The organism is Flexivirga alba, from assembly GCF_042661025.1.
In the GTDB taxonomy this organism is placed as follows: Bacteria; Actinomycetota; Actinomycetes; order Actinomycetales; family Dermatophilaceae; genus Flexivirga; species Flexivirga alba.
The window spans coordinates 3,123,349-3,177,761 of the sequence record NZ_JBHSWH010000001.1 but is presented as its reverse complement, the minus strand read 5'-3'; the positions used below and the strand labels follow the sequence as shown (position 1 = coordinate 3,177,761).

The 54,413-nt window shown below is 67.4% G+C and carries 65 protein-coding genes and 1 pseudogene (1 of these 66 running past the window's edge); 33 read left to right on the top strand and 33 right to left on the bottom strand.

Translation table 11 applies throughout. The features are described 5' to 3' along the window. The 4 genes in view from benC to ACFQDH_RS15605 are tightly spaced (at most 10 nt apart) and all read right to left on the bottom strand, a layout consistent with a single transcriptional unit that may run on beyond the window. Window positions 1-705, bottom strand: partial view of a benzoate 1,2-dioxygenase electron transfer component BenC gene (benC, locus tag ACFQDH_RS15620; protein ID WP_382403342.1) — the 5' end (the start) only. The gene continues 2,001 nt to the left of window position 1, outside the view; 705 of the gene's 2,706 nt are visible here — the first part of the coding sequence; its start codon is at window positions 703-705; the stop codon falls past the left edge of the window. A 10-nt stretch (window positions 706-715) separates the two neighbouring features. Then, window positions 716-1,246 carry a benzoate 1,2-dioxygenase small subunit gene (gene benB / locus ACFQDH_RS15615; RefSeq protein ID WP_382403341.1) on the bottom strand — a complete coding sequence of 177 codons (531 nt, stop codon included), beginning with the start codon at window positions 1,244-1,246 and terminating at the stop codon, window positions 716-718. Window positions 1,247-1,249: 3 nt separating this feature from the next. Next, window positions 1,250-1,774: an SRPBCC family protein gene (locus ACFQDH_RS15610; protein ID WP_382403340.1), complete on the bottom strand. Its 525-nt coding sequence runs from the start codon at window positions 1,772-1,774 to the stop codon at window positions 1,250-1,252. Continuing rightward, window positions 1,762-2,685, bottom strand: coding sequence for a Rieske 2Fe-2S domain-containing protein (locus ACFQDH_RS15605; RefSeq protein WP_382403339.1), 924 nt, complete (start codon window positions 2,683-2,685; stop codon window positions 1,762-1,764). The genes ACFQDH_RS15610 and ACFQDH_RS15605 overlap by 13 nt, the downstream gene beginning before the upstream one ends. A gap of 155 nt (window positions 2,686-2,840) precedes the next feature. Here ACFQDH_RS15605 and ACFQDH_RS15600 point away from each other — a divergent pair, with 155 nt between their 5' ends. Genes ACFQDH_RS15600 through ACFQDH_RS15575 form a run of 6 tightly spaced genes read left to right on the top strand, consistent with a single transcriptional unit; the run spans window position 2,841 to window position 7,615 of the window. Continuing rightward, a complete protein-coding gene (locus ACFQDH_RS15600; RefSeq protein ID WP_382403338.1) occupies window positions 2,841-3,758 on the top strand; it encodes a LysR substrate-binding domain-containing protein in 918 nt (305 codons plus the stop codon). Then, window positions 3,755-4,861: a mandelate racemase/muconate lactonizing enzyme family protein gene (locus tag ACFQDH_RS15595; protein WP_382403337.1), complete on the top strand. Its 1,107-nt coding sequence runs from the start codon at window positions 3,755-3,757 to the stop codon at window positions 4,859-4,861. Before ACFQDH_RS15600 ends, ACFQDH_RS15595 begins: the two co-directional genes overlap by 4 nt. Before the next feature lie 20 nt (window positions 4,862-4,881). Next, window positions 4,882-5,739, top strand: coding sequence for a catechol 1,2-dioxygenase (gene catA, locus ACFQDH_RS15590; protein ID WP_382403336.1), 858 nt, complete (start codon window positions 4,882-4,884; stop codon window positions 5,737-5,739). Further along, window positions 5,739-6,014 (top strand): muconolactone Delta-isomerase, encoded by a 276-nt coding sequence (gene catC / locus ACFQDH_RS15585; RefSeq protein ID WP_382403335.1) that lies wholly within the window; start codon window positions 5,739-5,741, stop codon window positions 6,012-6,014. Before catA ends, catC begins: the two co-directional genes overlap by 1 nt. A 12-nt stretch (window positions 6,015-6,026) precedes the next feature. Continuing rightward, window positions 6,027-6,812, top strand: coding sequence for an alpha/beta fold hydrolase (locus tag ACFQDH_RS15580; protein ID WP_382403334.1), 786 nt, complete (start codon window positions 6,027-6,029; stop codon window positions 6,810-6,812). Continuing rightward, window positions 6,812-7,615, top strand: coding sequence for an alpha/beta hydrolase family protein (locus tag ACFQDH_RS15575; RefSeq protein WP_382403333.1), 804 nt, complete (start codon window positions 6,812-6,814; stop codon window positions 7,613-7,615). The genes ACFQDH_RS15580 and ACFQDH_RS15575 overlap by 1 nt, the downstream gene beginning before the upstream one ends. 34 nt (window positions 7,616-7,649) lie before the next feature. On the opposite strand, the gene ACFQDH_RS15570 is transcribed toward ACFQDH_RS15575, so the two are convergent. Continuing rightward, entirely contained in the window at window positions 7,650-9,482 is a 1,833-nt protein-coding gene (locus ACFQDH_RS15570; RefSeq protein WP_382403332.1) for a GMC family oxidoreductase, read from the bottom strand. A gap of 338 nt (window positions 9,483-9,820) precedes the next feature. Here ACFQDH_RS15570 and ACFQDH_RS15565 point away from each other — a divergent pair, with 338 nt between their 5' ends. Continuing rightward, complete coding sequence (locus ACFQDH_RS15565) at window positions 9,821-11,110, top strand: tyrosine-type recombinase/integrase (protein ID WP_382403331.1); 1,290 nt, start codon at window positions 9,821-9,823, stop codon at window positions 11,108-11,110. A 368-nt stretch (window positions 11,111-11,478) separates the two neighbouring features. Here ACFQDH_RS15565 and ACFQDH_RS15560 read toward each other — a convergent pair whose 3' ends face one another. From ACFQDH_RS15560 to ACFQDH_RS15520, 9 genes are all read right to left on the bottom strand, one after another. Then, window positions 11,479-11,814, bottom strand: a complete 336-nt coding sequence (locus tag ACFQDH_RS15560) for a YnfA family protein (RefSeq protein WP_382403330.1) — start codon at window positions 11,812-11,814, stop codon at window positions 11,479-11,481. A gap of 245 nt (window positions 11,815-12,059) precedes the next feature. Continuing rightward, window positions 12,060-12,515, bottom strand: a complete 456-nt coding sequence (locus ACFQDH_RS15555; RefSeq protein WP_382403329.1) for a MerR family transcriptional regulator — start codon at window positions 12,513-12,515, stop codon at window positions 12,060-12,062. A 2-nt stretch (window positions 12,516-12,517) separates the two neighbouring features. Then, complete coding sequence (locus ACFQDH_RS15550) at window positions 12,518-12,901, bottom strand: hypothetical protein (RefSeq protein ID WP_382403328.1); 384 nt, start codon at window positions 12,899-12,901, stop codon at window positions 12,518-12,520. A gap of 103 nt (window positions 12,902-13,004) precedes the next feature. Beyond that, window positions 13,005-13,322, bottom strand: a complete 318-nt coding sequence (locus ACFQDH_RS15545; RefSeq protein ID WP_382403327.1) for a thioredoxin domain-containing protein — start codon at window positions 13,320-13,322, stop codon at window positions 13,005-13,007. An 87-nt stretch (window positions 13,323-13,409) separates the two neighbouring features. Continuing rightward, window positions 13,410-14,096, bottom strand: a complete 687-nt coding sequence (locus ACFQDH_RS15540; protein ID WP_382403326.1) for a cutinase family protein — start codon at window positions 14,094-14,096, stop codon at window positions 13,410-13,412. 23 nt (window positions 14,097-14,119) lie between these two features. Beyond that, window positions 14,120-14,548, bottom strand: coding sequence for an arsenate-mycothiol transferase ArsC (locus ACFQDH_RS15535; RefSeq protein ID WP_382403325.1), 429 nt, complete (start codon window positions 14,546-14,548; stop codon window positions 14,120-14,122). Continuing rightward, on the bottom strand, window positions 14,541-15,632 hold the full coding sequence (gene arsB, locus ACFQDH_RS15530) for an ACR3 family arsenite efflux transporter (protein WP_382403324.1): 1,092 nt from the start codon (window positions 15,630-15,632) through the stop codon (window positions 14,541-14,543). The genes ACFQDH_RS15535 and arsB overlap by 8 nt, the downstream gene beginning before the upstream one ends. After that, window positions 15,632-16,066, bottom strand: a complete 435-nt coding sequence (locus ACFQDH_RS15525) for a hypothetical protein (protein ID WP_382403322.1) — start codon at window positions 16,064-16,066, stop codon at window positions 15,632-15,634. The genes arsB and ACFQDH_RS15525 overlap by 1 nt, the downstream gene beginning before the upstream one ends. Next, window positions 16,063-17,010 carry an FAD-dependent oxidoreductase gene (locus ACFQDH_RS15520; RefSeq protein WP_382403320.1) on the bottom strand — a complete coding sequence of 316 codons (948 nt, stop codon included), beginning with the start codon at window positions 17,008-17,010 and terminating at the stop codon, window positions 16,063-16,065. Before ACFQDH_RS15520 ends, ACFQDH_RS15525 begins: the two co-directional genes overlap by 4 nt. A gap of 92 nt (window positions 17,011-17,102) precedes the next feature. On the opposite strand from ACFQDH_RS15520, the gene ACFQDH_RS15515 reads away from it, so the two are divergent. From ACFQDH_RS15515 to ACFQDH_RS15485, 7 genes are all read left to right on the top strand, one after another. Further along, entirely contained in the window at window positions 17,103-17,459 is a 357-nt protein-coding gene (locus ACFQDH_RS15515) for an ArsR/SmtB family transcription factor (protein WP_382403318.1), read from the top strand. A gap of 157 nt (window positions 17,460-17,616) precedes the next feature. Next, window positions 17,617-17,973, top strand: a complete 357-nt coding sequence (locus ACFQDH_RS15510) for an ArsR/SmtB family transcription factor (RefSeq protein ID WP_382403316.1) — start codon at window positions 17,617-17,619, stop codon at window positions 17,971-17,973. Then, the gene (locus ACFQDH_RS15505; RefSeq protein WP_382403314.1) at window positions 17,970-19,007 is read left to right on the top strand and encodes a cation diffusion facilitator family transporter; all 1,038 of its coding nucleotides are present in this window, start codon (window positions 17,970-17,972) and stop codon (window positions 19,005-19,007) included. The genes ACFQDH_RS15510 and ACFQDH_RS15505 overlap by 4 nt, the downstream gene beginning before the upstream one ends. Before the next feature lie 37 nt (window positions 19,008-19,044). Continuing rightward, window positions 19,045-19,422: an ArsR/SmtB family transcription factor gene (locus tag ACFQDH_RS15500; protein ID WP_382404877.1), complete on the top strand. Its 378-nt coding sequence runs from the start codon at window positions 19,045-19,047 to the stop codon at window positions 19,420-19,422. Further along, window positions 19,419-20,168: a cation efflux transmembrane domain-containing protein gene (locus ACFQDH_RS15495; protein ID WP_382403313.1), complete on the top strand. Its 750-nt coding sequence runs from the start codon at window positions 19,419-19,421 to the stop codon at window positions 20,166-20,168. The genes ACFQDH_RS15500 and ACFQDH_RS15495 overlap by 4 nt, the downstream gene beginning before the upstream one ends. Next, window positions 20,165-21,187 (top strand): cation diffusion facilitator family transporter, encoded by a 1,023-nt coding sequence (locus ACFQDH_RS15490; protein WP_382403311.1) that lies wholly within the window; start codon window positions 20,165-20,167, stop codon window positions 21,185-21,187. The genes ACFQDH_RS15495 and ACFQDH_RS15490 overlap by 4 nt, the downstream gene beginning before the upstream one ends. 25 nt (window positions 21,188-21,212) lie before the next feature. After that, window positions 21,213-21,899 carry a DUF305 domain-containing protein gene (locus ACFQDH_RS15485; protein WP_382403309.1) on the top strand — a complete coding sequence of 229 codons (687 nt, stop codon included), beginning with the start codon at window positions 21,213-21,215 and terminating at the stop codon, window positions 21,897-21,899. 95 nt (window positions 21,900-21,994) lie between these two features. On the opposite strand, the gene ACFQDH_RS15480 is transcribed toward ACFQDH_RS15485, so the two are convergent. Together ACFQDH_RS15480 and ACFQDH_RS15475 are read right to left on the bottom strand one after the other, a co-directional pair. After that, window positions 21,995-22,525 carry a DUF3105 domain-containing protein gene (locus tag ACFQDH_RS15480; RefSeq protein WP_382403307.1) on the bottom strand — a complete coding sequence of 177 codons (531 nt, stop codon included), beginning with the start codon at window positions 22,523-22,525 and terminating at the stop codon, window positions 21,995-21,997. Window positions 22,526-22,719: 194 nt separating this feature from the next. Further along, the gene (locus ACFQDH_RS15475) at window positions 22,720-23,646 is read right to left on the bottom strand and encodes a beta propeller repeat protein (RefSeq protein WP_382403304.1); all 927 of its coding nucleotides are present in this window, start codon (window positions 23,644-23,646) and stop codon (window positions 22,720-22,722) included. Window positions 23,647-23,754: 108 nt separating this feature from the next. Here ACFQDH_RS15475 and ACFQDH_RS15470 point away from each other — a divergent pair, with 108 nt between their 5' ends. The 10 genes from ACFQDH_RS15470 (at window position 23,755) to ccsB (ending at window position 30,726) form a co-directional block, all read left to right on the top strand. Further along, a complete protein-coding gene (locus tag ACFQDH_RS15470; RefSeq protein ID WP_382403299.1) occupies window positions 23,755-23,991 on the top strand; it encodes a BlaI/MecI/CopY family transcriptional regulator in 237 nt (78 codons plus the stop codon). Beyond that, entirely contained in the window at window positions 23,991-24,143 is a 153-nt protein-coding gene (locus ACFQDH_RS15465; protein ID WP_382403297.1) for a hypothetical protein, read from the top strand. Before ACFQDH_RS15470 ends, ACFQDH_RS15465 begins: the two co-directional genes overlap by 1 nt. Further along, on the top strand, window positions 24,140-25,129 hold the full coding sequence (locus ACFQDH_RS15460; protein WP_382403296.1) for a M56 family metallopeptidase: 990 nt from the start codon (window positions 24,140-24,142) through the stop codon (window positions 25,127-25,129). Before ACFQDH_RS15465 ends, ACFQDH_RS15460 begins: the two co-directional genes overlap by 4 nt. Window positions 25,130-25,297: 168 nt before the next feature. Next, a complete protein-coding gene (locus ACFQDH_RS15455; protein WP_382403295.1) occupies window positions 25,298-25,450 on the top strand; it encodes a hypothetical protein in 153 nt (50 codons plus the stop codon). A 127-nt stretch (window positions 25,451-25,577) separates the two neighbouring features. Then, the gene (locus tag ACFQDH_RS15450; protein WP_382403294.1) at window positions 25,578-25,817 is read left to right on the top strand and encodes a hypothetical protein; all 240 of its coding nucleotides are present in this window, start codon (window positions 25,578-25,580) and stop codon (window positions 25,815-25,817) included. Between the two features lie 4 nt (window positions 25,818-25,821). Beyond that, window positions 25,822-26,712, top strand: coding sequence for a prolipoprotein diacylglyceryl transferase (locus tag ACFQDH_RS15445; protein WP_382403293.1), 891 nt, complete (start codon window positions 25,822-25,824; stop codon window positions 26,710-26,712). Then, window positions 26,709-27,335, top strand: coding sequence for a TlpA family protein disulfide reductase (locus ACFQDH_RS15440; RefSeq protein WP_265446234.1), 627 nt, complete (start codon window positions 26,709-26,711; stop codon window positions 27,333-27,335). Before ACFQDH_RS15445 ends, ACFQDH_RS15440 begins: the two co-directional genes overlap by 4 nt. Further along, the gene (locus ACFQDH_RS15435) at window positions 27,332-28,075 is read left to right on the top strand and encodes a cytochrome c biogenesis CcdA family protein (RefSeq protein ID WP_382403291.1); all 744 of its coding nucleotides are present in this window, start codon (window positions 27,332-27,334) and stop codon (window positions 28,073-28,075) included. The genes ACFQDH_RS15440 and ACFQDH_RS15435 overlap by 4 nt, the downstream gene beginning before the upstream one ends. A 3-nt stretch (window positions 28,076-28,078) precedes the next feature. Next, window positions 28,079-29,713, top strand: a complete 1,635-nt coding sequence (gene resB, locus ACFQDH_RS15430; RefSeq protein WP_382403290.1) for a cytochrome c biogenesis protein ResB — start codon at window positions 28,079-28,081, stop codon at window positions 29,711-29,713. Further along, window positions 29,713-30,726 (top strand): c-type cytochrome biogenesis protein CcsB, encoded by a 1,014-nt coding sequence (gene ccsB, locus ACFQDH_RS15425; protein ID WP_382403289.1) that lies wholly within the window; start codon window positions 29,713-29,715, stop codon window positions 30,724-30,726. Before resB ends, ccsB begins: the two co-directional genes overlap by 1 nt. 75 nt (window positions 30,727-30,801) lie before the next feature. Here ccsB and ACFQDH_RS15420 read toward each other — a convergent pair whose 3' ends face one another. Next, the gene (locus ACFQDH_RS15420) at window positions 30,802-31,401 is read right to left on the bottom strand and encodes a DUF2752 domain-containing protein (protein WP_382403287.1); all 600 of its coding nucleotides are present in this window, start codon (window positions 31,399-31,401) and stop codon (window positions 30,802-30,804) included. 118 nt (window positions 31,402-31,519) lie between these two features. On the opposite strand from ACFQDH_RS15420, the gene ACFQDH_RS15415 reads away from it, so the two are divergent. Beyond that, window positions 31,520-32,377 (top strand): M23 family metallopeptidase, encoded by an 858-nt coding sequence (locus ACFQDH_RS15415; protein WP_382403286.1) that lies wholly within the window; start codon window positions 31,520-31,522, stop codon window positions 32,375-32,377. A 97-nt stretch (window positions 32,378-32,474) separates the two neighbouring features. Here the strand turns inward: ACFQDH_RS15415 and ACFQDH_RS15410 are convergent, their stop codons facing one another. Further along, window positions 32,475-32,972: a MerR family transcriptional regulator gene (locus tag ACFQDH_RS15410; RefSeq protein WP_382403285.1), complete on the bottom strand. Its 498-nt coding sequence runs from the start codon at window positions 32,970-32,972 to the stop codon at window positions 32,475-32,477. Between ACFQDH_RS15410 and ACFQDH_RS15405 the strand changes: the two genes are divergently transcribed. Continuing rightward, complete coding sequence (locus ACFQDH_RS15405; RefSeq protein ID WP_382403284.1) at window positions 32,962-33,684, top strand: methyltransferase domain-containing protein; 723 nt, start codon at window positions 32,962-32,964, stop codon at window positions 33,682-33,684. The two genes, ACFQDH_RS15410 and ACFQDH_RS15405, sit on opposite strands and share 11 nt — an antisense overlap. A gap of 61 nt (window positions 33,685-33,745) precedes the next feature. Here the strand turns inward: ACFQDH_RS15405 and ACFQDH_RS15400 are convergent, their stop codons facing one another. Both ACFQDH_RS15400 and ACFQDH_RS15395 read right to left on the bottom strand, forming a co-directional pair. Then, complete coding sequence (locus tag ACFQDH_RS15400) at window positions 33,746-34,873, bottom strand: sensor histidine kinase (protein ID WP_382403279.1); 1,128 nt, start codon at window positions 34,871-34,873, stop codon at window positions 33,746-33,748. Continuing rightward, entirely contained in the window at window positions 34,870-35,565 is a 696-nt protein-coding gene (locus ACFQDH_RS15395; RefSeq protein WP_382403278.1) for a response regulator transcription factor, read from the bottom strand. The genes ACFQDH_RS15400 and ACFQDH_RS15395 overlap by 4 nt, the downstream gene beginning before the upstream one ends. Before the next feature lie 124 nt (window positions 35,566-35,689). Between ACFQDH_RS15395 and ACFQDH_RS15390 the strand changes: the two genes are divergently transcribed. From ACFQDH_RS15390 to ACFQDH_RS15375, 4 genes are all read left to right on the top strand, one after another. Next, entirely contained in the window at window positions 35,690-35,935 is a 246-nt protein-coding gene (locus ACFQDH_RS15390; protein WP_382403277.1) for a hypothetical protein, read from the top strand. 108 nt (window positions 35,936-36,043) lie between these two features. Then, window positions 36,044-36,664, top strand: a complete 621-nt coding sequence (locus ACFQDH_RS15385; RefSeq protein ID WP_382403276.1) for a YdhK family protein — start codon at window positions 36,044-36,046, stop codon at window positions 36,662-36,664. A 142-nt stretch (window positions 36,665-36,806) separates the two neighbouring features. Further along, window positions 36,807-38,387 (top strand): multicopper oxidase family protein, encoded by a 1,581-nt coding sequence (locus ACFQDH_RS15380; RefSeq protein WP_382403273.1) that lies wholly within the window; start codon window positions 36,807-36,809, stop codon window positions 38,385-38,387. 205 nt (window positions 38,388-38,592) lie between these two features. Further along, window positions 38,593-39,102 carry a hypothetical protein gene (locus ACFQDH_RS15375; protein ID WP_382403272.1) on the top strand — a complete coding sequence of 170 codons (510 nt, stop codon included), beginning with the start codon at window positions 38,593-38,595 and terminating at the stop codon, window positions 39,100-39,102. A gap of 46 nt (window positions 39,103-39,148) precedes the next feature. On the opposite strand, the gene ACFQDH_RS15370 is transcribed toward ACFQDH_RS15375, so the two are convergent. The 11 genes from ACFQDH_RS15370 to ACFQDH_RS15320 are packed head-to-tail and all read right to left on the bottom strand — an operon-like array spanning window position 39,149 to window position 47,412. Beyond that, window positions 39,149-40,603 carry an NADH-quinone oxidoreductase subunit N gene (locus ACFQDH_RS15370; protein WP_382403271.1) on the bottom strand — a complete coding sequence of 485 codons (1,455 nt, stop codon included), beginning with the start codon at window positions 40,601-40,603 and terminating at the stop codon, window positions 39,149-39,151. Then, window positions 40,600-41,460: a complex I subunit 4 family protein gene (locus ACFQDH_RS15365; RefSeq protein WP_382403269.1), complete on the bottom strand. Its 861-nt coding sequence runs from the start codon at window positions 41,458-41,460 to the stop codon at window positions 40,600-40,602. Before ACFQDH_RS15365 ends, ACFQDH_RS15370 begins: the two co-directional genes overlap by 4 nt. Window positions 41,461-41,486: 26 nt before the next feature. Further along, on the bottom strand, window positions 41,487-42,089 hold the full coding sequence (locus tag ACFQDH_RS15360; RefSeq protein ID WP_382403268.1) for a proton-conducting transporter transmembrane domain-containing protein: 603 nt from the start codon (window positions 42,087-42,089) through the stop codon (window positions 41,487-41,489). 5 nt (window positions 42,090-42,094) lie between these two features. Then, window positions 42,095-43,972 (bottom strand): proton-conducting transporter transmembrane domain-containing protein, encoded by a 1,878-nt coding sequence (locus tag ACFQDH_RS15355; protein WP_382403266.1) that lies wholly within the window; start codon window positions 43,970-43,972, stop codon window positions 42,095-42,097. Further along, window positions 43,969-44,274, bottom strand: a complete 306-nt coding sequence (locus tag ACFQDH_RS15350; protein ID WP_382403265.1) for an NADH-quinone oxidoreductase subunit NuoK — start codon at window positions 44,272-44,274, stop codon at window positions 43,969-43,971. The genes ACFQDH_RS15355 and ACFQDH_RS15350 overlap by 4 nt, the downstream gene beginning before the upstream one ends. Beyond that, on the bottom strand, window positions 44,271-44,801 hold the full coding sequence (locus tag ACFQDH_RS15345) for an NADH-quinone oxidoreductase subunit J (RefSeq protein ID WP_382403264.1): 531 nt from the start codon (window positions 44,799-44,801) through the stop codon (window positions 44,271-44,273). The genes ACFQDH_RS15350 and ACFQDH_RS15345 overlap by 4 nt, the downstream gene beginning before the upstream one ends. Continuing rightward, on the bottom strand, window positions 44,798-45,070 hold the full coding sequence (locus ACFQDH_RS15340) for an NADH-quinone oxidoreductase subunit H (RefSeq protein WP_382404876.1): 273 nt from the start codon (window positions 45,068-45,070) through the stop codon (window positions 44,798-44,800). The genes ACFQDH_RS15345 and ACFQDH_RS15340 overlap by 4 nt, the downstream gene beginning before the upstream one ends. Next, on the bottom strand, window positions 45,025-45,738 hold the full coding sequence (locus ACFQDH_RS15335; RefSeq protein WP_382403263.1) for an NADH-quinone oxidoreductase subunit H: 714 nt from the start codon (window positions 45,736-45,738) through the stop codon (window positions 45,025-45,027). The genes ACFQDH_RS15340 and ACFQDH_RS15335 overlap by 46 nt, the downstream gene beginning before the upstream one ends. Beyond that, the gene (locus tag ACFQDH_RS15330; protein WP_382403262.1) at window positions 45,735-46,580 is read right to left on the bottom strand and encodes a hypothetical protein; all 846 of its coding nucleotides are present in this window, start codon (window positions 46,578-46,580) and stop codon (window positions 45,735-45,737) included. The genes ACFQDH_RS15335 and ACFQDH_RS15330 overlap by 4 nt, the downstream gene beginning before the upstream one ends. Continuing rightward, a complete protein-coding gene (locus ACFQDH_RS15325; RefSeq protein ID WP_382403261.1) occupies window positions 46,559-47,071 on the bottom strand; it encodes a hypothetical protein in 513 nt (170 codons plus the stop codon). The genes ACFQDH_RS15330 and ACFQDH_RS15325 overlap by 22 nt, the downstream gene beginning before the upstream one ends. Further along, window positions 47,062-47,412: an NADH-quinone oxidoreductase subunit A gene (locus ACFQDH_RS15320; RefSeq protein ID WP_382403260.1), complete on the bottom strand. Its 351-nt coding sequence runs from the start codon at window positions 47,410-47,412 to the stop codon at window positions 47,062-47,064. Before ACFQDH_RS15320 ends, ACFQDH_RS15325 begins: the two co-directional genes overlap by 10 nt. A gap of 263 nt (window positions 47,413-47,675) precedes the next feature. On the opposite strand from ACFQDH_RS15320, the gene ACFQDH_RS15315 reads away from it, so the two are divergent. From ACFQDH_RS15315 to ACFQDH_RS15305, 3 genes and pseudogenes are all read left to right on the top strand, one after another. Then, window positions 47,676-48,014: a metal-sensitive transcriptional regulator gene (locus tag ACFQDH_RS15315; RefSeq protein WP_382403258.1), complete on the top strand. Its 339-nt coding sequence runs from the start codon at window positions 47,676-47,678 to the stop codon at window positions 48,012-48,014. 110 nt (window positions 48,015-48,124) lie between these two features. Continuing rightward, window positions 48,125-48,400: a heavy-metal-associated domain-containing protein gene (locus ACFQDH_RS15310; protein ID WP_382403256.1), complete on the top strand. Its 276-nt coding sequence runs from the start codon at window positions 48,125-48,127 to the stop codon at window positions 48,398-48,400. A gap of 79 nt (window positions 48,401-48,479) precedes the next feature. Beyond that, a pseudogene (locus ACFQDH_RS15305) lies at window positions 48,480-50,809 on the top strand (heavy metal translocating P-type ATPase). Between the two features lie 354 nt (window positions 50,810-51,163). Here ACFQDH_RS15305 and ACFQDH_RS15300 read toward each other — a convergent pair. Together ACFQDH_RS15300 and ACFQDH_RS15295 are read right to left on the bottom strand one after the other, a co-directional pair. Continuing rightward, window positions 51,164-52,153 (bottom strand): C40 family peptidase, encoded by a 990-nt coding sequence (locus tag ACFQDH_RS15300; protein WP_382403255.1) that lies wholly within the window; start codon window positions 52,151-52,153, stop codon window positions 51,164-51,166. A 563-nt stretch (window positions 52,154-52,716) separates the two neighbouring features. Continuing rightward, entirely contained in the window at window positions 52,717-53,499 is a 783-nt protein-coding gene (locus tag ACFQDH_RS15295) for a C40 family peptidase (RefSeq protein WP_382403254.1), read from the bottom strand. Between the last annotated feature and the right edge of the window lie 914 nt (window positions 53,500-54,413).

Here is a 54,413-nt window from a genome sequence, read left to right as displayed (position 1 = left end):
GCGCAACATCGACAGGATCGGCGCGAGGCCGGTGCCACCGGCGAGCAGCAGCACCGGTCGGTCCGTCTCGCGCAGGAAGAACGATCCGTGCGGACCGGTCAGGCTCAGCTCGTCGCCCACCGCCGCCCGCTCTGTCAGGTAGTCCGACATCGCTCCCCCGCCACTGATCTTGACGAGAAAACTGAGCTCGTCCTCATCGGGTGCATTGCTGAAGGAGTAGGACCGTTTGAGGTCGGTGCCAGGAACGTCGATGTTGACGTATTGCCCTGGGAGAAAGGCAAGTTCGCTGCGGTTGGCAAGGTCGATCTTGAGCTCGACGGTCGTCGGCGACAACCGGTTGAGCTCAGTGATCGTCCCGGTGTAGGTCGCGGCCTTGGTCTTGGCGACCTCGGAGGTGCTCGCGATCTGCAACACGAGATCCGACTTCGGCCGCATGCTGCACGGCAGCGCGTAGCCCTGCGCCGCCTCGTCCTCGGACAGCGCGTCGTCGATGTAGTCGCCGCCGTCGTACTCGCCCGACTCGCACAGCGCCTTGCACGTGCCGCACGCGCCATCGCGACAGTCCAGCGGGATGTTGATCCGCTGTCGGTATGACGCATCGGCGACCGTTTGGTCCGGCCGGCAGGTGATGAAGCGGGTCACACCATCTTCGAAGGACAACGCGACCTGATGCGTCGCTTCGGTGCCGGTTTCGGTGACAGACATGGCAACTCGCTCAGATGTGGTAGATGTCGACGACGTGGTGGATGTAGTCGTTCTTGAGGATCACTGTCTTGCGACGGATCAGCGGTTGCTCGCCGGAGAAGTCGATCGTGTAGAACGATGTCCCGTAATAGGGGTCGATCGTCTTGTACCGGAAGTACATCGTGTGCCAGTTGAAGCGGATGTCGACCAGGTCGCCGCGACGCTCGATGACCTCGACATTGCTGATGTTGTGACTGGTGCGCGGCTCGGGCAACGACGTCGCTGACGAGCGTTCGGTCCGGATGCGAAAGACCCGGTCCTCCAGTCCGCCCTTGTTGCCGTAGTAGATCAGCGAGATGTCAGTCTGCGGGTCCTCGGTGAGCAGATCGTCGTCGCCCCAGGCGGGCATCCAGTAGACGACGTCATCGGCGTAGTAGCCGAGCCACTTCTCGAACTGTCGATCGTCGAGGAGTCGCGCCTCGCGATAGAGGAACTGCTCGATGACATTCTGCGTGATCAGCGCCGAACCCGTTGCCTGTGAGGCAGTTTCGACTGTGCTCATGACTCAGGCCTCCTTCGTCGTGTGCGCTGCCAATGCCTCTTCGGCAGCGACTGCGGCTCGCATCGTCTTCAACCAGTAGCCGTGCTGGACCGGGTACAACCCCTCGTCCTCGTTCTTCGCACCCGCGGACACCACACCGTCCATCCCGAGCGATTTGGCGACCTCGTCCGGGCCGGTGATCCAGTGCTGCGCCCCGCGACTCATGTCATTCCAGGGGGCTGCGGTGGCACGGAACGTCAGCTGGCAGGAGCGGAACTCCTCCAGGTCGTCGGGTGTCGCCATACCCGATGCGTTGAAGAAGTCTTCGTACTGCCGGATCCGCCAGGCACGCGAGTCCGCGCTCTCGCCCTTGGGCGCGATGCAGTAGATCGTGACCTCGGTCTTGTCGGGTGCGATGGGCCGGAAATGCCTTATCTGCGTGGAGAATTGGTCCATCAGATAGACGTTCGGGTAGAGGCACAGGTTGCGGGAGCCGGTGACCATGAACTGTCCCTTGGCGTCGCCGAACTTCGCCTTCAGCTCGTCCAACCGGTTCCACAGCGGCCGGTCCTGCGGGTTGCCGGCCCACGTCCACAAGCAGAGATGACCGTTCGGATACGACCAGTAGCCGCCGCCGGACTTCCCCACGAGCCGGCGTCAAGGGTCTTGGTGGTGTTCTTCGACTCGCCGGTGTTACGCCGCGACGTTGTCGCTGCGTAGTTCCAGTGCACTGCGGTGACGTGGTAGCCGTCGGCGCCGTTCTCCGCCTGGACCTTCCAGTTGCCGTCATAGGTATATGTCGATGAACCTCGCAGGACCTCCAAGCCGTCCGGCGACTGATCGACCAGCATGTCGATGACCTTGGTCGCGTCCCCGAGGTGCTCGTCCAGACTCGTCACATCCGGATTGAGGCTGCCGAAGAGGAAGCCGCGGTAGGACTCGAACTTCGCGACCTTGGTGAGGTTGTGCGACCCCTCGGTGTTGAAGTTCTCGGGATAGCCCGCGTCGTCGGGGTCCTTGACCTTCAGCAAAGTGCCGTCGTTCCGGAAGGTCCAGCCGTGGAAGGGGCAGGTGAGCGTCGGCCGGTTGTCGGTCTTGCGCCGGCAGAGCATCGCGCCGCGGTGCGCGCACGCATTGATCAGGCAGTTGAGCTTCCCATCCTTGGACCGGGTGATGACGATCGGCTGCCGACCCATGTAAGTAGTGAGGTAGTCACCGGGGGCCGGGATCTGGCTCTCGTGCGCGAGGTAGATCCAATTGCCCTCGAAGATGTGCTTCATCTCGAGCTCGAAGATCTCCTCGTCGGTGAAGATCCTCCGGTTGGTCCGGAAGGTCCCCGTCGTGGGGTCGTCGACAACGGCGTTGTCCAGCTTGTCGCTCAGGCTTTCCAGCATGTCGGTCACGTCGGCCTCCGGGTCGTTGTTGCGCTGACATGACGACTTCAGCACAGCGTGTCCCACGTCACACCAGGTAAATACCTAGTGCTGGCTAGGCGCCTTATTGCATATGCCAACGTTATTAATGATCGCCTAATTCGTCATTGTGCTAACTCAATCGACGCTCTAGCGTGGCTCGTGAACATGACCTACGTCACGTGCGACGGGAGATGACCGAGATGGAGCTCAGGCAGCTGCGGTACTTCGATGCGGTGGCCGATCTCTGCCACTTCGGGCAGGCGGCAGAGCGCCTGCACCTGGCACAACCCGCTCTCTCCCAGGCGATCCGGCGACTCGAGGCCGACCTGGACCTTCAGCTCTTCACCCGAACGACGCGGACCGTCGAACTCACCGCGGCCGGCGCGTTCTTCCATCAGGAGGTGCGCCGGATCCTCGCCGACCTCGATGCCTCGGTCGACGGGGCGCGCAATATCGCGGGCGGACACAGTGGTCTGCTGCGGCTGGGTTTCACCGGAACCAGTGCGTTCACTCAGATGTCGCGTCTCACCCGGCTGATCAGGTCGGTCCACCCGGCCGTCGCGCTCGAGGTACAGACCGACCTGCTGACGCCAAACCAGGTCGAGTTGCTGCTCGACGGCCGCTTGGACCTCGGGGTGCTGCGCGCACCCGTGCTGGAAGCGGGGATCGAGACGCGGCACATCCTGGATGAGCCGCTGATCCTCGCACTTCCTGCCGACCACCGCCTCGCCCAGGAGTCCGGCCTGGAGCTCGCCGATCTGGCGCCGGAGGACTTCGTGGCGTATGCCGACACCAGGTCGATCGTCTACGAAGCGATGGTCGCCAGCTGCCGAAGTGCCGGCTTCACCCCAAAGATCACGCAACGCGCGGTGAGCACGGCCGCTGCCCTTGCCCTGGTCGGTGCAGGACTCGGCGTGACCCTCGCGCCCGAGTCGGTGCGCAGCATGCAGCTGCAGGGAGTCGTCTTCCGCGACGTGCAGGACGCCGACACCATCGACCTCTCGCTCGCCTGGCGCACCGACGAGCCGTCACCCCTGGTGTCCTCGGTTCTCGACACGCTCGAAACACACGACTTCTACTCCGACCCAGCCGCGACTTCATCCCAGGAGCAGGCGTGAAAATCAGTGCTGTTGAAGCGATTCCATTCGCCATTCCCTACACCAAGGCACTGCACTTCGCGAGCGGAGAGGTGCACAGTGCCGAGCACGTGCTGGTCCGGGTAACCACCGACGACGGCGTTGTCGGCGTGGCCGAGGCCCCGCCACGTCCCTTCACTTACGGCGAGACGCAGGCAGGCATCGTCGCCATCATCGAGACCATCTTCGCGCCGCAGATCGAAGGTCTGACACTGCTGGAGCGGGAGAAGGCACACAGCCGACTCGGGCGCACCGTCGGCAATCCGACCGCCAAGGCCGCCATCGACATGGCCATCTGGGACGCACTCGGCAAGACGCTCGAACTCCCGGTCTCCGAGCTGCTCGGCGGTTTCACCGACCGGATGCGGGTCAGCCACATGCTCGGTTTCGACGAGCCCGCAGCGATGGTCGCCGAAGCCGAGAAGATGGTCGACACCTACGGGATCCGCACCTTCAAGGTGAAGGTCGGCCGACGGCCGTTCCAACTGGACACTGCGGGCGTTCGCGCACTACGCGAACGGTTCGGAGACAGCATCGAGCTGTATGTCGATGGCAATCGCGGGTGGACGGCGTCGGAGTCGTTGAAGGCCATGCGGGAGATGGCCGACCTCGACCTGCTCTTCGCCGAGGAACTCAACCCGGCCGATGACGTGCTCGGCCGCCGGTGGCTCGTCGAGCAACTCGATCTACCGATGATCGCGGACGAGTCCGTGCCGACCGCTGCCGACGTGACTCGCGAGATCCTGGCCGGCTCGGCAACCGCGGTCTCCATCAAGACCGCCCGCACCGGTTTCACCACCAGCCGACGGATCCACCACCTCGCCGAGGGGCTCGGGGTGGAGGTCGTGATCGGCAACCAGATCGACGGCCAGATCGGGACGGCGTGCGCGGTGGCGTTCGGCTCGGCATACGAGCTGACGTCGCGGCGTGCCGGTGAGCTGTCCAATTTCCTGGACATGAGCGACGACCTGCTGACCCACCCTCTGCAGATCAGCGGTGGCCAACTCGTTACGTCGTCCGCTCCCGGCCTCGGCATCGAGATCGACGAAACACGGCTCCACCACTACCGACTCGACAACAAGTGAAATCACTGAAGGAGAAGGACATGACCACCACGAACGACAGCCAGGTCGCAACCGCCGCTGGTTCCGGGGCGAGCGCGACCGACCGCTTCCGCACCGACAAGTCGCCGTATGACGCAGTCAAGGACGTCCCGAAGGAGCGCGTCGACGAGCTCGCCCGTGAGGTGCTGGACTCGATCTACGACACCATCCGCAAGCACAAGGTGACGTATGCCGAATACAACGCGCTCAAGGCCTGGCTCATCCAGGTCGGCCAGGACGGCGAGTGGCCGCTCTTCCTCGACGTGTGGGTCGAGCACGTGGTCGAAGACGTGGCGACCGAGCACCGCAAGGGCAACAAGGGCACTATCGAAGGTCCCTACTATGTGCCGAACGCGCCCGACGCGGTCGACAACACCATCCCGATGCGCGACGGCGAGAACGGCACGCCGCTGACCTGGAAGAGCACCATCACTTCGGTGGACGGCACCCCGCTGCAGGGCAAGGTCGAGCTCTGGCACGCGGACAACGAAGGGTTCTACAGCCAGTTCGCGCCCGGCATACCCGAGTGGAACCTGCGCGCCACCTTCCACGCCGACGAGCATGGCAATTTCGAGATCCACACCATTCAGCCGGCGCCGTACCAGATCCCGACGGACGGCTCCTGCGGCAAGCTCATCGCGGCCGCCGGATGGCACGCCTGGCGCCCTGCCCACCTGCACGTCAAAGTCTCGGCGCCGGGTCACGAGTTGCTCACCGCCCAGCTGTACTTCCCGGGTGACCCGCACAACGAGGACGACATCGCGGACGCGGTGAAGCCGGAGCTGCTGCTGGACCCGAAGCAGCAAGACGACGGCAGCGTCGCCATCACCTACAACTTCGTGCTCGACCCGCAGTCCTGATGCTGTTCGAAGTACGGATGGACGTTCGGATCCCGGTAGACCTCGATCCGGCGGTCCGCCAGGCAACGATCGCCCGCGAGAAGGCCTACTCCCAGGAGCTGCAGCGCGCAGGCGAGTGGAAACACATCTGGCGCATCGTCGGCAAGTACTCCAACATCAGCATATTCGATGTGGAAAGCACGGACAGGTTGCACGAAATCCTGTGGGGCCTGCCGCTTTTCGAGTACATGGACGTCGACGTCACGCCGTTGGCGCAGCACCCGTCGGCGATCTGAGGGGAGGCAGCGATGGTAGCTCCCGAGATCGCCCTCACCCTGCTGTCCGGTTCCGCTGAGCAGCCGGTCGTGGTCGTCGGCCCCTCACTCGGCACGCGAGTCGAGCGGTTGTGGTCCACGGCTGCCGCGCTGTTGTCGGACTACCGCGTGATCGGTTGGGACCTACCGGGGCACGGCCGCAGCGCGCCCGCCACGCAACCCTTCAGCACGGAGGAACTTGCAAGTGCGGTCCTGGGTGCTGTGGACGCGGAAGTCGGCGCCGACGCGCCGCTGCGCTACGCCGGCGACTCGTTCGGTGGTGCCGTCGGTCTGCAGCTCATTCTGGATCACCCGGACCGGTTCGAGGCCGCGGCGATCCTGTGCAGTGGTGCGAAGATCGCCACGGTCGAGGTATGGCGAGGGCGCGTCGACCTCGTATGCCGGGAGGGGCTCGGCCCGGTCCAGCGGGCATCGCCGGAGCGCTGGTTCGGTGAGCGGGTCAAAGCGCGACCGACGGACGAATCACGTGCAGTCGTCGAGGAACTCGCGGATATCGACGCGGCGAGTTACTGCGGTGCCTGCGCCGCCCTCGCAGCCTTCGATGTGCGTGATCGGTTGTCCGCCATACAGGTGCCGCTGCTGGCTGTCGCGGGTTCCGACGATCTGGTGACGACCGCTGAGCAGCATGGCGAGCTGGTCTGCCATACCCCCGGAGCGAGCTTCGAGGTACTCCCCGGAGTCGGACACTTGGCCCCGCTGGAAGACCCGTCCGCGACGGCTGCCCTGTTGGAGAAGCACTTCGCAAAGGAGAGCGGATGATGAGTGCTGACACAGAAGTCGAAAACCCCGACGCCTCAATGCGTTACGGCTCGGTGAGTTCTCAGGTCGCCGACGTCTTCGAGCCGCCGGAGGCGACCGATTCGCTCGTCCTGCTGCTGCACGGTGGATTCTGGGACGGTTCGGACCGGATGCGCGCCTGGTCGGCGGGCCACGCCCTCGCCGAAGCCGGGCACCTCACTGCGGCAGTGGAATACCGCCGCGGGAAGGGACGGTGGCAGGACGCCCTGGACGACGTCGTCCACGCGATCGACCAGATCCAGCTCAGCGGGCGCGAGTGGACGGTGCACAACGAAGTGCCCCGCTGCCTCACGGTTGTCGGCCACTCCGCGGGCGGTCAGCTCGCACTGTGGGCCGCCAGTCGCACCAGCCTCCCTCCTACTTCTCGTTGGCATGCCAAGGACATTCAGGTCACGGGTGCCGTCGCGATGGCGCCCCTTGCCGACCTGCGGCGGGCCGCCGAACTCGGCATCGGCGATCAGGCCGTCGTCGGATTTCTCGGTGGCACGCCGGAGCAGGTGCCCGACAACTACGCACTCACCGATCCGGCACTGCTGACGCCGTCGGTCCCGGTGCGCATTCTGCACGGCTCGGATGACGACGTCGTGCCCGTCGAAATCTCCGAGCGTTACGCCGCGCATCTGCGCCATACCGGTGTGGCCGACTGGGACTTCACCGCGGTGGACGGCGCCAGCCACAGGTCATGGGGCGATCCGTCCTCACCCTCCTGGCCGGAGCTGATCTCGGCGATCGATCGAATATCCTCGGTAACCCCGAGTGCCTGATCAGGTTCGTCCTCACTCGACAGTGCTCATGCCGTCAACCGACCATCTCGTGAAGGTGGACGCCGTGATCCTTCGCGATCAGCTCGGCAGCCTTTTCGCCGATCATGATGGCCGTAGCGTTGGTGTTGCCGCTGACGACGTTGGGCATCACGCTCGCGTCGGCCACGCGCAGCGCCTCGATGCCGTGCACGCGCAGCAGCGGGTCGACGACCTCACCGATCCGGCAGGTCGACGTCTCGTGGTAGACGGTTATCGCGTAGTGGCGGGCAAAGTCCTCCAACAGCGCGTCGCTCGGCTCGGAGCCGGCCTGGTGGCCGTGGGCCTGCGCCAGGTGCGGTGGGATGATTGGCTCACCCAGGCCACCGCCGGGCCAGGCCTTCGCGATCTCGAGAGCCCGCCGCATCACGGCGACCATGACCCGCACGTCGTGCGGGTCGCTGAAGTAGTTCAGCTCGATCCGCGGTGGAACAGCAGGGTCCGCACTGGCCAGCGTTACCGAGCCCTCGGAGTGCGGTTGCACAGGATTGGGAAGCACGACGACCTGGCCGCGGGTCGGGTCAAGGAAGGACTCCGGGTCCGCGAAGAACGCGGACGGCGGGATTCGGAAGACGCTCTCCCATATCGGCGGGGTATAGCCGGTCGCGAGGAAGCCGATCTGCCCGTCGTGGGTGTGCTCGTCGCCCAGCCCTGTCGAGAAGAACGCCACGGCGTCGTAGAGGGAGGATGACGCGAGGCCGCGGCCAGTGGTGAACCACTCGCCGATGCGGCGCTCGGCCTCGGCCTTGGCAGCGGCAAGAGGTTCGGGGAGATCGCCATCGTCGGCGGGGTCGGCCGGGAGCGGTCCGGCCGGAGCCCGAAGCGCGTCCGGCCCAAGGGACATGGCGATCTCGGTCATCGTCTCGCCGATGCCGTCGGCGGCAAACATCAACGGTGTGTGGAGGTGGTCCTTGAGGTGCCGCCCGACGTCCGGGAGATCGACCACGCAGTCCACCCCGACGGCGACGAGCTCGTCGCGCGCTCCGACCCCGGACAGCAACAGGATCTTCGGCGACCCGATGGCGCCCGCGCACAGCACCACTTCGGTGCTCGCGGTGACTTGCTCCTGGCCGCCGTCCTCGGTGCGGTAGGCGACTCCGGTGGCACGAGCCGCCTCGCCATCTCCCTCCAGCAGGACCCGTTCGACGAGCGCTCCGGTGATCACGGTGAGGTTCGTCCGGTCCATCGCCGGTTCGAGGTAGGCGCGGAAAGTGGAGCTGCGTCGGCCGTTCTTCGTCGTTGTTTGGAAGAGCGACGTCACCCCCTGGGGGTCGAGCCGAGCGCGACCGTTGTAGTCACCCTGCTTCAGGCCTGCAGCGCTCGCGGCCTCGACGAACTGGGTGGAGGCACGGAGGATCGGCTGGCGCACCGACACACCCACCGGGCCGCCATGGCCGTGCATGTCGAGGTCCGAGTTCAGCTCGGGGCTGTGCACGAAGCCTTCGGCCTTGCGGAAGTAGGGCAGAACCTCGTCGTAGGACCAGCCCTCCGCGCCCCCGGCAGCCCACGAGTCGAAGTCGCCGGGGTGCCCCCGCACGTACGCCATGTAATTCAGTCCGGACGAGCCGCCGAGCATCCTCCCCCGGGGCACCATCATCCGGCCGCCGACCAGACCTTTTCCGACTCCACCGGGGTCGCCGTCGAACATCCAATCGGTCGCGGGGTCGTTCTGCAGGCTCGCAACCGCGGCCGGCACCAGCTCCGCGGGCGGTGGCGGGCCGCCGGCCTCGAGCAGGCACACCCGGGCATCCGGGTCCTCAGTCAGCCGGGCGGCGACCACAGCTCCCGCCGATCCCGCCCCCACGATCACGTAGTCGTATGTCGAGCCCATCGCTACCACCTCGTCGTGGTGCCTCGCCGAGTGGCGGGGACGGTCTCGTCATGCAAGCACACCCAGGGAGGGGAGACAAGGTAATGCCTAGGCGGCAGACACCGGACACGACAAAGCCCCTGCTCTGCGCTTCGCAGATCAGGGGCTGTTCGAGCTGGTGGACGATACTGGGATCGAACCACTCAACTTCGGGTTTCTGCTGCACGTGCAATTGCCGGGTAAAATGCTTCTGACCTGCGGCGATGCAGAACTCTGACGTGGACAGGTGGTGACGACTGTTGCCTCTGTTGTCCACCGAAGTAGTGCACAAGTAGTGCAAAATCCACTCAGGAGGGACCATGCCACGGACTGCCAGGAAGGCTCGCAAGCGCGCGTTCGGCCGTATCAACCAGGAGCGTTCCGGCCGCTACACCGCGTGGTACAACGACCCTGACGGCCGTACAAAGATTTCTGCCTCCGGCACGGTCACGCCAGTCCGGCACCGTGCCAATCACACCTTCGAGACAACCCTCGACGCCGAGGCCTGGCTAGCAGCAGAACGCAGACTGATCAGCACCAGCACCTGGACCAGCCCGGCGCAGCGAAGACAGGAGGAGCTGGCAGCAGATTTGAACCACTCCCCTACCTTCGGGGAGTACGCGTCCGCATGGATTGACTCGCGAAAGAATAAGTCGGGCAAGTCGTTGGCACCTCGGACCCGAGACCACTACCACCAGTTGCTGGCCGACTACCTGGAGCCTACGTTCGGTTACCTCCTGCTGGACGAGATCACCCCGGCACAAGTGAACATTTGGTATGACGCCTTCACCCCTCTGCGTAAGAAGCTCAATGGAGTTACCGGAGAGACCACGAAAGCGCACGCGTACTCTCTGGCGCGCGCTGTGCTGAACACCGCTACGTCGGCTCATGGCCCATTGGTCGGGAGAGTCAATCCATTCGCCGTGCGTGGAGGCGGCACCTCACCAGTGCGGAAGCGAACCCAAGTGGCCACCAGCGCGCAATTCAAAGTGATGCTGATGACTATTCGCCCCGAGTGGGAGCTGATTCTGCTGCTTGGTTGCTGGGCCGGACTTCGCTACAGCGAGATAGCGGAGTTACGGCGCGGCGACATCAACCTCGTCGCGGAGGTGATTCAGGTCAGTCGCTCGGTGACGCGCAGCAAGATCGAGGGCGTCGGCGTCAAATCTCCCAAATCCGACGCGGGTATCCGCGACCAGATCATCCCGCCGAACGTTCTGCCCGCGCTCAAAAAGCACATGAGAGCATCCGTCACCGGGCAGAACGGACTCCTATTTCCAGGGAAGAACGGAGGACACCTTGCCCCGGTAACGTTCTACGGCAAAGTTCCCCCAAAGCCCGCCGAGACACCCGAGCAAGCCGCCAAGCAGCGAGCGCGGAACGGCTGGTATGCAGCTAGGTCGGCCGCGGGGTGCCCAACCCTGCGCTTCCATGATCTGCGGGCAACAGGCGCCACATTGCTGGCACAGCAAGGCGGGACCGTGGCAGATGTCCAGTTGTTCCTTGGCGACTCCACAGCGCAGGCAGCATTGCGGTACGTGCGGTCCGCAGAGGGACGTCAGAAGCTCTTGGCCGACAAATTGGCCGCACTGGACGGCTCCGTGTGGTGATCTCGCAGTGGCCGGATCGGTGGAAGCCATGGGCCGGTCAGGATCTATACGAGCAACTCGCACCCACGCGCAGGCCAATCTCTCAAGGCACCAAGGCCGTCGACGTGGACCATGAGATGGGAGCCAGCTCAACGTGTTCGCGACCCCCGTTTCATCCCATCAGATGCCAGTTCCTTGCCGTTGTCCTTCAGATGGCGGCTCGTCATCGGCCGTGATGTTCCTTGGAAGCGCCGCGCTCCCCACGGGGATATAGCGCAGGACACCAGGGTCTTCAGTGGCGAGGGGGTCGTACGACTTCCCCGGGTTCCATCGATCGATGTGCGGAGGGAGTTGCTTCGCGGTGGTTTTGTGCCAGATTAGTCGAGGTGTCAGTTGCCTCGCGGGGCGTACATGATGAGCGCTACGCCGATGAGGCAGACGAGAGCACCTGTAACGTCCCACCGATCGGGTCGGTAGCCGTCGGCGACCATTCCCCAGGCCAGTGATCCCGCGACGAAGATGCCGCCGTATGCGGCGAGGATGCGTCCGAAGTTGGAATCGGGTTGGAGGGTGGCAACAAAGCCGTAGGCACCGAGGGCTGCGATGCCAGCGCCGATCCAGATCCAGCCGCGGTGCTCACGTACTCCTTGCCAGACCAGCCACGCTCCGCCGATCTCGGCGATGGCGGCCAGCACGAACAGGGCCAGGGAACGAACGACGGTCATAGGGGCATCTTCTCAACCGAGGCCAGGATGCGCCTGTCCGCCCAGTCGAGCATTCGACCTCCACGGACTGCATGCGGGAGACCGACGCGCATGGCGTGCTGGCACCAGCGCGTTGCCAGTAGGTGATGAGCAGAGACGCGACCGTGATGCCGACGACCAGTGCGAACACGATGCCGGCGAAGGTGACCGAGGCCACCGTCGCGGCGGCTCCGGCGCCGAGCAGGTGACGGTTTCGCACGGTCGGGCTATCGCGCGCCATCGGCTGGTGCGGGCGCGGTGATGTCCACGAAAGGGATCGGACAGTAGTCAGTGCGTGCGCACGTTGTTAGGTCGTCGCATCCGGCGCTGACCGCGTCGGTGAGGTTGGCCCGGATCGCCTGAAGGTCGTTGATGCGGGCAGCGATCTCGGTGAGTTTGGCCGTCGCCCTGGCCTGTAGACCGGGGTCTGGTCGGTGACCGTGCCGGTGACGGCTTACGTCGATCAGGTCGGCGATCTCCTCCAAGCGGAACCCGAGCCGTTGCGCTGCCTTGATGATGCGCAGGGTCGTGACGGCCTCGTCGGTGTATACGCGGTGTCCGCCGGGGCTACGGTCGGGCTCGGCGAGCAGACCACGGCGCTCGTAATACCGCAGCGTCTCCCTGTTGACGCCCGCCTGGCGTGCAACCTGCCCGGCGCGAAGGTGGGCGCCTGCCCCGGCCATGCCTAGGCCCGTCCTGGGGTGGCTCGGGCGCGGGCACGATCGACCAACCCGGAAAGCACATCGGCCCGTTCCGCGGGCACCTCAACGTCGAGCACGACACGTGTCATGTGCGCGCCAGGGGCCGTTGTCGACGTGGCGGTGAAGTTGAAGAACGCGCAGCAGGACGCCTCGCGGGCGATCAGGTCCCGCACCTGCGCGGGTAGGCCCCGGTCGCCTTCCAGGAAGAGCCGGGCCAGCGTTGGGCGGAGCTGCTCGACGTCGCGCAGCGATCTCGCGAACAGGTCGTCAAACTCCGCGACCCGCAGTGGTCGCTGCGCGGTCGGCAACGTGCACGCATCGGCCGGTGCCCACACCGGGTCCACCGGTAACTGTTCTGCTGCGTTCATTCTCCGACGATAAACCTGTACTCAGGTACTGGATACAAGCGACGAGAAAGGCTGCCGTGCCAGGGTCGTGTAGACGTCCGCACAAGGGTTGCGTGGCGGCCGTTCAGGAATGGGCTGCTCGTTGGAGCGCTCGGCATAGTTCGGTGAGGTCAGGCGCTGTTCGTAGCCCGGTGGGGGTGCTGTAGAGCCGACAAGCCAGCGCGATGGGCGCGTCGGCCTCGGCGAAAGGATCAGCACCGTTGAGCAGGATGGTAGGCGAGCCGGTGAAACCGCGCTCGTTCGCTTCCTCGTCGTTGGTGATGATTGTGCGGGCGATGTTCGCTGACACGCCCGTGCTCCTCACCGCGGCCTGGATCAGTTCCGTGGCGGCGGCCTCGTTCGGGCAATCCGGCACGACGAGCAGCTCGATCTGCACGGTCACGTTAGCGATCCTTCCTGATCGGCCCTGGTGGCAATGTATCCGGGCAGCCCGAGCGTCCATGTGCACGTCCGGCCCGCCGGTGGGCGGTCAAGCGCCACCCATGATCGTCGTTCTCAAGAGGCGGCTGAGGACGAATTCGGCTGCCCGGTCGGGCATGCCGTTGTGGAAGTACGCCACGTGTCCCTCGACATCTGACCCTGGCGCGTTTTGCGCCGAGATGTCTCCTCGGGCGCAGTAGTCACGGATTGTGTCCGCGTGTCCTGCAAGCATGCCGGGTTGGCGGGGGATGACTCCACTGACGCCGGGGGTGGGATTGCCTGCGTTGTGGGGTTCGCCTGCCGTGAAGGTCGGGTTGCCGAACAACGCAATTGCGGCGATCTGGTCGACGGCTGTGGGGTCGAGGTCGGGTGCGTCGGTCCCGGCGTACCGCGCCGCATGCGGCACGAGTGCGTCGGTGATCACTTGGGCGCCTTGGGACCAGCCGAGCAGCACGATGCGTAGCTGCGATCGGGAGGTCGCTTCGTCGTTGAGCAGCGACACCAGGTTGCGCACGCCGATCGTCGGGCTCTGTCCGAGGTCGATGCGTGCCGGGTAGGTCGCGGTGAAGCTTTCGAACGTCGCCGGGTAAGGCAGGCTGTGGATTTGCACCTCCCCGGCGTACCGGTGGCTGATCGCGCGGGCAATGGGTGTCAGCAGGCGTGACCCGCTGGCGGGCTCGGTACTGCCCCGGACGGTGATGACGAGGATCGGTGGCTTGCGGTCGATGGCGTTCATAACTCCCCGGCGATCGAGTCGCGTCAGGACTTGCTGTCTTCGGTGCGGAGTCGAGTGAGGAGGCCACGGACTCGGTTGGTGATGTCGTCGCGGATCAGGTCCATCCGTTCGTCTCCCTCGATCCCGTCATTGGAGGGCTCGATCGTGTCCCAACGTTCCATTGGTGCCTTCGGTGGCTGGTCGAGTGTGGCCTCGGCGCCGATTAGGACGACCCGGTCTATGGTGCCCAGCAAGGCCGGATCAACAGGTTTTGGGTGTTCGCCGTTCATGGTGGCGCCGATGCGTTCGACGCTTGCCCGAGATGCCTCGTTCACTGCGGTTCCTGGTCGGGTGCCCGCAGAGAACACCGCGACCTCAGGTGCCAGGTGGCGGGTGATGGCGGCGGCCATCTGTGACTTCCCGGCGTTCTTGACGCACACGAACAGGACTGCGGGGCGGGGCTTTTCAGGCATGGATTGTCTCCGGGGGTGTGTGGGTGAACCTGTTGCGTAGGGCGAGGGAGACGTAGACCAGCCCGACCAGGACGGGGACCTCGATGAGGGGGCCGACGACACCGGCGAGGGCTTGTCCGGAGGTGACTCCGAAGGTGGCGATCGCGACGGCGATGGCCAGTTCGAAGTTGTTGCCTGCGGCGGTGAACGCCAACGTGGTGGTGCGTTCGTAGCCGAGGCCGACAGCCCGCCCGAGGGCGTACCCGCCGCCCCACATGAGAGCGAAGTAGACCAGCAGCGGGAGCGCGATCCGGGCCACGTCCAGCGGGTGACCGGTGATCTGGTGGCCCTGCAACGCGAACAGGATGACGATCGTGAACAACAGGCCGTACAGGGCCCAAGGCCCGATCCGGGGCAGGAACTTCTCCTCGTACCAAGTACGCCCCTTGGCCTTCTCCCCGAGGCGGCGGGACAGGTACCCGGCCAGCAGCGGGATGCCGAGGAACACCAGGACGGACCCGGCGATCTTCCACGCGGACACGTCCAGGTGTTCCTGATGCAGGCCGAGCCAGCCGGGCAGCACCGACAGGTAGAACCAGCCCAGGACGGCGAACATGATGACTTGGAAGACGGAGTTGATCGCAACCAGCACGGCGGCGGCTTCCCGGTCGCCGCAGGCCAGGTCGTTCCAGATGACCACCATCGCGATGCACCGGGCCAGGCCGACGATGATCAGCCCGGTGCGGTAGGTGGGCAGGTCGGGCAGGAACACCCAGGCGAGGGTAAACATCAGCAGCGGCCCGATCACCCAGTTCAGCACCAGCGAGGTGACCAGCAGCCGCCGGTCCCCAGTGACGGATTCCAATTTGTCGTAGCGGACCTTGGCCAGGACCGGGTACATCATGATCAGCAGCCCGAGCGCGATCGGCAATGAAACGCCCTGAATGTCAACGGCGCTCAACGCGTTGTCCAGGCCAGGGATAGCGCGGCCGAGCAGTATCCCGGCGACCATCGCGGCGCCGATCCAGACCGGCAGGAACCGGTCCAGAGTGGACAGTTTCCCGACCACCGCATCATGGGCCGGAGCCTGTTGGGTTGTGGTCATCAGGACAGACCACCCGTGGTGGACAGGCCGCCGAGGCTGACCGGTTGCGGACCGACCGGGCCGCAGCAGCCGCCGCCGGAGCCTTCCTCGGAGTCGAACAGACCCGCGCCGCCACACACGCCGGTGTCGGGCAGGGTGAGTTCCACCTGGCCGGCGGCGTCCAGGTCGCCGGCCAACGCCGCGGCGATGGAACGGACCTGCTCGTACCCGGTCATCGCCAGGAACGACGGGGCACGCCCGTAGGACTTCATCCCGGCCAGGAACAAACCCTCCTCGGGTTGGGCCAGGACGTCATACCCGTGGGGTTGCACCGACCCGCAGGAGTGCCAGTTCGGGTCGATTTCCGGGGCGAGCTTGGCCGGTGCCTGCAACCGCTGATCCAAGTCCAGGCGCACCTCGGACAAGAACGACAGGTCGGGCCGGAACCCGGTCACGCACACCACCTGATCCAGGCCCTCGATACGGCGACCATCAGAAGAGACCAACACCACCCGGCCATCAGCATTGTTGTCGGTGCCGCTGTTGCTGTCCTCGTCTTCGACGGCGATGGTGCGGAACCCGGTGACGACCTCGATCCGGCCATCGGTGACGGCTTCACGGACCCGGGCGCCCAGGGCGCCACGGGCCGGAAGTTCATCGGCGTCGCCGCCGCCGTACGAGTTACCGACCGTCCCGCGGCGCAGCACCCACACCACCCGTGACCCGGGGTGTGGACCTCGTCGCTGGTGAGCGCGATCAGCGACGTCAGCGCTGACGCGCCGGAGCCGACGACCGCGACGGCCTTACCCGCGCACGGGTTGCCGTCCGCTGTGGCGTCCGGCATGCCGTACAGAATCCGGTCGGCGTGCGCGGTCTCACCGGACACCGGGTATCCCTCCGAACCCAGCGGATTCGGCACACTCAACGTGCCGGTCGCGTCGATCACGGCCCGCACGAAAACACGCTCGATCGACCCATCGGAGGACTGCACGTGCAGCACGAACGGTTGCTCGTCGCGGCCGGACTCCACCAGCAGGTCCCGATCCAGTCGCGACACACCGACCACGGTGGAACCGGTGCGGACCCGGTCGCCCAGCACTGCCGCCAACGGGGCCAGGTAGTCCGTGATCCACGCGGTGCCGGTCGGGTACCGCTTCCCGTTCGGTGCCGTCCATCCGGTCGGTGCCAGCAGTTTCTCCGCAGCAGGAGAGGTCAGTTCGGACCACGGGGAGAACAACCGCACATGCCCCCAAGTTCGCACCCCGGCCGCCGGTTCGTCGCTTTGCTCGAAGACCACGACCTGTTGGTCGCGGCTGACCAGCTCCGCAGCGGCGGCCAGACCGACCGGTCCGGCACCGATCACAGCGACCGGAAGCTCTTGGAGGACAACGGAAACCATCAGCGACCACACCTTCTGACTAGACGACTGATTAGATGAATGTCGATATGGCCAGCGTTGCGTATTGCATCGATGATTGTCAATATGGTGTGGTGACCGCAACCAAGACGACCCGCACACCACCCACCGCGACGCCGGTGTGCGACACCGCATGCGCCCCAGGAGACGGCCTCGACGCCGCAACCGCCGAGCGCGCCGCGGCCGTCTTCAAAGCGCTCTCAGACCCAGTCCGGCTCCGGTTGTACACCCGGATCGCGTCCTGTGCGGGCGAGACGTGTGTGTGTGACATCCAAGACGTCGGCGTCTCCCAACCCACCGTGTCCCACCACCTACGCAAACTGCGCGAAGCCGGACTCATCGACTGCGAACGCCGCGGCACCTGGGTCTACTACTGGCCCATCGCCGAAGGACTCGACCCACTGAGCGCCGTGGGCGCACGTCCCCGGTAGTCGGGTTCGGGTGCGCCACCCAAATCAGGGGCGACCAGCCGACCCGGACGACATTGCGGCCCACACGTCCCGCCGGGGTGAGCCCTGCCGGTCCCGTCACCGGGGCACCCAGGATGTCGAACTGGCGACCTGGATCCTAAAGCTTTAGTATGTGCGTATGCACGCAGATACGCATCCACCAGTGTGGGCTGACGACGTGGTGAACCTCGCGGTCGAGGTTCTGCGGGTCCTGGCCGATCCGACCCGTTTGCAGGTGGCCGGGCTGCTGCTGGATGAGGAGGAGTCGGTATCCGATCTGGCCGCCACGCTCGGCAAGCCCGGTCCGTCTGTTTCTCAGCACCTGGCGAAGATGCGGATGGCCCGATTGGTCACCACTCGCAAGCAGGGCACTTCGGTGCTGTACCGGGTGGAGAACGGGCACGTCCGGCAGCTGGTGATCGACACCATCGGTCACGTCGAGCACCTGCTGGACGACATCCCGGCCCACCACCGCATCGCCGGCGGCGCGTCATGACCCACCCCCACGACCACGAACGCCACCATGACCATGCCCACGATGATGGGCACGACCACAGCCACTCGGGTGGCCGGTGGGCTCGCTTCCGGCATACTGTCTCCGACCTGACCGGCGGGCATTCCCATGACACCGCCGACCAGGTCGATGAGGCGTTGGAAGCGGACGCCCGCGGCCGTCGGGCATTGTGGATCAGCCTGGTCGCGTTGGCGGCCACCGCCATCCTGCAAGCCGTTGTGGTGGTCTTCACCGGATCCATCGCCTTGCTGGGCGACACCCTGCACAACGTGGCCGACGCCGCGACCGCGATCCCGCTGCTGATCGCGTTCTGGCTGGCCAAACGCCCCGCGAACGACCGCTACACCTACGGGTACGGGCGCGCCGAAGACCTCGCCGGGCTGTTCGTCGTCGCGATGATCACCCTGTCCAGTGTGCTGGCCGGCTGGGAAGCCATCAGCCGGCTGCTGAATCCGCACGACGTGTCCCACCTGTGGGCCGTCGCGGCCGCCGGTGTCATCGGTTTCGCAGGCAATGAATTAGTCGCCCGGTACCGCATCCGCGTCGGCCGCCAGATCGGGTCCGCCGCCCTGGTGGCCGACGGGTTGCATGCCCGCACCGACGGGTTCACCTCCCTGGCAGTCGTTGTCGGCGCGGCCGGCGTTGCGGCCGGGCTGCCCTGGGCCGACCCGGTCATCGGGCTAGTGATCGCGATGGCGATCCTGGGTGTGCTGCGCTCGGCCGTCAAGCAGGTCGGCGCCCGCCTGATGGATGCCGTCGACCCCGACCTGGTCGCCCACGCACGCGAAGTCATCCTCGACACCCAAGGCGTCATCGGGGTCCGGTCGGTCCGGTTGCGGTGGATCGGTCACACCCTGCACGCCGAAGCCGACGTCACCATCGCCGACGACATCTTTGCCGAAACCGCACACGACACCGCGCACCGCGTCGAACGACGGCTCACCACCCAGATCCCCCGGCTCACCGCCGCGCTGATCCATGTCAGCCCGCTGCGAGCACACGCAACGGTGAACTGAACCGAACCGCAGCAGGCGCTATCATCGGAAGATGGCGATGTTTATGAAGGCAGTCGCGGCCACCCCCGCAGCTGGTGACGAGGTCGAGGCATTGACAGCCGCGGCGTGCATGTTCAAAAGCTTGGGTGACCCGACCCGATTGGCGATCGTGCAGCACTTGGCACTTGGAGAGCACCGAGTGGTGGACATGACCGCGCACCTGGGGTTGGCGCAGTCGACGGTCTCGGCGCACCTTGCCTGCCTGAAGGACTGTGATCTCGTCGCGTCCCGGCCCGTGGGCCGAGCCTCGATGTTCTCCTTGAAACATCCTGAGTTACTGGACCTGCTCCGACAGGCCGAGGTGCTGCTGGGAGTGACCCGGGACGCGGTGACGCTGTGCCCGACCTTTGGCGCGGCCGCAGCGGAGCTGCGGTGACGGTGTCAGCCGCGGTGGCTCCCGAGTCAGACCGGGCGCGGCTCGGTCGGCGGGCTCAACTGCTGGCGGCGGCCACCGTCGGATACAACCTGGTCGAAGCGGTGGTGGCTGTGTCCGCAGGCCGGGTCGCGGGATCGTCGGCCCTGGTCGGGTTCGGCCTGGACTCGGTGGTCGAGGTGTCCTCAGGGCTGATCATCTTGTGGCAGTTCCGCCACCACCTCCCCGAGTCCCGGGAAGCGCAGGCGCTGCGACTGATGGCCTGCGCGTTCTTCGCCCTGGCCGCCTACGTAACCGTCGACGCGGTCCGCACACTCGCCGGATCCGGTGCCCCGCACACCTCCACGGTCGGGGTGGTCCTGGCTGCCCTTTCCCTGGTCGTGATGCCGTTCCTGTCCTGGGCGCAGCGAAGGACCGGGCGGGCGCTGGGCTCCGGGTCGGTAGTCGCGGATTCCAAGCAAACCTTGCTGTGCACCTACCTGTCGGCGGTGCTGCTGGCGGGGTTGTTGCTGAACGCCGGGCTGGGCTGGTGGTGGGCCGACCCTGTCGTGGGGTTGATCATCGCCGCCGCCGCCGTCCGCGAGGGCGTGCAGGCCTGGCGCGGCGAGTCCTGCGGTTGTGTGGCGCCAACCGAGCAGACTGACAACGCAGACGCTACCGCGTGCGAGTGCGCGCCCGGGTGCGCCGACTGGTGCTGCCAGCCCAAGCCTGCTGTCACGGACGTGTCCGTCGGGAGACGGACCGCGTGAGTACACCACCTGCGGACAAAGGAAGGTGCGCCGGCGTCCCGTCCGACGACACGGCTGGGCACGCCGCATCTGCGGTCACCGGACCGCCCGGACACGGCCACGACGGGGGGCACGGTGACGGTCACGCACACGGGGTCGCCGCGGACGCTGACCGGCGGTACCTGCGTGGCGCGCTCATCCTGTTGGCCCTGTTCATGGTCGGCGAGGTCATCGTCGCGTTCGTGTCCGGGTCGCTGGCGCTGTTGTCCGATGCTGGGCACATGCTGTCCGACGTCGGTGCCATCGCCGCCGCGCTGTGGGCGATGCGACTGGCCGCCCGCCCCGCGAAGGGGGCGTGGACGTTCGGGTGGAAACGCGCCGAGATCCTGTCCGCGGCCGGCAACGGGATCACCTTGCTGGTGGTCTCCGGAGTGGTCGGCGTCGAGGCGATCCGACGCCTGATCACCCCGCCCACTGTCGAGGGTGGACCGGTCCTGGTCGTCGCCCTGGTCGGGGTCGCGGTCAACATCGGCGCCGCGTGGTTGCTGGCCCGGGCGAACCGGACCAGCCTGAACGTCGAGGGCGCCTACCAGCACATCCTGACCGACCTGTACGGCTTCATCGGCACCGTGATCGCCGGGATCATTATCCTGATCACCGGGTGGGCCCGCGCCGACGCCGTCGCGTCCCTGGTTGTGGTCGCGCTGATGTTGCACGCCGCCTGGGGGCTGCTGCGCGACTCGGGGAGGGTGCTGCTGGAAGCCGCCCCGGAAGGGATCGACCTGAACGACATCCGCACCCACCTGCTCGGAGTCGACCACGTCGTCGACGTGCACGACCTGCACGTGTGGACCGTGACCACCGACCTGCCCGCCCTGTCCGCGCACCTGGTTGCCGAGGACTCCTGCTTCACCGACGGACACACCCGGCAACTACTGGACCAGGTCCAAGCCTGCCTCGGTGGCCACTTCGACCTTGAGCACTCCACCTTCCAGCTCGAACCAGCCACCCATGCCACGCACGAGCACGGCCTCCACTGATCAAACGACAGCACGAACGGAAAGCATGATCATTGACGACGCCGGCAGCTCGATCGGCACACCGCTGCACCCGCGAACGGGCGCGGAGACGCAGTCGGTCACGACCTCGGTTCGTTGGCGGGCGCTGCTTCTGGGATGCGTCACGGCAGCTGTTCTGTCGGCTCTGTTAGCAGGCGTCATAGGTTATCGCCTCGGCCACGCCGTGCCCGACGGCAACAGCGCCGAGGCAGGCTTTGCCCGCGACATGCAGGTCCACCACTCCCAGGCCGTCCAGATGGCCTTCATCATCCGGGACAAGAGCAAGAATCCAACGATCAGGACGATCGCCTACGACGTCATCAGCACCCAGCAACAACAGGCCGGCCAAATGTTCGGATGGCTCGAGCTATGGCGGTTACCTCAGGCGGCAACACAGCCACCGATGTCCTGGATGCCGACGACTCACGTCCGTCAGACAGCGACACATCGGGGTCCAAGGATGCCGGGGATGGCGTCGGAGTCGCAGCTCAGCCAGTTGCGGTCTCTCGTCGGCGCGGCCGCGGACCGACGCTTCCTGACACTCATGATCGCCCACCACCGTGGTGGAGTCACGATGGCCGAGGCCATCCAGCCCCTTACCCATAACGCCGCCGTAGACTCTCTCGCTGCCGCGATCGAGACGTCGCAACGGGCCGAGATTGCTCAGATGTCCCGTCTGCGCGCGACGCTGTGACGAAGCCAGTGCTCGGCTGAGGGACACTGCTAGGCCAGCGCGACGGGCCGCAAGTCAATGCGCGAGCCGTCCTCGTGCCCAACCGGTCCGAGGCGTCATTTCACCGGCGACCCGGTGCCGCCGGTGCAGGGAGCGCCAGGCTCGGGGGTCTGGGGACCCTGCTTGTATTTGGACACGAACGCCTGCAGCCGCTTATCGGTCGCGGTCGGCAGCCGCAGTTGAACACCCCACGCAGACGCGACCACTGGTGCGGGTAGGCCTGGGTACGGCGAAAGTGTCAGGTACGTCTGCCCACCGACCAGTTCCCGCAACGCCTTGACCTGCGCGGCGGGCAGCGATGGTTGATAAGTGATCCAGACGGCTCCGTGCTCAAGATCGTGGACGGCGTTCTCGTTTCGCACCGGCGCAGAGTAGATGCCGCAGTTCAACCAAGTGGGGTCGTGGTCGCCTCCGACCGGGGGCGTCTGCGGGTATCGCACCGTGGTGGTGACATGGCCGGGTCGGGATACCGGGTAGGTCTTGACTGCCCCCAGTGATACCTGCGCGGGCCGGTTGGCGAGCACGGCCCACGAAGCCCCGCCGCCCACGACGACGAGCGCGGCGACGACCGCTGCGACCCACATCATTGTGCGTCGGCGGGACTGGGTGCTCTGTTGCCGCCGCAGCTGGTCCAGGCGAACTTGTCGGGCACTCAGGTCCGGTTTTGATTTCCGTGGTGTCATCGCCTCGGGTCTCTCGTGTGATCGTCGGTTGGTGCGGTGGGCGGCAGTTGGGTGCGGAGGCCGGTCACAACTGCGGGTTCGTGGCGCTTGATTCGCAGTCAGCCACCAGTGCGGGGCGCCGACTTGGCCGTTCCCGACCACGTCTTCCCCTGATCCTTGCTGGCGTAGATCACCGCGCGCTGGTCCCGCAGGACTCCAGCAAGCACCGTGCCGCCGGGGCCGAAGGTGACGGCGGAGGTTCCCGCTGGAACGCTGAACGGTTGCCAGGTGGCGCCGCCGTTGCGGCTGGTAGCGGCACCTGTCATGCCGACGACGACGAGTTGGCGGGTGTCAGCGGGGTTCCAGGCGGCCGCCAGGGCGCCGACCGGGCCGCCAGCGGGATGCCAGGTGCGGCCACCGTCGACGGTGCGCATCAGCCCGGTTGCCATGTCGGGTGCGAGGGCGCGGGAGGGGTTCTTCGGGTCGACCAGGATGGTGCCCATGAAGTCCTGCCCTTGACGCGCAGTGCGCAGATCCCAGGTGCGGCCGCCGTCTTCGGAGGCGAACAAGCCGGCTTGCGGGGACCCCAAATAGAGCATTGTTCCGGCGCCGCCGAGGGCGTGCACGTCGGAGACTGGCGCCGTGACCTTGGTGAATGTGGTTCCTTCATCCACCGAGCGGAACAGGCCCGGGTGACCACCGACAAGCAGGCTGCTCCCTGAGGAGGCCCAGCCCATAGCATCAGCGCCGGTCAGCGACGCAATCGGTCGCAGGTGCTGGCCCCCATCCGTTGAGGTGACCACGGCGTCATGACCTCCCACGTACAGGGTGTCGCCGTTGAAAAAGACCGTGTGCAGGTCTCCGCCGATCTGTGTGCCCGCCTGGCTGTCAGCCGCCGACCGAGACCTCGACGCTGCGAAAGTCAGGGCTGTTACCCCGGTGACAATCGCGAGTACCACACCGATCGCCAGCCACATCCAGCGGCGGGTCCGGCCGCCGGTCGTGGCCGCCAAGGTCGTCGGGATGGTTCGCTTGAGATGAGGCACGCGCACACTCTACTAGGCTGATTAGGAAGTGCTTGGCGGGTCGGCGCTCTTGCCTAAGCCGCTTAGGATGTGCACACGAAGTCTACGACTGGAGAAGGAGTCCTGCAGATGCCGCGCTTTGGCGACCTGGAGGCCGCGATCATGGACCAAGTGTGGGCGCTCGGCGACCCGGTCCGAGTCCGGGATGTGCTGGAGGAACTCCAGCGCAGCCCGGTGCCGGCATACACCACGGTGCAGACGGTGATGGACATCCTCTTTCGCAAGGGATGGCTGACCCGACGCAAGCACGGGAGGGCCAACCTGTACGCCGCTGCGGCCAGCAGGAGGACTATGTCGCACAGCTGATGGGTGAAGCCCTCGCCGAGGCCAAGGACCGCTCGGCCGTACTGGTGCGGTTGGTAGAGGAAATGGACCCCGTCGAGTCCGCCGAACTTCGCACGCTGCTCGAGGCCGCCCGCTCCGACCGCTCGGGTCCTGATTCCGGGGGCGCACAATGACCACGGCGGTAGTTCTGTTGAGTTACGCCGCCATGGCCGCAATGGTCGGCCCTTGGATGCTCTTGACCGGCGGCTGGAGCGACCGGGCGCCGCGACTGGCAATTGTTGCGTGGCAATGCCTGACCGTGTCCGTCGTGGCAGCGGTTGCCCTCGCTGGCGTCGCCCTGCTGATTCCCACCGCCAGCGTCAGCGGAGGCCTCGCAGAGTTACTGCGCGCATGCGCGATGGCGCTGAGCGCCCAGTACTCGTCGCCCGGCGGGGCGGCAGCTGCCGCGACGGGGGCAATCCTGATGACAACCGTCCTAGGACGGCTGGCCTGGTGCCTCACCGTCGTGCTGGCGGACGCGCGCCGCCGCAGGTCCCGCCATCGAACCGCCCTGGACCTGGTCGGTACGACGGTTCCCGGCCTGGGTGCCGTAGTGCTGAGCGCCGACCAGCCAGCGGTGTACTGCCTGCCCGGGCGCCATCGGCGGATCGTCGTCACCTCGGGCGCATTGCAGCTCCTGACCGAGGAACAACTCACGCTGGTGCTTCGCCATGAGCAAGCCCACGCACGGCAGCGGCACGATCTGGTTCTCGCGTGGTCACAGACAGCCGCAAAGGCGTTCCCTCGGGTGCCACTGTTTGCGACCGCCCGTGCCGAGAGCGCGCGGTTGGTTGAACTGCTAGCCGACGACGTGGCTATCGGCCACGACGGGAACCGTCTCGCCCTCGCTGACGCCCTCTTGACACTGAGCAGCGCGTCCGCGCCAGTTGCGGCACTGGCTGCGGGCGGCTCGACCGCCGGGGCGAGGGTCCGTCGCCTCATCAACCCGCACAGACCGCTAGGCCGCGTCAGCACGGCTCTGGTCGCATCGGCGGCCATAGGGATGCTGCTATTGCCGGTAGCGGTGGCGGTAGGTCCGGCAGCGTCGGCGACCCAGATGGACTACTGCCCAACTGGCACGCCCGTAGCTGCCGCCTCGATGCCCAGCGCGGCCGGATGAGGGCCTCGTGCCGCTGGCTGCGGGCGTCGCCCCGATTACTACTAATCTCCTTAGTTGTTTCGTGTATGGTTCTTGCGTAACGACTCATGGAGAGGCTCAGCGATGAATTGGTTGTACGCCCTACCAGTCCTGGCATGTCCCGTTGGGATGGGGCTGATGATGTGGCTGATGATGCGCCCGGGACGGTCCCAGAGCCCCAGTGCCGACCCAGTGTCAGGCAATGAGATCGAGCAGCTGCGCGCCGAGGTCAGCCGGTTGCGGCAATCCCAATTCGGCGGTTACCCACCGCATGGCGATGGTGTCCTGCTGGACAAGCGCTAGACGCCCTCCAACAACCTGGTCCGCAGCCCGAGCCGAGCAAACACGTGGATCCACGGCGCGCCCCGGCTTCCGAGCGCCCGGTGCCCTCGGTGATATCAGCACACACCCCAGACTGGAGCGATCCCGGATGCCCGACAGCCCACCTGCCCCACCGTCCATGCCTGCCCGCTGGCGACGGCACCGACGGCTCGTGCGGCTCGGCCAGGCGCTGATGCTCATCGGCCTCGTCATCGCGGCCGTGCACGCGGTGATGCACATGGGCGGCAACCCCTCCGGTTGGACCGACCTGACCGTCGGCTACCCCACCGCCGCCGTCGTTGCGTTCGCAGGGGCCATCCTGGCCGGCCGGGCGGAGCCGAAGGCATGAACCGATGAGCGCGCCATCCCTCAACCCGGCGCTGGGCATCGGCTACCGGCCCGTGCCGGGAGTTTTGGGGATCTCCCCGCACGGACTTCTCGCGGCGGTGGGCATCTTCGTCGGGTACTGGGTCCTGCGGCGGCTGACGCGCCGGAACGACCTGCCATGGGATGTGCTAGAGCGGGCGATCCTGTGGGCGATACCCGCGGGAATCGTGGGAGCCCGTGTTGACTTCGTGCTGTCTCACCCCGGCCAGTTCGACTCCGTCGGCAGCGTGCTACAGATCTGGAACGGCGGCTTGGCCCTGTTTGGCGGGCTGATCGTCGCGATCACGGTGGCCCTCTTGGTGCTACACCACAACCACCTGCCGCTACGTCTCGTGCTGGATCTTGCCGCCCCGGCAATCGCGCTGGCCATCGGCATCGGTCGCGTTGGCGACCTGCTGCTCACCGATCACCTGGGCAAACCAACCACCTCGGCGTTCGCGCTGGCATACCGGGTGCCGTTCGGCGCCGACCTGGCACCCGGGTTCGGCCCCAGCCCCGCGCGCCCCCCAGGCGTTGGGGAATCCTGCGCCGACGTCGGACGGTTTTTCGCCGGGTGCAGCTACCACCTGACACCGGCATATGACCTTGTCGGTGCCCTGATCCTCGCCGCCTTCCTCTGGTGGCTGTTGGTGCGGCGCCCGCACCCGGAAGGCGCCGTGTTCGCCCTGTTCGTCATCGGGTACGCCACCCAACGGCTCATGATCGACGCCACCCGCGCCGTCGACGAGCGGCCACTGTGGGGTATGACCGGCACGCAACTGGCCGCGTTCGTGCTCGCGTTGGCCGGCGTGGCCTGCATCGGCTGGCTGTACACCCGGGACCGGTCGTTGCGCTGCGCACCCCGGCGCCTGACGTGAATCGGCCCGCTGTGCGCCGGCGCCACATGCTGCTGGCCGTGCTGGGCCTTGCCGGAACCGGTGCGCTGGCCGGCTGCGGCACCACCAACCCGGACTCGGTCGCGGCGCAAGCGCAGGGCGGCGACCAGAAGGGGTACGTCGCCGGCGACGGAACCGTCGCCCAGATCGCACAGGCTGACCGAGGCAAGCCGCTCCAGCTGTCCGGGGCGACCATCGACGGGGCCACCTGGTCGCTGGCCGGCCGCACCGGAGGCGTCGTGGTCAACGTGTGGGGCTCCTGGTGCCCACCGTGCATCCAGGAGACGCCGGACTTGAAGAAGGCCTACACCCGTCTGCGGGCCGCCCGACCGGGAGTCGCGTTCGTCGGCGTGGATATCAAGGAATCGGCGGCGTCGGCGCAGTCCTTCGTCGTGAAGAACCGTATCCCCTACCCGTCACTTGCCTACGAGGGCGGCAAGTCACTGCTGGCATTGCACGGGATGGCCCCGGCGACCCCGACCACCCTGGTGCTGGACCAGCAGGGCCGGATCGCCGCCCGGGTGCTGGGCCCGGTTGACGCGACGACCTTGGTCGGGCTCGTGCAGGACGTCATCCCCAGCACACCGGCCGCAGGTACCCGGTGATCCAGCAGCTGGCCGCGGGACCATTCGCGCTGGCGCTGGCGGTGGCGGTGCTGGCCGGGCTGGTCTCGTTCGCCTCCCCGTGCGTGCTGCCACTTGTGCCCGGGTTCCTCGGCTACATCACCGGGCTGTCCGACGTCGCGCTGGAACACCGCCGCCGATCCCCGATGCTCCTGGGCGCGGTGTTGTTCGTGGCCGGCTTCTCCAGCGTGTACCTACTGACGGCCGTTGCGGTCTCCGCCCTGAGCCTGCGACTGCAGGTCCACCAGCCGCTGCTGCTGCGGATCGGCGGCGCACTGGTCCTCGTGATGGCCGTCCTGTTCCTTGGAGTCGGCAGCCGGTTCGCCCGGGCACCGTCCTGGCGACCCGCGGCCGGGTTGGCCGGAGCCCCGCTGCTGGGGGCGGTCTTCGGACTCGGCTGGAGCCCGTGCCAGGGACCGGCGCTGGCCGCGATCCTCGCGATGGCCGCGCCGCTATCGGCGCAGGCCCACACCGTGACCCGCGGCGCCGCCCTTGCCGCCGCGTACTGCGCCGGCCTCGGGGTCCCCTTCATCGTGATGGCCGGCGCCTACCAGCGCGCCGGACGCGTGAGCGGCTGGCTACGCGTGCACCATCGGCCGATCCAGGTCACCGGCGGCCTGGCCCTGGCCCTGGTCGGGACCCTGATGGTGACCGGCGTCTGGGAAGTCGCGATCACCTGGCTCCAGTCCCGGCTGGTGTCCCAATTCCAGACGGTGCTGTAGATCATGGCCACCGCACCCGCCCGCGCGAAGCCACGCGCCGGTGACGTACGCCAGCCCCGACTCGGACCGCTCGGGTGGGGCAGGTGGGTATGGCGCAACCTGACCAGCATGCGCACCGCGCTGTTCCTCCTGCTGCTGCTGGCCGTCGCAGCGGTCCCCGGATCGGTGTTTCCACAGCGCAACATCGACGCCGGGAAAGTCACCCGGTACCTGGCCGCGCACCGAGGCAGCGGGCCATGGATGGACCGGCTCGGCTTCTTCGACGTGTACGCCTCCCCGTGGTTCTCCGCGGTCTACCTGCTGCTGTTCATCTCACTGATCGGCTGCATCCTGCCCCGCACCCGAGTCCACCTGCGCGCGCTGACGTCCCGGCCACCGAAGCCACCGCGCCGACTGGACCGCCTTCCCGCACACACCCACATCGTCACCGCCGTGTCAGCAGAGCAGGCGTTGGGGGCGGCCCGCCAGGCGTTGCGCGGCCGGCCCGGCCGACTCGGGAAGAGCCGCGGCAGGTTCCGCGTTCACGGCCACGACCGGGCAACCCTGTCCGCTGAGAGCGGCTACCTGCGCGAGACCGGCAATCTGGCGTTCCACATCGGCCTGTGCCTGGTCATCGTCGGGGTGGCCATCGGTCACCTGTGGAGCTGGCGCGCCGATGTCATCGTTCCCGAAGGCAGCGGCTTCTCCACCGCACTGGGCTCCCTGGACACGTTCAGCGCCGGGCCACTGGTCAACCCGGCGGACCTGCCCTCGTTCAACCTGAACGTCACCAAGATGAACGTCACCTTCGAAGACAAGGTCGGCGGCAGCCAGTTCGGCAAGCCGCGCAAGTTTTTGGCCGACGCCACCGTGGACACCGGCACCGGCGGGCCACACCCGGCGCAGATCGCGGTCAACAGCCCGTTGCGGATCGGCGACGCGGAAGTGTTCCTGTTGGGCAACGGGTACGCACCCGTCCTCACCGTCCGCGACGCCAAGGGCGCGGTCGTCTACCAGGACGCCACCCCGTTCCTGCCGCAGGACGGTAACTACCTGTCCACCGGCGTCGTCAAAGTAACCACCGCCGCACCCCAGGAGCTGGGGCTGGACGGGTTGTTCCTGCCCACCGCCGACCAGAACTTCACTCGTGGACCCACCTCCCTGTTCCCCGGGTTGCGCAACCCGGTCCTGGTGGCATCGGTGTGGACCGGGAACCTGTTCCCCGGCAACGCACCACAGTCCGTGTACACGCTGGACACCAGCCAGATGAAACGGCTGACCAAACCTGGTGGGGCTCCGCTGCTGATTCGCCTGGCACCCGGGCAGACCGTCCAGCTGCCCGACGGGCGCGGCTCGATCAGCTTCGACCGGACGGTTCGCTGGGCCGGCCTGTCGGTGCGGCACACCCCCGGCAAGACCCTCACGCTGCTGGCCGCACTGGCCGCGGCCGCCGGACTGATCACCTCCCTGCTGGTCAAGCGGCGCCGCGTCTTCATCCGCGTCACACCCGACCCGAGCGCCGGGGACCAGCCCGGCGCCGTGGTGACCATCGGGGCATTGGCCAAAGGCACCGACCCCACCCTCACCGCCGTGGTGCACGAGCTCGCCGACCACATCGCACGCCTGACCAGTCAGGCGCCCCCCGACAGGAGACTGTAATGATCCATCCCGCGCTTGCCCCGTACGCCAACCTGGCCGTCTACACCGCCATGGGCCTGTTCACCGTCACACTGATCTGCTTCGCGCTCTACATGGCCGCCCGCACCCGGCCCCTGGGAGCCGCGATCGTGGCTGAGGCCCGCACGCCGGTCAGTGTGTCCGGAAGCCATCACCTGGCTGCCGCCGATGGTCACTTCGAGACCCCCGAGCAGTCGCCGCTGGCAGCCGCAGCATCCGACCCCCGCGACTCCAGGCACGCCCGGCAAATCGCGGCCGTCGCGGTCAACCTCACGTACCTGGGCGCCGCCTGCCTCCTGGCAGCGGTCGTGCTGCGCGGCATCACCGTGATGCGACCGCCCAACGGCAACATGTACGAATTCACCATCGCCGCCAGCGCGGCAGCCGCCACCGTCTACGCGGCCCTGGCCAGACGCCGACACTGGGAATGGCTTGGGGCATTCGTCACCGGATTGATCCTGGCCGCGCTGATGGCCGCCGTGCTGCTGTTCTACACCGGCGCCGCCCAACTCTTGCCGGCGCTGCAAAGCTACTGGCTCGGCATTCACGTCACCATCGCCATCTGCGCCGTCGGATTCTTCACCATCGCGTTCCCGCTCAGCCTGCTGCAACTGGCCCAGCGCCGCCGCCACACCCACCCCACTATGGCTGGACACCGGCTGCTCGCCGTCGTACCGGATGCCGAGACTCTGGAGCGCGCCGCCTACGGCATGAACATCGTTGGCTTCATCCTGTGGACCTTCACCCTCATCACCGGAGCCATCTGGGCGCAGGAAGCCTGGGGCGCCTACTGGCAGTGGGACCCCAAAGAGGTCTGGACCTTCATCGTCTGGATCGTGTTCGCCGCACACCTGCACGGCCGCGCCACCGCCGGCTGGCAATCCAAGCGCGCCACCTACATCGCTCTAGCTGGATACCTGGCCGTGGTGGCCAACTTCACCCTGGTCAATCTGTCGTCCACCTTCGCCGGCATGCACAACTACTCCGGCATGTAACGAAAAGCCCAATGACCTACCGAACACACCTGGCCGCGAAATTGATCAACCTGTCGTACGCCGCACCCTGGCGGGTCAGTGCCGCTGCATCAGTAGATCCGCGCGCCCCTGCTGCCGGAACTCCAGGACCACCATCGCGGCGATCGCGATGGCGTAGGCGACACGTCGACGTCTCGGGGTCCAGGCGCAACGAACTGCGATCCAGCGGTGTGTCGCCAGACCGACCAGGAACCGCGCCAGAGCCAACGCCGCCGTTACCGTGGCCAGGATCCCTAGCGGGTTATACCGCCACGCCGCCTGCAGATGACCTTGAGCTGTCAGTCGCGCTGCCCGGGTCCCGCCGCACAGCGGATCCATAATGCCCGCGTCGTGGAACGGACTGTGAATGTCGACCGGCGGCAGGCCGAAGACAGCCATCATTACTGCGACGACCAGCCCGGCGACACCCGTGATGCTGAGTAACAGCATCTGGTCGGACCGGTCGATCCTCATCGAGACGGCGGGCACTCCCTCAGGAGCACCAGATTTGAGCACCACGCCTCCCAACGGTAAAGCATCCGACTCGGTTTCTTCGTCGCCGACGCTACCGATCATCACGATCACGTGGCCGCAGGCGTGATAGCCCGTAGAACGGTCCCGATGTCGTCCAAGAAATGGCTGAGCCGACGCGGTCACGCACGCCGACTCTCGCATCCGGTGGAGCGCCAAGGCGCTGCCGTGCGGCCAGTCAATGCTCGGTACCCTTTTCCCGTGCGGCTACGCAGCCCACGTCCATCAGCTGAGGTAGAAATCGTTGAAAAGCTACGCAGGGCGACACCGCGCGCACTCCTCGGTGGGTCGTCACCGCGCACGCACCACGCTCGCTCGTCACAAGGTCGCCATACCGGTGGTTGCCGCGGCCACCGCGTCCGCGGTCGCCGCCGGGGTCGCGGCCAGTGCGTCGCCGCTGGGCCTGATTGGTCAGAGCGGGGGTCGCCCGGCAGCTGTCGCGACTCAACGACAGTCGGTCGATTCCGCAGCAACGCGAGAGGGCATGTCGGCCGCTGATCGGCGCGCGTCGACGACGGCCCCGATGACAGCGGCGGCACGAGACCGGGCCGCGTCCCGGGATCAGACTCGGACCACGCCCAGCAGCACGAACGCGCCGCGTCCTTCCGCCGCCAGGCCAACGCCCGCTCCTGAGACGGCAACCAAGCAACCCGCAGAACACCCCACGACAAGCCGCAGCACCGGCCGCCCTCACCCCGAATGGGTGTGCGCGATCGCCGGATGCGGCGGAACATTCACCTCCGGGTTCGGCTCCCGGGTCTCACCCGGTGGTATCGGTTCGACGTATCACCAAGGTGACGACTTCGCCGCACCCATCGGTACGCCGGTGCGAGCACTCCACGACGGCGTGGTGGCTGCCGCCGGATGGAACGGCGGGGAGGGCCTGCGGGTGGCGATCGATGTGGGTAACGGCGTCGGCGCCGTCTATGCACACCTGTCCCGGCAACTGGTCGCACCCGGCGCCCGGGTGTCCGCAGGCCAAGTCGTTGCCTACTCGGGCAACAGTGGGAACTCCACCGGACCGCACCTTCATCTGGAGATCCACATCGGCGGCGCGGCGATTGATCCGTTGCCCTGGCTGCGTACGCGCGGCATCTTCTAGCACGGAGCTGACCCGGCGCACGGTCGCGCTCGATGAGTCCGCGCGGGGACGAACCACGGTCGCCGGTGGACGCATCCGGTGGTGACCACAGACATGGTCAGCGTTGCAGGGCCGTGACTCGGTGCGCGACAGCGGCACGAAAGTGCGGACACGTCACGATGTTCTCGTGGTTGCATTCCAGAGCGCACTCGATCAGGGCGAGGCAGGCCTGGGCTGCTGCGATGCGGTTTTGTAGTTCAGCACGATGCGCATGAAGGACGGAGGTCCGCTGCTGTGACGATCCGGTAGTCATCGCTCGGATCTCCGATAGCCCCAGCCCGGCCTCCTTGGCCAGCAATATCGTTGCCACCCGATACACATCATCGGGCCGATAGCGGCGGTGGCCAGCGGCAGACCGCCGTGGCGACAGCAGATCCTCGGACTCCCAATGACGTAGAACATGCGTAGCGACATCGGACAGGGAAGCCAGCTCGCCTATGGTCCAACCGGCAGCCGTTGACTTCATGTCGACATTAAGAATGATCCTCATCGTCATGTCAACGAGACCATCACCAACGGCAGCCCAGCGACACACGACAACGTCGATGATCCGCATGCTCGACCTTGCGGACGAGGTGCCCGAAGCCATCCGCATCCGACACTTCACCTACGAACTCCTGGCCCTCGATCACCGCACCCGAGTCATCGACGTGGGCTGCGGCACCGGCCTGGCGGCTGCCGAGATGTCCCGCATAGCTTCCGGAACCATTGCGCTGGATCCCGACCACTTGATGGTGCAGACCGCTTCATCGCGGTGGCCGGAGTTGGACGTACGCCGAGGAGTAGCAGAGCACCTACCGTTATCCGGGGGCTCGGTGACGGCGTACCGGGCCGACAAGGTTTTCCACCTGCTGGCCGACCCTGGACGAGCGGTGTCCGAGGCGCATCGCGTCCTTGCCCCTGGAGGCAGAATCGTATTGGTCGGTCAGGACTGGGATGGCGTCATGATCGATGCGGACGATGCCGGCCTGTCACGAGCGATCGTCCAGGCGCGAGCGGACTCCATTCCGAGCCTTCGCCCGGCCCGTCAATACCGGAGTCTGTTGCTTGATGGCGGTTTCGCTGAGGTGGCTGTCCAGGGCTTCCTCGGCGCGTTGATCCACCCCTCGATGGTCGACATAGCCATCGGCTTCGCCCAAGCCGCTGCTTCGACGGGAGCTGTAACGGCCAGCGAGGCGCTCGACTTCATTCGCGATCAACAGCAGCGTGCTGCACAGGACCGGTTCTCGGTGGGCCTGCCCGTGTGGGTCGCTGCGGCGACGCGATGAGGTGACCTCGGGCAACCCCGGTCACCTGCGATCAGGCGGACGCGTGTGCGTGAGGACGAGATCAATGACGCGGCCGACGGGGCAGGGTGAAGGTGAAGCGTGCGCCGGTGCCGGGACCGTCGCTGTCGGCGGTGAGCGTTCCATGGTGGGCTCGGGCAATGGCGCGAGAGATGGTGAGCCCGATGCCGCTGCCGGTGCTGTCACGGTCGCGCGCAAGACTCCCGCGGTAGAAGCGTTCGAAGATGTGCGGTAACTGGTCGGCGGGGATGCCGTCGCCGGTGTCGATCACGGAAATTCGTATTGACACCGTGTCGATGGTGGTCTGGACGGTCACGTCGCCACCGGGTGGAGTATGGCGCAACGCGTTGATGAGCACATTGGTCAGTGCCTGGGCGAACCGCTGGAAGTCAACGAGAACCTCGGCGTCAGCGCCATCTCTGATGGCATTGAGCAGCTGGACACCCTTGCCGGCGTACCGAGGGCTCAAGCTCTCGACCGCCGCCTGGACGACCACTTGAACGGGAGTGCACTCGAGGACCAGACCGAGTTCGCCTTCTTCGGCACGTGATACGTCATTGAGATCCTCGGCGAGTCGGTGCAGCCGGGTGATCTGGTCCCGGAAGACCCGTGCCGGCTCCGGGCCCCACCCGGTGACGCCGTCGTCGAGACCGTCGAGGTATGCCTCCAGCGTGGCGATCGGGGTGCGCAGCTCGTGGGCGAGATCGGCCAGGAGTCGGTGCCTGGTGGACTCTGTGTGTTGCAGGCGCTCGGCGACCTGATTGAACGTCCCTGTCAGGGATGCCAGCTCCGGACCCGCGGCCGCCGGCGCCGCCCGGGCGCTGTAGTCCCCGTGGGAAATGCGTTCGGCGACAGCCGCTAGTTGCACCACCGGGCGAGTCAGCCGGCGGGACAGATACCAGGTGACGGCGATAGCGGCGATCAGCGCGATGAGGACGGCCATGCCGAGCGCAATCGTGTTGGCACTGGTGTAAGCGCGCTCGATGTGCCTCAACTCGGGGGTGTTCGGCCTCTCCCCCGCCATCAGCAGATGATGATGGAACAATGGTGGCCCCACGATCGCGGCGACCCCGGCGGCCGTGATCGCGCCGCAGGTGACGACCAGCCCCTGTGCGAGCAGGAGCCGAGTGGCGATGCCCGGACCACTACCGCGCGTAGCTGGCTGCTTCATCGCGTGACCATCCGATAGCCGACACCGCGCACAGTGTCGATATACCGGGGCTCGACGGGATCGTCACCCAGCTTGTTGCGCAGATGCGCGATGTGGACATCGACCACATGCTCGTCGCCAACCCAGGCCGGGTCCCACACCTCATCAATGATTTGGCGACGCGCGAATGCCAGCGCAGGTGAGGCGGTCAGCAGCGCCAGGATGTCGAACTCGGTGCGGGTCAGCACGACAGGCTCGCCGGACAGGGTGACACGCCGGCCGGCCGGGTCAACCGCCAGGGATCCAAAGACTCGCAGCTGCGCAACGGACGGGGCCTGGTGCCGGGGCCGGCGTAAGAGGGCTTGAACGCGTGCAACGAGTTCTCGGGGGCGAAACGGCTTGGTGAGGTAGTCATCGGCGCCGACGGACAAGCCGACGATCGTGTCGACTTCTTCGGCGCGGGCGGTGAGCATCAGGATGTAGCAGTCGGTGAAAGTTCTCAGCCGCCGACACACCTCGACGCCATCCAGACCGGGCAACCCCAGGTCCAGGACGATGACATCCGGCTGTAGGCCGTGGGCGGCGTCGATCGCATCCGGTCCGGTGTGCACCAACGGCGCGGCATACCCGCCGCGTTCCAGGTAGGAGCCCACCATGGCGGCCAGGTCCTTCTCATCCTCGACGACCAGGACCGTTCGGACAGCTTCGACCATGCACCCATCATCGCCGCTGGCTCCGCAACCGCCGCCACCGGACGTCGGCTGCTGGCAGTTTCTTGATCGTTTCTTCAGGGTCCAACCGGTGTGATCGCAACATCGCGGGTACATCGTGGACGTCATGATGTGGTGGTGGCGCGACACCGGCATGACCGGCTGGGCCTGGGCGTTGCTGCTGACCTGTGTGCTGGCGCTCTGGGCGTTGGTGGCCTACGCGGCGGCCTGCCTGATACAGGCCACGCCCAACGGCAAGATGGCGCCAACTCGATCGAGGCATGACGACTGCCGTTCCGGGCGGGATCTCGCCAACCGCCCGGAAACGGGACGGCCGACGACCACAACATCGACCACGGCGAGACCGCAGTGATGACGATCGTTCGACGTGCCCCTTGACGCGTGCAGCATCTTGCGGGCGTGCGCCATACCGAGCCGGTTCCGCCAGCCAACCAATAGAAGTTCTTGAAGGAGAAATTCGTTGTTCCCTACCCGCCGTGCCCGTGTCCTGCTGTCCCTTGCTGCCGCCGCCAGCCTGACGGTGGTGGCTGGCTGCTCCTCGAACTCGTCGTCCCCCGCTGCCTCAGGGGGTCATCACGCCCCCAGTACCGCGATGGACGGTATGTCGATGGGCTCATCCTCCATGCCGACCAGCGCGTCCTCGATGGCGATGGACCACGGTGACGGCGGTCCCGTCCCGGCGGGGATGAAGCCGGCATCCGACCCCAAGTACCCAGTCGGCAGCAAAGTGATCCTGACCGCTGACCACATGGAAGGCATGGACGGTGCGCGCGCCTCTGTCGTTGGTGCCTACTCCACGTTCACCTACGCGGTGAACTACACCCCGACCACCGGCGGGTCGATGGTCAAAGACCACAAATGGGTGGTCCAGCAAGAACTCCAGGACGCCGGCCGCAAACGCCTCGCCAACGGTACGAAGGTGGTCCTCACCACCGACCACATGTCCGGGATGAAGGGCGCGCACGGCACCATCGCCAGCTCCACCGATCAGACCGTCTACGTCGTGGACTACACCGCCGGCGGCATGACGATGAAGAACCACAAGTGGGTAGTCGAGGATGAGATGAAGCCGGCCAAGTGACCCGAGGATCCCTCCAGCGTCACGAATTGCAGCCAGCAGGCGGGCTTCAAGCGATGGCTCAGCCTTGCCGCTGGAGTCTCACTCGCAGAAGGTTGAGCACCCCGGCGCAAATACCCCCTAGGGGTATCTTTAGGATGGAGTCATGAGCGCCACAGCGAAATCACTGCAGTTGTCCCGCCGCGGCCTGTTCGGCGTCAGCCTGGCGGCCGGCGCCAGCATTCTGTCCGGATGCAGCGCGTCCGGGTCGGGTTCTCCCCCACAGGACCCAGCTGGCTCGACCTCGTCGGGCGCGCGGGTCTCGCCCACTGGCGGTGCGGTTCAGCGGGCCGAGGATGCCCGGCCCGGAGGCGGGCGGACCGTGCGAGCCTCGCTGACCTCGGCCCCGATGCGGGCGAGCATCAACGGGCAGCAGGTCAGCACCTGGGGCTACGGTGACCGACTGCCCGGGCCGGTGCTGCGATCCCGCGTCGGAGACACCCTCTCGGTCGCCCAGCGCAACCGACTGGACCAAGCCACGACGACGCACTTTCACGGGCTGGCGTTGCGCAACGACGCGGACGGCGTGCCCGGGCTGACCCAGTCGGCGATCAAGCCGGGCGGGACATTCACGGCCAAGTTCAAGACCGCGCACCCGGGCACGTACTGGTATCACTCGCATGTGGAACTGCAGCGAGATCGGGGCCTGTATGGCGCACTGATTATCGAGGACCCGCACGAGCCGCTGTCCTACGACCAGGAGTGGATCCTAATCGTGGATGACTGGCTGGATGGGATCAAGGGACGCACCCCGGCCAAGCAGGCTGCGCAACTGGCCAAGGGGATGGCGATGGACCACGACATGTCGGGCATGTCTGGAATGCCGATGCCCAGCATGTCGGGTATGTCCGGGAAGGGCGGCGGTGGCACGACCAGCTCGTTCCTCGGCGGCGATGCCGGCGACGTCACCTACCCGGTGCATCTGATCAACGGGCGCGACCCGATGCGCCCGGACACATTGAAGGCCAAGCCCGGGCAGCGCATCCGGTTGCGAGTGATCAACGCCGGCGGCGACACCGCCTACCGGGTCGGCCTGCCCGGGGTGCCGATGACACTGACGCACACCGACGGCTTCCCAGTCAAGCACCAGCGCGTGGACGCGATCGTGCTGGGGATGGGCGAACGGGTCGACGCACTGATCACGGTGCCCGACCACCCGGTACCGTTCGTGGCGCTGGCCGAAGGCAAGGCCGGCCGCACCTTCGCAGTGCTCGAGTCCGGGAACGGGGCTCGCCCGACAATGTCGAGCGTGCCGAAGACGTTGACCGGCAAGGTCATCCAGTCCGGCTCGGCGACTGCTGACCCGTCCGTGCAGCTTGCCGACCGCCCGGTCGACCAGGTCCACACGCTCGCGTTGACCGGCGGGATGGCCAAGTACGACTGGGGCATCAACGGCCGGCAATTCGACGAGGCCAACCCGTTTGCCACCGCCTACGACATCCGAGCGGGGCAACGGGTGCGGATCGACTACGCGAACCACACGATGATGTGGCATCCGATGCACCTGCACGGGCACACCTTCCAGGTCGGGGCGACGGGTCCGCGCAAGGACACGGTCATCGTCAAGCCGATGCAGACGGTGTCGGTGTTCTTCGACGCCGACAACCCCGGTCAGTGGCTGACCCACTGCCACAACGCGTACCACGCGAACCGCGGGATGATGGCGGTGCTCAGTTACGTGAAGTAGCCCGGTCGAGGGGCCGGTCATACTGGAACTCGTGCAGCCGATATGCCGCGGCCCCACGATCGCCATCGCGACCGTTGTTGCACTCCTGCTCGCCGCCTGTACAGCCAGCGGCTCGGCCGACACGCCCTCGGCGCACGACCCCTCCCGATCCGAGTCGAACGGTGCATGCACGGACACGACAGTTCGAAAGCTGGTAATCGGGTTCATGCGGGCATTCAACGCCGGTGACCAACCGACCTTGCAGCGGATCTGGGCGGGGCAGGGAAACGGCTTCGACTGGTACAGCACCGACGGTCCGGGACAACGGATCGGCTCCGTCGCTCAGGACAGGGCCGGACTCGAGCGATATTTCGCTGGCCGCCACGAGGCCGGGGAACGGCTCCGGCTGACTTCGTTCCAGTTCAACGGCAACACCGCCGGCTACGGCAACTTCCAATACACGCTGATTCGCCGAGCCGACGACCTAGCGCCGACCAAATACACGGGCAAGGGCGCCGCGATCTGCACATCGACGAGATCGATGCTGGGCGTCTGGTCGATGGCCAAGACACCGACACCGAGAGCCAAAGCCGAGACCCACGCGGCCGCCGCCCTTTCCTGGCAGCGGCCGCGGTCCAGCCGTCAGGCGGCGGGGTTCGTGTGCGCCTCTCATTGGCCCCGGCCGGCCAGCGGCGCGAACCGCGGCATGATGGCCGTGGTCAGCTACGTGAAGTAGCCCGCCGAGAGCGCAGATGCGCCGGATTGCCGGCGAGCCTGGGTCCTCACCACTTGATAGCGGCCGATCCGATGTCCAGCACGCCGTCGGCCACGATGCCGATCAGCAGGGCCAGGCATCCGGTGGTGACCGCCGCGGCGATCACGCACCGCGCAGGCCAGGCTACCGGCGTGCTTCCTTCGGCCACCGCTCCGCCAGTTGATCCGGCGGATGGGTCGGGGCGGGCGAACGCGGGAGCGATCCAACGCAGGTAGTAGTAGAGGCTGGCGACAGTGTTGACGGCGGCGACGACCACGAGCCATGCCCAGCCGCCGTCCCAGGTGGCGGCGAAGACGGTGAGCTTACCGGTGAATACGCCAGTGGGTGGGGTACCGACCAGGGCCAACAGGCTGACCACCAGGACGCCGGCCAGGGCTGGGCTCTGGCGAGCGAGCCCGCGGTAGTCCGTCAGTGTGGAGAGCCCGGGGCGTGCGGCGATGACGGCGAACGCGCCGAGGTTGGCTGCTGCGTATGCCGCCAGATAGAGGATTAGCGCGGCCAGCGGTGCGGAGCCGGCGACCGGATCGGCGACCACGACGACCATGAGCAGGTAGCCGACCTGGCTGATGGTGGAGTAGGCCAGCAGTCGGGCCGGATCGTCCTGCCGGAAGGCGGCGAGATTACCCAGGGTCATGCTGGCCGCGGCCAGCAGTGCCAGCAGCAGTCGCCAGTTGATGGCGTCGTCGGGTAGGACGAGCACGAACCGGTACAGGGCGAGCAGCGCCCCGATTTTGGGGACAGTGGTCAGGAAGGCCCCGGCACCGGTGGTGGCACCTTGTACGGCGTCCGGCACCCAGAAGTGCACCGGGACCGCGCCGGCTTTGAAGAGCAGTCCGGCAAACACCGCCACCGCTCCCAGGGCGAGGGCCGCGGGTGGGGCGCCGGGCAGGCGCTGGGCCAGGTCGGCATACGAGGTGGATCCGGCCAGCCCGAACAGCACCGCGATCCCGAGGAACATGACGATGCCCAGCAGTACACCGAACAGGTAGGTCTTCAGCGCCCCTTCGGCGCCAGCGGGGTCACGGGCCCAGCCGGCGAGGGCGTAGAGCGGGATGGACGCCAGCAGATAGGCCACCGCGAGCAACAGCAGGTCGGTGCTGCCGGCCAGCAGGATGGTACCGAGACTGGCCAGCAGCACCAGGACTGCGAACTCGCTCTCCCGGGCGCTGCCGCGCACCCGCCCGGCAGACAGGCCCAGCACGAGCAGCGCCGCGGCGGGCACGATGAGCCGGGCGGCGAACGTGGCGGCGTCGATCGCGTAACTGCCGGCATACAGCGTCTGCCCCGAAGCGCCCGCCGTGGCGCCGGCCACCAGCGACCCGGCCAGCGCGATGGCGGCTACCAGCTGGGCCGCCCACTGCTGCCGTTGGTGGACGAACGAGCCGGTCAGCAACGCGACCACCGCACCGGCGAGCAGGATGAGCTCGGGGGCGAACGCGGCCGGGTCTTCGTGCGCGGTCACCGGCCGACCAGTGTGATGAGGTGGTCGGCGGCGGGTGTCAGGACGCCGAGCAGGGACTGGGGGTAGACGCCGATCAGCACGGACAGGGCCAGCAGCGGCAGGATGGCCCACAGTTCGGGGGCGGACAGGTCCGCGAACGTGACCGAGGGACTGCGTGGTGTGCCGAGGAAGAGCCGGTGGATGGACCACAGGAAGAGGCCGGCCGTGAGGACGATGCCCAGCGCGGCGACTGCGGCGGCCGGCGTGGCCGGGCCGAGGCTGCCGGCGAGGATTTGGAACTCGGCGATGAAGCCGCTGAAGCCGGGCAGGCCCAGGCTGGCGAATGCCGCGATGGTCGTCAGGGCGGCGAACCGTGGCGCGGGCCCGGCCAGGGCGCCGTACCGGGTCAGGTCGTAGCTGCCGCCGCGGTCCAGCAGTACACCGGCCAGTAGGAACAGGGCGGCGGTGATCAGCCCGTGGCTGACCATCTGCACCATGGCGCCGGTGACGGCCACCGACCGGGCGTGGGTGTCACCGGCGAGGCCGGCGGCGCCGAGCCCGAGCAGGATGTAGCCCATGTGGTTGACGCTGGTGAAGGCGATGAGCCGTTTGAAGTTGTCCTGGGCCAGGGCGACCAGCGCCCCGTAGAGGACCGAGGCGACGCCGACCCCGACGAACACCCAGGCATAGGTGCGCCACTGCTCGGGTAGCAGCGGCATCGCGATCCGCACGAAACCGAAGGTGCCCATTTTCAGCAGGATCCCGGCCAGCACCGCCGACCCGGCTGCCGGCGCGTCGGTGTGTGCCGGCGGTAGCCAGGAGTGGAACGGGATCGTCGGGGTCTTGATGGCTAGGCCGAGTGCGATGGCCGCCAGCACCAGCGGCCCGGCCGCACCGGTCCCGGTCAGCGGGGGTGCGCGGCGAGCTCGGTGATGTCAAAGGTGTGCGGATCGGAGGCGACATACAGGCCGATGAACCCCAGCAGCAGCGCCAGTGAGCCGGTGAAGGTGTAGAGGAAGAACAACATTGCGGACCGGCGCCGCTGGGGGCCGTGCCCCCAGCCGGCGATGACGAAGTACATGCCGACGATCGACAGGTCGAAGAACACGAAGAACACGATCAGGTCCAGCGCCGAGAACACCCCCAGGCTGGTGGTCTGCAGCGCCAGGAACAACGCCGCGTACGAACGGGGCTGCTGCCGTTCGCGCAGCGAGTAGACCGCGGCCGCGGTGAAAACGACCGAGGTCAGCGCCAGCAGCGGCAGGCTCAGCCCGTCGACCCCGACGTGATAGCTGGAGCCGACACCCGGCATCCACGGCACCCGCTCGGCGAACCCGAACTGCCCCGGCCCGTGGCCGTGCACGTATGCAGCCCACATGCCGACACTGAGCCCGACCGTCACCAGACCGGTCACCAACCAGGCCCACAGGGCTGCCCGATCGGGCACCCGGGCCAGCAGCAGCACCGCGGCGACCGCGGCGGGCAGAAGTATCAACAGGGACAGCAACGGGTTTACCTCGCCAACCAGACGATGAGGACGGCCACGGCCAAACCGACCGAGGCCTGCGCGTAGTACTGGTGCAGCTGCCCGGTCTGCGGGCGCAGCGCCAGGCCCGCACCCCGGCGGGCCGCGGCCACGACGCCGCGCAGTGCACCACCGACCCCGACGTCGTCGATCGCCGCGGCGTGATCGGCCAGCCGTCGGCCCGCGTGGCCGGTGCCGGTCACCGCGGCCTCGAGTGCGGCGTCACCCCGGGCCAGCAGGGCGGCAAGGCGCAGGGTCGGGCGCAGCACCCCGGCATGGGCAACCTGCTCCAGGCGCAGCCAGCTGCCGGCCCACCGCGGCGCCGGCAGGCGCTGCGGCCAGCACAGGGCGACGCCGGTCACCACGACGGCGAGGACCACAGAGACGGCCACTTCCCCGGCGGATGCGGAGGTCGGCGCCGACGTGCCCGGGTCAACCTTGGCCCACACGGCCGGGACGACCAGCACCCCGAGGCCGGCCGCACCGACTGCCAGGGGTAACAACGGTATTCGCTCGATCCAGCCGACCTGCCGGGTGCCTGCCTCCTCGGTGTCGTAGCCGGTCGTGTGGTCCGGCAGGCGACGCCAGATCAGGGTCAATGCCTTTCCGGCATACGCGCTGGAGGCCACCGCGGCCGCGAGCCCGACCGCATACAGCGCACCCGACTGCTCGCGGGCAGCCGCGAGGACGGACTCCTTGGTGGCCCACAGAGTCAGCGGCGGCACCCCGGCCAGAGCCAGTGCCGCGAGAGTGAAGGGCACGCCGACCCACGGGTAGGCTCGCCCGGCGCCGCGCAGCGCCGGCAGGGACTTGGTGCCCAGAGCGGCCAGCCACGCCCCAGCGGCCAGGAACAGCAGAGCCTTGGTGGACGCGTGGCCGACCAGGTGCGCCAGGCCGGCGCCGACCGCACCCGGCCCGGTGGTGCCCGCCGCGAGCACCACGAAACCGAGCTGGGCGCTGGTGGACGCCGCGAGCAGCTGCTTCAGGTCGTCCTGGGCGATGGCCACCGCACCCAGCAGCAGGGCGGTCAGCGCCCCGACCCAGGCCGCGGTGGTCGCCGCCCACCCGGCGGCGAGCAGCAGCGGGTGCAGACGCAGCAGCAGGTAGCCGCCCATGGCCACCATGGCGGCCGAATGCAGCAGCGCCGAGACCGGGCTCGGCCCGTCCATCGCCCGGGACAACCAGAACGAGAACGGCAACTGGGCAGCCTTACCGAACGCCGCTGCCAGCACTCCCGCGGCCGCGACGTGCAGCCACGGGGACGGCAGGTGCGCCATCCGGTCCAGCGAGAGACCCGGCGTGCCGCCGGAGGTCACGGCCAGGGCGGCTCCGGCGGCGAGGTAGAGCCCGACGTCACCGGCCCTGGTGACCACGAATGCGGTGGTACCTGAGGCGACCGCGGTCTCGCGCCGCCAGTCGAATGCGATCAGCGCGTAGCTGGTGGCGCCCATCACCTCCCAGGCCATGAGCAGCCCGAGCAGCGTGGTGGCGGTGGCGGTGACCAGCACGGCGGCGACGAAGACCAGCATCAGCCCGACGAAGCGGGCCCGGCCCTGCCGGATCGCGCCGGCCGAGAAGACCAGCACCAGCAGGCTGACCGCGGCCACGGTGACCACGACGACGGCGGACAGCCCGTCAACCGCCAGGGTGAATGGGTCGCCGGCCAGGAACGGGGCGGACGCTGTCGGCCGAACGGACGCGGCGGCAGCACTCAGAGCGAGCACTCCGGTCGCAACCGAAATCCCGACCGTGGGTGTTGCCCGCTCGACCGCCCGGCGCACCGGCGACGGGCCGAGCGGCGCGGCCAGCAGGCCTACCCCGGCCAGAGCTGGCAGCAGGACCAGCGCCCACAGCAGCGCGCTCACCGTTTCAGCTCCGCGGCCATGTCGGTCATGTCCACGTCGCTGGCCCGGAACAGCAGGGTGACCACGGCGAAACCCATGGCCATCTCGACCGTCATCGCCGAGATGACGACCAGCAGCAGCACCTGCCCGTCCGGCGCCGCCGGTGCGAGGAAGTACCAGAACGCGGCGGCTGCGACGATGACCGCATTGACCATCAACTCCAGCCCCATCATCACCATGACAACCGACTGCTGGCTGAGCGCGCCGAACACGCCGATGGCGAACAAGGCGGCCGCCAGCAGCAGGAACAGTTGCAGCGTCACCGGTCTGTCTCCCCGCGGTCGTGGGCGGGTTGGTCGTATCGGCCGTGTGGGACAGCAAGCACGAGCGCGGACACGATGGTGGCGAACAGCACCGCCGAGATGCCGACCATGACCGGCATCTGGGGACCCATGATCGCTTCGCCGATAGCCCGGGTGGGATCGGCAGCGACGGTTCCCCGCCGTGCCGGCCACGGCACCAGCACCGCGCCCGCGCCCAGCAGCAGGAACGTGCCGGCAGCAATGGCCAGCGCCCCGCGCGTGTTGTGCAGCATCGACATGGGCATCAACCCGGCCGGGTTCATCATGAACATGACCATGAAGACGACCATGATCGCCATCTCCATCACCATCATCAAAATGGTGACCACGCCCAAGTAGTCCAGGGTGAGCAGGATCAGCTCCCCACCGACGGCCACGAACGACGCGGCCAGCGCGAAGGTCGCCCTGGCCATGGAGTCGACCACGAAGACCGCGACGCCGGAGGCGATCGCAATCACAGCCAGCACGATGAACACCGCGAGAGTCACGATCCACCTCCAGCCGCCGCCAGCACCGACACCACAAGCAGCTGCGCGAGCACCAGCGGCAACACCACCAGCCACGCCAGGCGCATCAACCGGTCCGGGCGCCATACCGGCATCCGATGGCGCATCGCCAGCAACACGGCCAGCACCGCGGCGCTCTTGAGCAACGTCCACAACCACGCAGGCAGCAGCGGGCCTGCCCCGCCACCCAGGAACAGCGCCACGGTCATCGCCGACCCGACGACCAGCAGGGCGTATTGGCCCCACCGCAGCAGCAGCCGGGCCGGCCCGGACTGCTCGACCAGCAGTCCACCGGCGATGTCCTGGCCGGCCGGGTGCGCAAAGGCCCCCACGCCGCGAAGGCGGCCACCGCTGCGGCGAACACCACCGCAGCCAACGGCATCTGCACGATGAACCAGCGGCCCTGCTGGGCCGCCACGATCTGCGGCACCGACAGGCTGCTGGCGGCGACCGCCGGCGCGGTCAGGGCGAACATCAGCGGCAACTCGTACGCCAGCGCCTGGGCCAGAAACCGGTAGCCACCAATCAGGGAATACACGCTATTCGGGCCCCACCCGGCCAGCCACCATCCCGCCCACAGCAGCACGTCCATGGCGTTGAACCACACCAATCCGACACCCAGGTCGCTCACCACGGCGGAACCGAGTGGGACGACCGGTGCCATCAGCACCGCGACCAGCAACGGGGTGACGACCCCCACGGCCCACAGCAATCGGTCCGGAGCCGTCACGGGCCGCCGTTGAACCAGCAGCGACCGCGATGCCTCATACACCGGGCGCAGCGCCCGCGCCCTCAGCGGCAGCTCGCCTCGTGGGTCGAGCACCGCGTCCAGCGACCCTGCCAGCACCGCCGCGCACAGCACGAGCGGCACCGCGACCAGCACCGACCAGGCCGGCGCCTGCTGGACGAGGCTTGTCATGCGACGTGCCCGTCGTGCTGGTGGTTGGTGCCCCCGGGCATGCCGTGGGTGCCTTCGTCATGATGGCCGTGTCCGTCGTGTCCTGAATGCGGATCCCGGTCGCCGGCGACCCCGGTGGAGTGCAGGTCGTCGGGGTCGGGATCCAGGCTCGCCACGACCAGCCGTGCGTCGCCCAGATCCAGCCCGGGCAGCAGGTGCGCGGCGGCCGCGACCAGGGCGCCCGAGCCGTGGCCAGGTATCCCGCGTGGGTCCTCGGCCGGTGCCACCGGGCCGCTGCTGAGGGCCAGGTCGGCCTCCACCAGCCAGGTCTGCAGCCTTGCCCACGCGTCGCCACCGCGCTCGGCCGCTCGCGCGGCCGGGCCCGACAGGCCGAGTCTGCGGACGTCACCATGGCCAAGACGACCCAGCCCGGCCAGTGATCGGCGCAGACCCCACGAGCGCTCCACCCGGCGGCGCAGGCGGCGGAACTCCGCTCGCGCCTCGCCACCCGGCTCGCCAGTTTCGGTGAGCAGCGCGTCGCGCTGCCCGCGGGCCCGATCGGCCGCGCCGGACCACCCGGCGACCTCCAGCAGTCGGCCAACGGAGTCCAGGTGCGCCGCCGCCCGGCGCCGCCCGGCCGCCACCCCGGTGCCGTCGGCCCAGAATCGCACCGAGTCTCCGGCAGCGGCCAGCACCCGTACCTTCGCGCCCTGCACCACGTCCCCCTGTAGTTCGACGTCGATGACGAGACCGGACGGCCACGCCGGCAGCACCGGGCCCAGCGCGACATGCAGCACATCCAATTTCAGCCCGTCGCGGTCCGGTGCCCGGTCGGCCATCATCAGCCCGCCGGGCATCTGCATACCGCCGTGGTCATGCCCCCGTGCTCGTGACTGCCCTGCCCGGCATCCGTGTGCCCACCGTGGCCATGCCCACCATCACCGCCGTGCTTGTGTCCCATCTCGGCTTCCTGGTGGTGGACATGCTCGCCCATGGGCTCGGCCGGCTCAGTCGACTCGGCACCCGCGTCGGGTGTGCTGGCCAGCCGATGGATCCCGGCCGACAGCAACGCTGCCGCACGCGGGGAATCGAGCACGTCGACGCGAACTTTCGGGGCCGGGATCTGACTCCACAGCACCGCAACCGCGTCGGCCAGCTCACCGTCAGGCGAGCCAGCCACGACCAGCATGTCCGCGTCAGCAGGCTCACCGGTGAGCACACCGCCGAGCGCGCGGGCCTGTGCCTCGACCGCCAGCCGCGCGGCAGTTCGGCCGGGGGCTGTCACCAGCAGTACATGTGGCCGGCGCGCAGCCCACCCCGCGAGTAGTCGCTGGGCCGAGGTCCTCAGACCCATCGCAGAGCACCCTCCCGCCACGCGTAGACGACCCCCGCCATCAGTAACCCGAGGAAGACGAACATCTCGACCACCGCGCCCGCGCCCATCTCTGCGACCACCAGCGCCCAGGCGTACATGAACAGCATCTCCACATCGAAAGCCAGGAAGAGCAACGTCACGGTGTACCAGCGCACGTGGTAGCGAGACAGCGCGTGCTCGCTCGGACGACCGCCCGACAGGTAGGGCGCCACCGGTTCACCCGGTGTGCCCACCGTGAGGAGGCGGTGGGCGACCAGGACCACGACCGCGGCGAGCAGCACGAGCCCCAACGCGGCCAGGATGCTGACGAAGTCGCCCATCGCCTGCTCCCTTCGTGTCCACTGATCGTCCCAGTCCCAGCACCAGCTCGCGGTTCTTGCGGCCGCCGAACTCTTCGGCGGGTCAAGAGTGAGCTGCGACCCACGGCTCTCGGTCACCAACCCGATTGCGATGTCGACGTCGCATTGCCTCGGTGAGAGCGTCACTCGTTTATACCATAGGGGGTAATGTATGGCACGCGTTCGGGAATACCCCGAGGGGGTATGATGTTGAGACTGTTATCCCACCGACGAAGGGGCCGCCGATGACCAAGACCGATACGACCGCCGACGCCTCACCACAGGCCGGCACCTCCCAGCACAGCTACATCGCGAACCAGACCAAAGACACCTACCTGAAGCGACTGCGACGCATCGAAGGGCAGGCCCGCGGCCTGCAGCGGATGGTCGAGGAAGAGCAGTACTGCATCGACATCCTCACCCAGGTCTCTGCCATGACCAAGGCCCTGCAGGGGCTGGCGCTCGGGCTGCTGGATGAGCACATGGCGCACTGCGTCGTCAACGCAGCACGACAGGGCGGCCCGGAGGCGAACCAGAAACTCAAGGAGGCCTCCGACGCCATCGCCCGGCTGGTCCGCAGCTGAACCAAACACGCCACATCCCACAGGCGCCTGACCACCCCTTGTCGGGCGGTCCAGGTACCCAACCCGAAGACGTACCACCAAGAAATTCAACGAGAGGAACACCCATCACCATGTGCACTTCCTGCAACTGCGGCACCGCGGCAACCGACACCACTGACACCGCCCAACCGATCGCGATCGGCGCGGCGCCTGCGTCCTACACCGTCACGGGTATGACGTGCGGTCACTGCGTGGCATCGGTGACCGAGGAGGTCACCGCGATCGAGGGCGTCCGCGACGTGATGGTCGACCTGTCCACCGGCAAGCTGACCTTCGAATCCGACCAGCCCGTCCCCCACGACACGGTCGAAGCTGCCGTCCGCGAGGCCGGTTACGCCCTCGCCTGAGCTCCGCCCGGCCGGGCGGAGCTATCCCGCACACGGCGGGCCCAGACACCCAACGCACTAGAGGACAAAGGAGGAGCCGATGAGCACAACCACTGACTCGCCGGCAACCACCGCTACTGAAGCGACGGTCCCTGACCACATCTCCCAAGGTACCGATGTCGAGCTGCTCCTGACCGGGATGACATGTGCCTCGTGTGCCAACCGCATCGAGCGCAAGCTCAACAAGCTCGACGGCGTGACCGCCACGGTCAACTACGCCACTGAGAAGGCGAAGGTCACATATGGCGACACCGTCACCACCGACGATCTTGTCGCCACCGTCGAGTCTGCCGGGTACGGCGCCAAGCTGCCGCAGCCGGCGCTGGCGTCCGACGCGAGTGCACCCAAGACCGCCGACTCGACCAGCGACGGCGCCGACCGTGACGCCGCTGCTGCGCTCACATCGCTGCGCGACCGGCTGATCGTCTCCGCCATACTCTCGATCCCGGTGATCGCGATGGCGATGATCCCGGCGCTGCAGTTCGACAACTGGCAGTGGCTCTCGCTGACGCTGGCGGCGCCCGTGGTGGTCTGGGGCGCGCTGCCCTTCCACCGGGCGACCTGGACCAACCTCAAGCACGGCGCGGCCACCATGGACACGCTGGTGTCGATGGGCACGCTCGCCGCCTTCGCGTGGTCGGTCTACGCGCTCTTCTGGGGCGACGCGGGTATGCCGGGCATGCGCCACCCCTTCGAGCTGACCATCGGGCGCAGCGACGGCACCTCGAACATCTACTTCGAAGCCGCCGCGGGCGTCATCACCTTCATCCTGCTCGGCCGCTACCTGGAGCACAGGTCCAAACGCAACGCCGGCGCGGCGCTGCGGGCGCTACTCAACCTGGGCGCTCGTGATGTCGCCGTGCTGCGCGACGGTGTCGAGCAGCGAATCCCGGTGTCACAGTTGGCCGTCGGCGACCGCTTCGTCGTCCGACCGGGCGAGAAGATCGCCACCGACGGGGTCGTCGAGGAGGGCCGCTCGGCGGTCGACGCGTCGATGCTGACCGGAGAATCGCTCCCGGTGGACGTCTCCCCGGAGACCTGGTCGTCGGGGCAACCGTCAACACGTCTGGCCGGCTCGTGGTCGCCGCGACGCGGGTTGGCTCCGACACCCAGCTGGCGCAGATGGCTCGGCTGGTCGAGGATGCTCAGACCGGCAAGGCCGCCGTGCAGCGGCTCGCGGACCGGATCTCGGGCATCTTCGTGCCCGTCGTAATCGCCATCGCCGTCGGCACGTTCGCAGCATGGCTGGTCACGGGTGCCGGTGCCGCTGGCGCCCTAACCGCGGCAGTCGCGGTGCTGATCGTCGCCTGCCCGTGTGCCCTCGGCCTGGCCACCCCGACCGCGCTGATGGTCGGCACCGGCCGAGGCGCCCAGCTCGGCATACTCATCAAAGGCCCGGAGGTGCTGGAGCAGACCCGCAAGGTCGACACCATCGTGCTGGACAAGACCGGCACCGTCACCACCGGTGAGATGACCCTCGCCGACACGCACGTAGCCGTCGGCGAGGTCGCCGCGCAGGTGTTGCGGATGGCGGGCGCACTGGAGGACGCCTCCGAGCACCCGATCGCGCGCGCCATCGCGGACGCAGCACGCGAGGCCGGGGAACTCGGCTCGGTCGAGGACTTCGCCAACATCGAAGGCCTCGGTGTGCAGGGCATCGTCGACGGACATGCGGTGCTGGTCGGTCGCCCGCAGCTGCTCGCGCAGTGGTCGCAGCACCTCGACGGCGAGTTGCAGGCGGCGTTCGATGAGGCGACCGGCCGTGGTCAGACTGCGGTGGCGGTCGGCTGGGACGGGCAGGCACGAGCGGTGCTGGTCGTTGCCGACCAGGTAAAGGACAGCTCCGCCGAGGCGATCACCCAGCTGCGCGATCTCGGCCTGCGCCCGATCCTGCTGACCGGCGACAACGAGCGCGTCGCGCACACCGTCGCCGGCCAGGTCGGCATCGACGCGGCGGACGTCTACGCCGAGGTGCTGCCGGCCGACAAGGTCGCCGTGGTCAAGCAACTGCAGTCCGACGGACGCGTCGTCGCGATGGTCGGCGACGGAGTCAACGACGCCGCGGCACTCGCGCAGGCCGACCTCGGCCTCGGGATGGGCACCGGCACCGACGTCGCCATCGAGGCAAGCGACATCACCCTCGTGCGCGGTGACCTGCGGGTGGCGGCCGACGCCATCCGCCTGTCTCGCCGCACGCTCGGTGTCATCAAGAGCAACCTGTTCTGGGCGTTCGGCTACAACGTGATCGCAATCCCGATCGCGGCCGCCGGGCTGCTCAACCCGATGCTCGCCGGCGCCGCCATGGCGTTCTCCTCAGTCTCGGTCGTCTCGAACAGCTTGCGGCTCAAGGGATTCCGGTCGGCACTATGAGAATCAGAATCACACGATCGCTCGCGGGCCCTTCGCACCACCACCAGGTGGTGCGAAGGGCCCGCGCCTTGGCCTGGTGGGCAACGGCCTGCCTCGCACGCTGCGCCATCCGCACCCTCACCGACCGCCGTCAAGACTGACGGCCCCAACTTCGCCGATGCGCACCATCCTCGCAAAGAGAGGGCGCGCAGTTCGCCGTCCCTCTCGCACCGGTAGCAGCCTCGGTTCGCTTCTAATCGCACTCCCCGCCATAGCAATCAACGCGGCTCGGGGTGTCCTCACCACAAAGACGCGGCCACGGCCACTCGAAGGAGTGACCGTGGCCGCGTGGGTGACCGGAGTCGCGCCGGTGCGTCAGCGCAACGTGCCGTAGTTCGTGGGCGTCGTCCACATCCTTTCCTTCTTGACCACGGTGCCGGGGTGGTCGGCGGAGATCATCATGTTGCCACCGGCGTAGATGGCCGAGTGGGTCGCCGGAGATCCGAAGAAGACCAGGTCACCTGGCTGCGGGCTGGTGGTTCTCTTCACGTACGCCTGCTGCTGGCTGGCCGTGCGTGGGATGTACATGCCGGCCTGTTTGTAGACGTATGACGTGAGCCCCGAGCAGTCGAAGCCCTGCGACGGGGTGGAGCCGCCCCAGACGTAGGGCACGCCGTAGTACTTCTGTGCGATCGAGACGACCTCGGACACGCCCTGGTTGTTCGACGGCGGCGGTGGTGGTGTCGGGGTGGGGTCGGTGCCGCATGGGAAGCCGCCCAGTGCGGTCCAGGTGAGCGGGCCGATGATGCCGTCCGCTGCGAGGCCCTTGCTGCTCTGGAACGACTTCACCCGGGACAAGGTGGCGGCGCCGAAGACGCCGTCCGCCGAGATCCCGCCCAGTTTGCTCTGGGCGCTCGAGACGTACGAGCCGGTTGCGCCGTACCGCAACACCGTGACCTTGCACGACGGTGGTGGCGTCGTTTTAGGTGGTGGTGTCGTGGTCGGTGGCGGCTTCGACCCCGGGAAGCCGCCGAGGGCCTTCCAGGTCAGCGAACCGACGATGCCGTCGGCGACCAGGTGATGCGAGCGCTGGAAGGTCTTGACCTTCGCCAGCGTCCGCGTCCCGAAGACGCCGTCCACCGCCAGTCCGCCCAGCCGCTGCTGCACGGTTTTGACATAGCTGCCCTTTGATCCGTAGCGCACGGTCACCACGGTGCTCGGCGAGGCGGCCCGTACGGCGCTCGTCGTTGCGCTGCTGCGCTGCCCTGACGCTCCGCTCGTGCCGCTGCCGGGATCGGCATACGACGGAGCGGCCTGCACGAGGCTGGCTGCGGCGGCCGGGACGCTGAGAAGCGTTCCAGTCACCACCAACCCCTTGCGGGAGGTGATCGCCGGGGCGACCTTGGCAGAGAGCCCAGGCCGTGGTTTGCGATGTCTCGGAGTAGTAATTGTGGTCATGTGACCCTCTCGGTACTCGTCCAGTCCAGAAACGCGCGCAGGGGGATACCACGCGCACGTGGCATCCCCCGATGTCGCCTACTCCTTCCCCGAAGAAGGCGCTGCACGAGAACTGACTATGCCGGTGCCTCAAGGCCTGTGAAAGACGCGAAATATGGGCTCCGATGGGCCCACGTGACACCTGTTACTAGTGTGACTTAAGTGAATTTGCGGGGCTGGCGGAGCAGAACTGCCCTAGTGTTGCAATTTCAACGATCCCGGCGATCGTGACCGGCTTGTAACACTCTTGGCGTGAAATCATTCGAACGACACGCCGAATCCAACATTCTCTCAGGAAATCTCACCATCTGAGATGTTACGCGTGCGCAATGTGGGCGCTATATCCCCAGGCGCCTGGCGACGGCGAGAAGCCCCACCGACCTCGAGGGCCGATGGGGCTTCTTGCCGTTGTGTGGCGCTGAGCGCCGACCTCAGATGCGGCCGAAGTAGTGGTTGCCCCACAGGTTCTGCACGCTGACCACGGTGCCGGGGGTACGGGCGGCGATCATCTTGCCGTTCCCGAGGTAGATGCCGTTGTGGTATGCCGGGGAGCCCCAGAAGATCAGGTCGCCGGGGCGCGGGTTGGACACGCGCGTTGCGCGAGCGGCCTGGGCAGATGCGGTCCGCGGGATGCTCTTGCCCGCCTGGCGGTAGACGTACTGGGTGAATCCCGAGCAGTCGAAACCGGCCGGCGTGGTACCGCCCCAACGGTAGGGCGTGCCACGCAGGCCCATCGCTATCGACACGATCGATGAGTTGGACTTCGGTGCCGGCTTCGGATTGGTCGTCGGTGCACTGCCGTAACCGCCCAGAGCCGTCCAGGTGTGGCGGCCGACGATGCCGTCGACGACAAGCCGATGCGAGCGCTGGAACGACTTGACCTTGGCCTTCGTGCGCGGGCCGAAGATGCCGTCGACCGCGAGGCCGCCGACCTTGCGCTGGACGGTCTTCACGGCGGTGCCGCGGGAGCCGTACTGCACAGTCGGACCGACGCGGACGGAAGTGGCGAGGTGACCCGCTGCGGCCTGGACGTGACCGGCTGCCTGCACGTGACCTGCCTGCGCCAGACCGGCGCTCGGAGCGGCAGAAGCGCTCTCCATGCCGGCCAGCGGTACGACGACGGCGCCCGCGGCGGCGACGGCCACACTGCGGCGACCAACCTTGTTCAGAACTTTCGGCTCACGCTTGAGGTGGCGCGGGGAGTACGAACCCATGAGGCAAAGGACCCTTCCGGTGGACTGCGATAGATGACGATGCGGGCTCGGGCGCCGTTGCCCTGGGGCCGAGTGCCCCACCCAGCTCACGCAGCCGACTCCCCGAAGCGCCGGCGGCACGGTCACCGACTATGACGTACGCGACGCCGTTTCCCAAGCTGTTCCCAGGTATCTGTGTATCGACCGTCGACAACACCCGGCCGGCTCTCGCGATCAACGCTTACCGCGAGGCCGTGACCATTCCGTGACAATTCCGCGGCGTTCCGCCGGTTGGCGAAAATCCGGACCACAACGCGGAGATCGACGGAGCACCGCACAACCCGGCCGGATATGAGACACCACCCGTCTCATATTTCAAGACGGCGCGCACGCGCAGCGCTCCACCCGCGGACCGCGTCCGCAACTACACGGAGGGGACTCACCCGTCCCCGACCGCCGGTCTCGGACACGACGGCCCTGCCGTGTGCCAAGTGCTTGCTGCGCCAGACACTCGACAAGGACGGCATGCCCTCTGTTCCGTTCGACGTCTGCGGGTTCACCAACCAAGGCGACGCCGACCGGTACGGATTCACCGGCTCCCCCACCATCCAGATCAACGGTATCGACCCGTTCGCCGAGCCCGGCCAACCGCCGGCCGTCGCATACCGGGTCTACCCCCGACGCCCTCGAATTGCGGTGCGCTCGTCAACAAGCCACAGCTGGCGTGGCTGGCTAACAGCACAAACCGGACGCCCGTTCGTGCACCCCAGCACGACCGGCACAGCGGAAACAGCCTGCGACTGGCCCGACCAGCATCCGCTCGTCGGAGTAAGCCGCCCATCCTGCGTACCGACCGCACGACTGCTCACCATGTGCTGGCGCGACGATCCCGCAACAGGACCAATCGCGAACTACTTTGAGCAATCGGCGACTCA

Coding starts and splice junctions, on each gene's coding strand:
- ACFQDH_RS15450 (WP_382403294.1), top strand. CDS start 25,578: ATGCCCGACAGCCCACCTGCCCCACCGTCCATGCCTGCCCGCTGGCGA.
- ACFQDH_RS15310 (WP_382403256.1), top strand. CDS start 48,125: ATGTGCACTTCCTGCAACTGCGGCACCGCGGCAACCGACACCACTGAC.
- ACFQDH_RS15330 (WP_382403262.1), bottom strand. CDS start 46,580: ATGCAGATGCCCGGCGGGCTGATGATGGCCGACCGGGCACCGGACCGC.
- ccsB (WP_382403289.1), top strand. CDS start 29,713: ATGATCCATCCCGCGCTTGCCCCGTACGCCAACCTGGCCGTCTACACC.
- ACFQDH_RS15575 (WP_382403333.1), top strand. CDS start 6,812: ATGAGTGCTGACACAGAAGTCGAAAACCCCGACGCCTCAATGCGTTAC.
- ACFQDH_RS15535 (WP_382403325.1), bottom strand. CDS start 14,548: ATGCCTGAAAAGCCCCGCCCCGCAGTCCTGTTCGTGTGCGTCAAGAAC.
- ACFQDH_RS15375 (WP_382403272.1), top strand. CDS start 38,593: ATGCGGGCATTCAACGCCGGTGACCAACCGACCTTGCAGCGGATCTGG.
- ACFQDH_RS15380 (WP_382403273.1), top strand. CDS start 36,807: ATGAGCGCCACAGCGAAATCACTGCAGTTGTCCCGCCGCGGCCTGTTC.
- catC (WP_382403335.1), top strand. CDS start 5,739: ATGCTGTTCGAAGTACGGATGGACGTTCGGATCCCGGTAGACCTCGAT.
- ACFQDH_RS15455 (WP_382403295.1), top strand. CDS start 25,298: ATGATGCGCCCGGGACGGTCCCAGAGCCCCAGTGCCGACCCAGTGTCA.
- ACFQDH_RS15405 (WP_382403284.1), top strand. CDS start 32,962: ATGATCCGCATGCTCGACCTTGCGGACGAGGTGCCCGAAGCCATCCGC.
- ACFQDH_RS15410 (WP_382403285.1), bottom strand. CDS start 32,972: ATGCGGATCATCGACGTTGTCGTGTGTCGCTGGGCTGCCGTTGGTGAT.
- ACFQDH_RS15570 (WP_382403332.1), bottom strand. CDS start 9,482: ATGGGCTCGACATACGACTACGTGATCGTGGGGGCGGGATCGGCGGGA.
- ACFQDH_RS15510 (WP_382403316.1), top strand. CDS start 17,617: ATGCACGCAGATACGCATCCACCAGTGTGGGCTGACGACGTGGTGAAC.
- ACFQDH_RS15395 (WP_382403278.1), bottom strand. CDS start 35,565: ATGGTCGAAGCTGTCCGAACGGTCCTGGTCGTCGAGGATGAGAAGGAC.
- ACFQDH_RS15315 (WP_382403258.1), top strand. CDS start 47,676: ATGACCAAGACCGATACGACCGCCGACGCCTCACCACAGGCCGGCACC.
- ACFQDH_RS15555 (WP_382403329.1), bottom strand. CDS start 12,515: ATGGCCGGGGCAGGCGCCCACCTTCGCGCCGGGCAGGTTGCACGCCAG.
- benB (WP_382403341.1), bottom strand. CDS start 1,246: ATGAGCACAGTCGAAACTGCCTCACAGGCAACGGGTTCGGCGCTGATC.
- resB (WP_382403290.1), top strand. CDS start 28,079: ATGGCCACCGCACCCGCCCGCGCGAAGCCACGCGCCGGTGACGTACGC.
- ACFQDH_RS15325 (WP_382403261.1), bottom strand. CDS start 47,071: ATGGGTCTGAGGACCTCGGCCCAGCGACTACTCGCGGGGTGGGCTGCG.
- ACFQDH_RS15445 (WP_382403293.1), top strand. CDS start 25,822: ATGAGCGCGCCATCCCTCAACCCGGCGCTGGGCATCGGCTACCGGCCC.
- ACFQDH_RS15540 (WP_382403326.1), bottom strand. CDS start 14,096: ATGAACGCCATCGACCGCAAGCCACCGATCCTCGTCATCACCGTCCGG.
- ACFQDH_RS15600 (WP_382403338.1), top strand. CDS start 2,841: ATGGAGCTCAGGCAGCTGCGGTACTTCGATGCGGTGGCCGATCTCTGC.
- ACFQDH_RS15390 (WP_382403277.1), top strand. CDS start 35,690: ATGATGTGGTGGTGGCGCGACACCGGCATGACCGGCTGGGCCTGGGCG.
- ACFQDH_RS15485 (WP_382403309.1), top strand. CDS start 21,213: ATGATCATTGACGACGCCGGCAGCTCGATCGGCACACCGCTGCACCCG.
- ACFQDH_RS15470 (WP_382403299.1), top strand. CDS start 23,755: ATGCCGCGCTTTGGCGACCTGGAGGCCGCGATCATGGACCAAGTGTGG.
- ACFQDH_RS15550 (WP_382403328.1), bottom strand. CDS start 12,901: ATGAACGCAGCAGAACAGTTACCGGTGGACCCGGTGTGGGCACCGGCC.
- ACFQDH_RS15400 (WP_382403279.1), bottom strand. CDS start 34,873: ATGAAGCAGCCAGCTACGCGCGGTAGTGGTCCGGGCATCGCCACTCGG.
- ACFQDH_RS15460 (WP_382403296.1), top strand. CDS start 24,140: ATGACCACGGCGGTAGTTCTGTTGAGTTACGCCGCCATGGCCGCAATG.
- ACFQDH_RS15520 (WP_382403320.1), bottom strand. CDS start 17,010: ATGGTTTCCGTTGTCCTCCAAGAGCTTCCGGTCGCTGTGATCGGTGCC.
- catA (WP_382403336.1), top strand. CDS start 4,882: ATGACCACCACGAACGACAGCCAGGTCGCAACCGCCGCTGGTTCCGGG.
- ACFQDH_RS15565 (WP_382403331.1), top strand. CDS start 9,821: ATGCCACGGACTGCCAGGAAGGCTCGCAAGCGCGCGTTCGGCCGTATC.
- ACFQDH_RS15480 (WP_382403307.1), bottom strand. CDS start 22,525: ATGATGTGGGTCGCAGCGGTCGTCGCCGCGCTCGTCGTCGTGGGCGGC.
- ACFQDH_RS15465 (WP_382403297.1), top strand. CDS start 23,991: ATGGGTGAAGCCCTCGCCGAGGCCAAGGACCGCTCGGCCGTACTGGTG.
- ACFQDH_RS15500 (WP_382404877.1), top strand. CDS start 19,045: ATGTTTATGAAGGCAGTCGCGGCCACCCCCGCAGCTGGTGACGAGGTC.
- ACFQDH_RS15335 (WP_382403263.1), bottom strand. CDS start 45,738: ATGACAAGCCTCGTCCAGCAGGCGCCGGCCTGGTCGGTGCTGGTCGCG.
- ACFQDH_RS15295 (WP_382403254.1), bottom strand. CDS start 53,499: ATGGGTTCGTACTCCCCGCGCCACCTCAAGCGTGAGCCGAAAGTTCTG.
- ACFQDH_RS15560 (WP_382403330.1), bottom strand. CDS start 11,814: ATGACCGTCGTTCGTTCCCTGGCCCTGTTCGTGCTGGCCGCCATCGCC.
- ACFQDH_RS15580 (WP_382403334.1), top strand. CDS start 6,027: ATGGTAGCTCCCGAGATCGCCCTCACCCTGCTGTCCGGTTCCGCTGAG.
- ACFQDH_RS15505 (WP_382403314.1), top strand. CDS start 17,970: ATGACCCACCCCCACGACCACGAACGCCACCATGACCATGCCCACGAT.
- ACFQDH_RS15320 (WP_382403260.1), bottom strand. CDS start 47,412: ATGGGCGACTTCGTCAGCATCCTGGCCGCGTTGGGGCTCGTGCTGCTC.
- arsB (WP_382403324.1), bottom strand. CDS start 15,632: ATGACCACAACCCAACAGGCTCCGGCCCATGATGCGGTGGTCGGGAAA.